Below are 57,372 nucleotides of genomic sequence, written 5' to 3' on the forward strand. Positions count from 1 at the left end.
TCGAGGCGTTGGCCGAGAAGCGGCTGACGAACGTCTGCAGTTCGGAGATCTGGGCTTTCTTCTTGGCGTTGTCCGACAGCAACTGCTCGCGGGACTGGGTTGCCGCAGTCATGTACTCGTCATAGTTGCCCGGGAACAGGCGCAGCTCACCGTAGTCCAGGTCAGCCATGTGGGTGCAGACGCTGTTGAGGAAGTGACGGTCGTGGGAAATGATAATCATGGTGCTGTTACGCGCCTTGAGAATGGTTTCCAGCCAGCGAATGGTGTTGATGTCCAGGTGGTTGGTCGGTTCGTCGAGCAACAGCACTTCAGGATCGGAGAACAATGCCTGGGCCAGCAATACCCGCAGTTTCCAGCCTGGCGCGACTTCGGACATCGGGCCGAAATGCTGTTCCAGGGGAATACCCAGGCCCAGCAGCAGTTCACCGGCACGGGATTCGGCGGTGTAGCCGTCCATTTCGGCGAATTCGGTTTCCAGCTCGGCCACGGCCATGCCGTCTTCTTCGCTCATTTCCGGCAGCGAGTAGATGCGGTCGCGCTCGGCCTTGACCTTCCACAGTTCTTCGTGACCCATGATCACGGTATCGATCACGGTGAATTCTTCGTAGGCGAACTGGTCCTGGCGCAATTTACCCAGGCGCACGTTCGGCTCCAGCATGACCTGGCCGCCGGACGGCTCGAGGTCGTCGCCGAGAATCTTCATGAAGGTCGACTTGCCGCAACCGTTGGCGCCGATCAGACCGTAACGGTTGCCACCGTTGAATTTGACCGAGACGTTTTCGAAGAGCGGCTTGGCGCCGAACTGCATCGTGATGTTAGCTGTAGAAATCAAAGGTTTTTCCTGCGAAGCATTCAGAGTAGCTAGGGTTGCGGCAGTACCGGTTCAGTACCCGTTTCCACTGTTCGGACCCCGGGACATTCATCCCGATCGGCAGTGGAAGATCCATCTGGCATTAAGTGGACAGCAGCATGTGGCGCGCCTGGCCCGAGTCAACGTGCGCTGAAAGGGGATTTTCCCGCTCTCAACCTGGGGGCGCGTAAAGTTTGGCGGCGATTGTACTGGTCTGGCTCTTTAAACGATAGGGCGATGAGGCCTCTGCAACGCTTTGGCGGTTTTTGCGGACACATTTTCACAGTTGCAGGTTAACTATTGGTTACAGACTGTGGCTAAAATGCCATCCGTCAGTTGAACGCCGACCATCGGCGTGGCTCGATGGCACCAAGGGGCCGCTGTTTCGTATTCAGCCGCTCCACAAGACCCGGGGACCGGCATGCCGGTAAAGGGCGCAGTTTGTTTACTTCCGACCTGTGACGATTTCCGTGAAGCTGATCATTGCCGTTATCTACGTTGTCTCTATTGCGTATGTCCACCTGCGTGGCCGAGTGCGCCACAAGCTGGGTCGCCAGTTGAGTGATCACTCGACGTTTCTGGCGCCGATCAACTGCTTTGTGTATCTGTTTTCGAAAATCCCCAACAAACCGTATCTCGATCCAGCTGACTTTCCCGACCTGAGCCCGCTGCAGGCGCATTGGGAACAAATTCGTGCCGAAGGCCAGAACTTGCTTCACGCAGGCGAGATCAAGCGTTCGAACCAATACGATGACGTCGGTTTCAACTCGTTTTTCAAGACCGGCTGGAAGCGCTTCTATCTCAAGTGGTATGGCGATAGCCATCCGTCGGCCATGAAACTCTGCCCGCGCACCACCGAACTGGTGCAGGGCATCGGCTCGATCAAGGCGGCGATGTTCGCCGAGTTGCCACCGGGCTCCAGGCTGGTGCGCCATCGCGACCCGTATGCCGGTTCGTACCGTTATCACCTCGGGCTGGACACACCCAACGCCGACGGTTGCTACATCAATGTCGATGGCCAGAACTACCATTGGCGCGATGGCGAAGCCGTGATGTTCGATGAGACCTACATTCATTACGCAGAGAACACCACGCCGCACAATCGCATCATTTTGTTCTGCGACATCGAGCGGCCGATGAAGTATCGCTGGGCAGCGGCATTCAATCGCTGGTTCAGCCGCAATGTCATGTCGGCGGCAGGTGCACCGAACGAGGACGGAGACCGGACCGGCGGGCTCAACCGGCTGTTCAGCAAGGTCTACAAGGTTCGCCTGCACGGCAAGGAACTGAAAAAGCGCAACCGCAAGCTTTACTACTTCCAAAAGTGGTCGATCTTTGCCGGGTTGCTGGTGGTGTTCATTCTGATCTGAGCCGGGTGTTCGGGCGGCCGGCCTCATCGCTAGCCACACTCACACAGGTTATGAGCTAACCACAAATGTCATGAATGCCCACCGTCCATTGTGGGAGCGAGCCTGCTCGCGAAGAGGCCGGATCAACGTCGTGTTGCATCGTGCCGGGGAGGTTTTTGTTAACAAATCCGAACCTCGGGCGTAGCGTGGTATCGAAGTCCTTATCCACGCGGACGCAGAGAGGCACCCCATGAACCGATATGTGTTTGGCGCCATTGCGCTGGCCTTGAGTACCGTATTGGGCCCACTGGCCCAGGCCGATGCCCTTGCTTCGTTGCAGTTGGCCCAGAACCTGCCGGGCAGCACCCGCAACAACCCTTACAACAGTCCGATTCAGCGGGCCAATCCCAACAGCATGCAAGGCACTCAACCCAGCGCCCCGGCCATACGCGGGCCGAATACCGTGCCGGTCCAGCGATCGCCGACGCTGGACAACGGTGGTATCGGTAATCGCTATCCCGACCGGACAGCTCCCGCCAGCCCACCGAAATTCATTCCCAATCCTCCCCCACGAGACACCGGTACCAGCAACCGTTGAGTGGCAGGTATGACGTCTGACCGCTATTTTTCACCAGGCCCCATTTCCATCAGAAAAGGAATCCTGCATGTTGCGTAAGAACTTATTGGCAATCCTCTGTGCCAGCGTATTGATCAGCGCTAGTGTCCCTGTGCTTGCCGCGCCCACCCAGACGATGAAAAGCGAAGACGGCACCCTTGAGGTCACCCCCATCGTGACGGGGCTGGAGCACCCCTGGGCCCTGGCATTCTTGCCGGATAGTAAAGGCATGCTGGTAACCGAACGGCCCGGCAACCTGCGACTGGTGACCGCCGAAGGCAAGTTGTCGGCACCGCTCAATGGTGTACCCACGGTCTGGGCCAAGGGGCAGGGAGGATTGCTCGACGTGGCGTTGTCGCCGGATTTCAAACAGGACCGGATGGTCTATCTGTCCTATGCCGAAGGTGGCGGTCAGGGCGACAAGGCTGGCACAGCGGTGGGCCGCGGGCGGCTCTCCGACGATATGACGGCGCTCAAGGATTTCCAGGTGATCCTGCGTCAGGAGCCCAAACTCTCGGTCGGCAACCATTTTGGCTCGCGGCTGGTGTTTGATCGCGATGGCTATCTGTTCGTGACCCTGGGGGAAAACAACGACCGCCCGACCGCCCAGGACCTCGACAAGCTGCAAGGCAAAGTGGTGCGCATCTACCCGGACGGCACGGTGCCCAAGGACAACCCCTTTGTCGGCCAGGCCAACGTGCGCCCGGAGATCTGGTCCTACGGGCAGCGTAACCCGCAAGGTGCGGCGCTCAACCCGTGGAACGGCACGCTGTGGGAAAACGAACACGGCCCTCTGGGCGGCGATGAAGTCAACATCATCGAGCGCGGCAAGAATTACGGCTGGCCGCTGGCCACCCATGGCATCAACTACAACGGTGAACCGATTCCCGAAGCCAAGGGTGAGACCGTCGAAGGCACCGTTGCCCCGAATCATGTCTGGGAAAAGTCCCCGGGCCTGAGCGGCATGGCGTTCTACGATGGCGATCGTTTCAAGGCCTGGCAGCGCAACGTGTTTATCGGCGCGCTGGTCAGCCAGGAACTGATCCGCCTGGAGTTCGATGGCGACAAGGTGATCCACGAGGAACGCTTGCTCGGGGATTTGAAAAAACGCATCCGCGATGTGCGGCAGGGGCCGGACGGCTACTTGTATGTATTGACCGATGAGGAGAACGGCGGGTTGTACAAGGTGGGTTTGAAGTTGCCGGCTAACTAAGGCATCTAAAAACTTGCCATTGACTTGCCATCAACGTCCGGCTAATTTCGAGCCATGACTTCCACCGTATTGCGCTGCCAGCCAAGCATTATTACCGCCATTCCTCATTTGGCGGGCTAGCTCACGACTGCAGCACCCAACCCGCCCTAGAGGCGGGTTTTTACTTTTCTGTCTCCCGGGCCCCGAACAATGTCAGGAGACGACCATGAGTTTTACCGCCGATCAACAAGCCCTGCTGGAACGCTACGTCAAAAAAATCCTTGCCGCGCCGGTGTATGAACTGGCCGTGCGCACGCCGTTGCAACCGGCGCCGGCCTTGTCCGAAGCCTTGGGCAACCAGGTCCTGCTCAAGCGCGAAGACCTGCAACCGACCTTTTCCTTCAAGATTCGTGGCGCCTACAACAAACTGGTGCAATTGAGCGAGGCGCAAAAGGCCCACGGCGTGGTCACGGCTTCTGCGGGCAATCATGCGCAGGGCGTGGCGCTGGCCGCGCGGGAACTGGGGATCAACGCCACCATCGTCATGCCCTGCACGACGCCGCAATTGAAGGTCGTCGGGGTGCGCAGTCGCGGCGCCGATGCGGTGTTGCACGGCGAAAGCTTTCCGTTTGCACTGGCCTATGCGCTGGATCTGGCCCGGGAAACCGGTCGCACCTTCGTTTCGCCCTTCGACGACCCGGAGGTGATCGCGGGGCAAGGCACGGTGGCCATGGAAATCCTGCGCCAGCATCAGGGTCCGCTGGACGCGATCTTCGTGCCGGTGGGCGGTGGCGGACTGATCGCGGGTATCGCCGCTTACGTCAAATACTTGCGGCCGGAAGTTCGCATCATTGGCGTCGAGTCGGAACATTCCGCGTGTCTGCAAGCGGCGATGCATGCCAGCGAACGGGTCGTGTTGCCGAGCGTTGGCACCTTTGCCGATGGGGTGGCGGTGGCACAGATCGGCGCTTACGGTTTTGAGGTCTGCCGGTTTTGCGTCGATGAGGTCATGACGGTCAGCAACGACGAGCTTTGCGCGGCGATCAAGAATATCTACGACGATACCCGCTCGATCACCGAACCTTCCGGGGCGCTGGCCGTGGCCGGGATCAAGAAATACGTCGCGCAGACCGGTGCCTTGGGGCAGACACTGGTGGCGATCGACTCGGGTGCCAATATCAACTTCGACAGCCTGGGGCATGTGGCCGAGCGCGCCGCATTGAGTGGCGCCTCGACATGATGCCTGGGCAGGTAGACAGCGGAGGCCGCGAGGGTCCGCCGGCTAGCCTGGTTACTCCTGAACGGCTTTCTCGATCTTGGTCGACGCCGACCAGATCCGATAGCGCACTTCGATGTCCTTGGGCACGTACAGCACAAGCGGCAGCTTGCTGTTGTAACGCACCAGGAAGCCGTCACCGACCACCGGTACAAAACCCTGCTTGCTCGTGCCGGCCGGGCAGGCCATCAGCGTGCTCATCGGGCCAATGACTTTTTCCAGGCGATAGAACGGATAGCCCCACCCCTCGAGGTTCTTCTCCTCGAGAATGCCGCCCAGACGCGGATTGTTGCAGTCGACGGTCATCGTCTTGCCAGCCAGGATCTCGACCTGGAAGTCGTTTTCCCGGGTCTGTGGCGCGAGGTGGATCACCTGGCGGGTGAACCCGCTTTCGGCCTTCGGATAGGGTGCGGTGTCTTCGAGTTTGGCGGCGTGGGCCACGCCTGCAAGCCCCAGTGCGACTAGCGCAGTGCAAGCGTTAACGGTCAACGAACTCATGATGCCTCCTTGCTTGAAGTGAAGGGCGGCATTTTCACTGTCGTGTGCAGTGAATGCAAACCCGGGACGCCCGGTGTGCAAATTGCAGGGTCGCCAAGTCCGATTATTGCAAACTGCATGACAGGCTTTACAGGTAACTCGCCTTAACCTTGAATTGCCGATGAACTGCACTGCGAAATCCGGGGTATGTTTTATGCTGTAGCTGTCCTTGAAGCTTGCCGGGATTTCAAATGAGCAAGCATTGATCGTCGGGCAGTCTCACAAAGGAGGGAGTCGCCATGTTTCTTTCTGCCTTGGAAATTCGCAACATCATCGAAAGCAGTTTTCTGCCCAAGCGCTGCCAGTGCACGCTGTCGCCGGATCTGTCGATGACCGTCAAGGTCTATGCAGACGGGAAAACCGATCAGCTCGATCTATTGGTCACCGGCATCGATGCCTCCGGGCTCAATGGTTGTCGGGAAATCAACGAGTTGATTGCCCAACTGCGTTCCCGACAGCATCACATCGAGGTGCGATCCGCACTCTATGCTGGGTAAAGCGCTCTAGCCTGCTGTTTCGAGTTCGACGGACACGCGCCGGGTCTGGAAGAATGCCAGGCCCAGCGCCAGTTCAAACCCGACTGCCAGCAAAATCCCCGGCCCGACATGGCCACTGAGCCATTCGGCAAAACCCAGCACGGCCAATCCCCAGGCGCCGACGACGAAGCCGAGGCTCAGCGCTTTGCGGGTTTCGCAAGGGGGCGCGTTGCGAACCAGAAAAGAGAACACGCTCAACGCCCCAAACAGCACGGCGGTGCGTCGCGCGACCAATCCCACCGCGAATGAAAACTCGATATCCCAGAACGACAATAACCATTGCGGTGTCAGGCCCCAGACCAGGCTCAGAACAAGGCATAAAGCGGCGGTAAACATCGATAACGTGCGAAACGACAACTGCATGGCCAATCCTTGCGGGCAGAGAGGGGGCGCTAGAGCATAGCGCCGCAACCCTCAAAGGAATACTGCCAAGTACCAAATCAGACTATTCAGTCAGCCCTGGTTCTCGCAAGCGTCGGAAAGTTTACGGTAGGTGATTTCTGCGGGTTTTCCCGTGTCATCGATGTACTTCATCTCGGCCTTCACCACTTTGCACTCCATGGTGTCCGGCTCGGTCAGTGAAATCACTTTGCTGACATGCAATGGCATGCCGTAGTGATAGGGCACGGCTTGGGAAGTTGTGGTGTCATTGGCCTGAGCCAGGCCGGCAAACGCGGTGCAGGCGAAGGCGGCGGTAACCAGCAGGGTGCGAGTGTTCATCAGCGATCTCCGGTGCGGACGGGATGTCAGTTCGATGTGTCGCTTGTCGAACTTGCCGCACTGGGCGTCAGAACAGTCTGAGAGCGTGCGGTCCAGTGAAGTGTTGGATCGCACGGTTAAGCGAGGGTTAACCCGGCTGAACACCGCTTGCCGCGGATGCGCGATCCTGTGTATCAGTTAAGACCATAGGGCGCCTGATGGAAAGTCATCGCGAGCCTGCTCGCGATGAGGCCTTTGAACTCAGCGCAAATCCAGTTGCTTGCGATAAGGCAAATCCGGCCCGGTCTTGCTGCACGTCAACGCCGCCGCCTGCACCGCGAACTTCAGCATGCGATCGATCTGCTCGCGGCCAAGTTGCTTCACGCCCTCTACCGAGTCCAGTTGCTGTTCAGTCAGCCAGGTAATCAGGGCCGCCTGAAAGGTATCGCCCGCACCCACGGTGTCGGCGATTTTTACCGCACAGGCAGGAGCCGACCACGAACCGTGAGTCCGGCTGAACACGCTCGCGCCTTCGCCACCCCGGGTCAGGAACACTAGCTGACAGCGGTGCTGCAACCAGCCTTCGATCACCTGCGCCGGGTCTTGGCCGGGGCAAAGCAGATGCAGATCCTCGTCGCTGACCTTGATCAGATCAGCCAGCTCCACCAGCGTCGCGATCCGGTTACGCCACAGGCGGATGTCCGGCTCCGGGTTCAAGCGAACGTTGGGGTCGAGGCTGATCAGGCGCTTGCCGCTTTCCCGACGCACCAATGCCAATAGTGTATCGGCAATCGGCTGCACTACCAGGGAAAACGAGCCGATATGCAGGCCGCGTACCTCAGGCCCGAGTGTCGGCAGGTGCTCCGGTTGCAATTGTCGATCCGCGCAGCCTTCGCCACGGAAGCTGTACTGCGGCGAGCCATTGGCCCCGACCGCGACCATCGCCAGTGTGGTCGGCGCGGCAAAATCCAGCAGGTAGTCCTGGCACACGCCCTCATCCTGCAACACTTGCAGCAGGCGCCGGCCCAGGTAGTCGGTGGACAACCCGGCCAACAGCGCCGCGTCCACGCCCAAGCGGCGCAAGCCCACCGCCACGTTGAACGGCGAGCCACCGGCAATGGCCTTGAAATTCACTTTGGACGCCACACCACTGGCGTCGTTTTCACTGAAAAAATCGAACAGCGCTTCGCCACACACCAGGTACATAGTTGTTCACTCTTTAATTAGGGTTGCGACTTGCTGTTGATAGCGTTCATACGCCTGCTGGCAGGCTTGCACATTGTCGGCGACCGGCAGGGTTTCACTGACCGGGTCGAGTTTCACGCAGCGCTCGCACAATTGCGCCAGGCTGTCTTCGCGCCCGTTCGCCCGGGATACGCACCAGGCCACCTGAATCGCCGCACCCAAGGCCGCAGCCTCGCTTTGTTCGGTGCAGATCACCGGCGTATTCATGGTGTCGGCGACGATTTGCCGCCAGACCGCACTTTTTGACCCGCCGCCGATCAGCCGAATGCTGCGGCTTTGTAAGCCATTGTGGCGTAGCAGGTCCAGTCCGTAACGCAAACCGAACGTCGTGCCTTCGACCACCGCGCGGCACAGGTTGGCCCGGGTCAGGTTAGTCATGGTCAGCCCCGACAGGCTGGCACTGGCATGGGGCAGGGCAGGCACCCGCTCTCCGTTGAAGAACGGCAGCATGCAAACGCCCTCGGCACCTATCGGCGACTGGGCAACCAGTTCGTTGAACTGATCGATGTCGAGGTCCAGCAGGTCACGAATCAGGCTGGTGACATTGGTCAGGTTCATGGTGCAGATCAAAGGCAGCCAGCCGCCACTGGAAGAACAGAACGTGGCAACTGCGGAATCCACGGCGACGTACGGCTGATCGGCATAGGCGTACACCGTGCCCGACGAGCCCAGGCTCATGGTGATTGCACCGGGCTGGATGTTGCCGGTGCCGATGGCGCCCATCATGTTGTCGCCGCCACCGCTGGAGACCAGGGCCTTCGGGTTGATGCCCAGGTATTCGGCAATGCCCGGCAGAATTGTACCGACTGCCTGGTGGGGATCGATCAGCTCCGGCAGCGCCGCTTGCAGGCGTCCGCTGGGGTCGATGTCACGCAGCAATTGCAAATCCCACTGGCGCGTACGCACATTGAAATACCCGGTGCCCGAGGCATCGCCGTATTCGCTGCAACTGCGGCCGGTTAGCCAATGGTTGAGGTAATCATGGGGTAGCAGAATGCCGGCGATCCGGGAGAACACCTCGGGATGCTGCTCTTTGGTCCATAACAGCTTGGATACGGTGTAGCCCGGCGCGATGACCACGCCGAGGCGTTCCAGAGAACCCTTTTCACCACCCAGGTGCGCGAGCAGTCGGTCATTCTCCGGGGTCGTTTCGGTGTCACACCAGAGTTTCGCCGGGCGCAACACCTTGCCCTGATCGTCGAGCAGCACCAGGCCATGTTGCTGGCCGGACACGCCAATGCCGAGAATAGACTGGCCATCGACTTTGGCCGCGAGCAAGGCGCGGCGGGTGGCGGTGGCGAAGGCTTCCAGCCACTGGCCGGTGTCCTGTTCGCGACGGCCGTTGGGGCCGCTGATCATCGTGTGGGTGGCTGCGCCCTGGCCCAGCACCTCGCCGCTGACGGCGTCGAGGATGACCGCTTTGGTGCCCTGGGTGCCGCAGTCGATGCCGAGGAATAGTTGTTGGGTTGTCATGCAGGATCCTTGGATATCAGTAAGCCCTTATCGCGAGCCTGCTCGCGAAGACGGCAGTCGCTACACCACCGACCTCAAGCCAGCACCCGCTCCAACGTCCGCGAAACCCCAACCTCCCGCAAGCTGTTGCAACACCACTCAAAAGCCGCGACAAACTCCGGCGAGCGCGCAATGGCCGTACCAAAAATCTCCTCGACCGCCAGCAAACGCTGGGTAATCAGCACATCATCGGCCACCAGCGCCTGGCAGAATGCCGCCCGTGGATCCGCAATCGCGTAGGTCTCGCCATGCTCATCCACGCCCTTGAGGTACAGCGCCCACGCCGCCACCACCAACGCCGCGCGCTTGGTCTCGCGGCCATCGGCGATCAAGCGGTTGATGGTCGGTACGGTGAATTTCGGAAACTTCGACGAGCCGTCCGAACACACCCGTTCAAGCTGGTCGGCAATCGCCTGATTGGAGAAGCGCGCCACCAGGGTGTTCTTGTACTCGGTCAGGTCGATTCCTGGCACCGCCGGCAGCTGTGGCGTCACGTCCAGATCCATGTAGGTGCGCATGTAGCGCACGAACAGCGGGTCGTTCATGGTCTCGTGGACGAAGCGGTAACCCTTGAGGAACCCCAGGTAGGTCAGCGCCAGATGACTGCCGTTGAGCAGCATGATCTTCATTTCTTCGTAGGGCGTGACGTCGTCGGTGAATTGCACGCCGACCCTTTCCCAGGCCGGGCGACCGTTGACGAACCGGTCTTCCAGCACCCATTGCGCGAAGGGTTCGCAGACCACCGGCCAGGCATCGTCCACGCCATGCTGGTCCGCCAGTTGCAAGCGATGGTGGGTGCTGGTCATCGGCGTGATGCGGTCGACCATGGCGTTGGGGAAACTGACGTTGGTGTCGATCCAGTCGCGCAATTGGCTGTCGTGCAAGGCGGCGAAAGCCAGCAGGGCCTTGCGGGTGACGGCGCCGTTGTGCGGCAGGTTATCGCAGGACATCAGGGTGAAGGCCGCTGTGCCGGCGGCGCGGCGCCTGGCCAGTGCGGCGCAGAGGAAACCGAACACGGTTTTCGGGGCGTCAGGGTTCGCCAGGTCATGCTGGATCTGCGGCAAGTGCGCCATGAACTCGCCGGTGCTGTCGTCGATGCAATACCCGCCTTCGGTGATGGTCAGAGAGACGATGCGGATCTCGGGGCTGGCCAATTTGTCGATCAATGCCTGGGCACCGTCCTCGGCCAGCAGCATGTCGCGGATGGCGCCGATCACCCGCACTTCGGTGTCGTCGCTATCGCCGAGTTCGAACAGGGTGAACAGGTAATCCTGATCCCTAAGGTCGTCACGGGCGCGGCGGTCTTCAGTGCGTAGGCCGACACCGCAGATGGCCCACTCCAGGCCTTCGCCGGTATTCATCAAGGCGTCGGTGTAGTAAGCCTGATGGGCTCGGTGGAAACCGCCGACGCCGATGTGCGCGATGCCTTGGCGGGTCTCGCCCAGGGCGTAGGCGGGCAGGACCACTTCAGGGGCGAGGCGGCTGAGGTTGTGTTTATTGAGTTTCATCGCAGGCTCTCTGAATTCAGGCAGCAACGCGCAGCGGGCGGGTCAACGCCACGCCGTCGGCATCGAATAAATGGCAGTGTTGCGCATCCAGATGCAGGCTCAGGGTTTCACCGTAACGGCTGGCCAGATCGCCGCGAACGCGCAGGGTCAGGGCTTCGCCGGATGCCGTCCGGACGTGGCAGAAGGTGTCGCTGCCCAAGCGTTCGCTGACATCGGCGGTGACCTGCAAGGTGCAATCGCCGGGTTTGGCCAGCTCCAGATGCTCCGGGCGAATGCCCAGCGTCACCGCACTCCCGACGCTCAGATGCCTGCCGCTCAAGGGCAGGCTGACGCGGGTTCCGGCGTCGAGTTGCACTTCGCAGCCCTGGTTGTCGACGCGGGTGACCTTACCCTTGAGGAAGCCCATTTTCGGCGTGCCCAGGAAACCGGCGACGAACAGGTTGGCCGGCTGGTGATAGAGGTCCAGCGGCGAACCGACTTGCTCGATCTTGCCGCCATTGAGTACGACCACTTTGTCGGCCATGGTCATCGCTTCGACCTGATCGTGAGTCACGTAGATCATCGTGGCTTGCAGTTCCTTGTGCAGGCGCAACAGTTCCAGTCGCATCTGTACCCGCAGGGCAGCATCGAGGTTGGACAACGGTTCGTCGAACAGGAAAATTTTCGGGTTGCGCACGATGGCCCGGCCAATCGCCACGCGCTGGCGCTGGCCGCCGGACAGTTGCTTGGGCTTGCGCTCCAGCATCGGCCCCAGTTCGAGGATGCGCGCTGCTTCGCTGACCTTCTTCTCCACTTCGGCTTTCGCCACGCCGGCCAGGTCGAGGGCGAACGACATGTTCTTGCGCACGCTCATGTGCGGGTACAGGGCGTAGGTCTGGAACACCATCGCCAGGTCGCGCTTGGCCGGGCTCACTTCGGTGATGTCGCGACCGTCGAGCTCGATGGTGCCGCCGCTGACTTCCTCCAGCCCCGCGATCAGTCGCAGCAGCGTGGATTTGCCGCACCCCGACGGGCCGACGAAGACCACGAACTCCTTGTCATTCACTTCCAGGTCAATGCCCTTGATGATGGAAAAGCCTTCGAAGCCTTTTTGCAGATTCTTGATTTTCAGGTTGGCCATGGTGGCGCTCCTTTTGTGCTTATTCTTTTGAGGGCTATTTCACGGCGCCGAACGACAGGCCGCGCACCAGTTGTTTCTGGCTGACCCAGCCGAAGATCAGGATCGGCGCACAGGCCAGGGTCGAGACAGCCGACAACTTGGCCCAGAACAGCCCTTCGGGGCTTGAGTACGAAGCGATCAATGCGGTCAATGGCGCGGCTTTCGATGAGGTCAGGTTCAGCGACCAGAACGCCTCGTTCCAGCACAGGATCAGCGACAGCAGCACCGTGGATGCCAGGCCGCCCTTGGCGATGGGCAGCAACACCCGCAGCATTTCCTGGGCCAGCGTCGCGCCGTCCAGCCGCGCGGCTTCGAGGATGTCCCTGGGGATGTCCTTGAAGTAGGTGTAAATCATCCAGACCACGATCGGCAGGTTGATCAGCGTGTAGATCACGATCAGCGCGATCCGCGTGTCGAGCAGGCCGAAACTCTTGGCCAGCAGATAGATCGGCATCAGCACACCCACTGGCGGCAGCATCTTGGTGGAGAGCATCCACAGCAGCGTGCCTCTGGTGCGCTGGGTTTCGTAGAACGCCATGGAGTAGGCCGCCGGCACCGCGATCAGCAGGCACAGGGCCGTGGCGCTGAAGGAAATCACCACCGAGTTCCAGGCAAAGCTGAAATAGTCGCTGCGCTCGTTGATGTGCAGGTAGTTCTCCAGCGTCGGCATGAAGATGAACTGCGGCGGTGTGGCGAAGGCATCGATTTCGGTCTTGAAACTGGTCAGTACCATCCAGAAGATCGGAAAGAAAATCACGATGGCGATGGCCCAGGCCAACGTACCGAGCAGCAGGCTTTGCAAACGACGGGATTGTTGAAGAGTCATGGCAGGCCTCAGGCTTTGTCGGTCAGGTTTTTGCCAATCATCCGCACCAGGATGATCGCGGCGATGTTGGCGATGACCACGGCGATCAGGCCGCCCGCCGAGGCCATGCCGACGTCGAACTGCACCAGCGCCTGGTTGTAGATCAGGTAGGCGAGGTTGGTCGAGGCGTAGCCGGGGCCGCCGTTGGTGGTGGTGAAGATTTCGGCGAACACCGAGAGCAGGAAGATGGTTTCAATCATCACCACCACCGCAATCGGACGCGCCAGGTGTGGCAGGGTCAGGTGCCAGAAAATCGCGATGGGCCCGGCACCATCGAGGCGCGCGGCTTCTTTCTGTTCCTGGTCGAGGGACTGCATGGCGGTCATCAGGATCAGGATCGCGAAGGGCAGCCATTGCCACGAGACAATGATGATGATCGACAGCAGCGGGTAGTGCGCCAGCCAGTCCACCGGTTGCGCACCGAACAGCTTCCAGACGTAGGCGAGAATCCCCGACACCGGATGGAAAATCAGGTTCTTCCAGATCAGCGCGCCCACCGTGGGCATGATGAAAAACGGCGAGATCAGCATCACCCGCACGATGCCGCGACCGAAAAACTCACTGGCCTCAAGCAGCGCACTGATCAGCACGCCGAACACCACACTGATCAGCAGCACGCTGCCCACCAGCAACAAGGTGTTGGTGGCGCCGGGCAGGAAGCCCGAGTCGGTGAGGAAGTAGGTGAAGTTTTCCAGCCCGACGAACTCGTTCTCGCCGGGGTTGAGCAAGTTGTAGCGAATCGTCGAGAAGTAGACGGTCATACCCAGCGGTACGATCATCCACAACAGCAGCAAGGCCACCGAAGGGCTGACCAGGAACCAGCCGGGATTGGCCACGCGGCTTTTGCGCTGGGGTTGGGCAATGTCCATGTGAGCTTTGGCAGTTGATGTATTCATGGTGATCACTTGCTCGTTATTCGGCGAGTTACTTGTGGCGAGGGAGCTTGCTCCCGTTCGGCTGCGAAGCAGTCGTAAACCTGGCGAAAGTGTCCTGTCAGAAAAGACACTGTTGCTGGGTTTGGGGCCGCTTCGCAGCCCAGCGGGAGCAAGCTCCCTCGCCACAAAAATGAGTACTGAAGGGTTACTTGGGATAACCCGCGCGCTTCATCTCGCGCTCGGTGGTTTGCTGGGCTGCCGCCAAGGCCTGGTCGACCGTGGTCTGGCCGATCAGCGCCGCCGAGAAGGATTTGCCGACCTGGGTACCAATGCCCTGGAACTCGGGAATGGTCACCAACTGGATGCCGATGTACGGCACAGGCCTGGCGCCCGGCTTGCTCGGGTCCGCGGCCTTGAGCGACTCCAGCGTGACCCTGGCGAACGGCGCGGCGTTCATGTACGCCTCGCTGTAGGTCGAGGCCCGGGTACCCGGTGGCACGTTGGCGATGCCGTCTTTTTCCGCGACCAGTGCGCTGTATTCTTTGGACGTGGCCCAGGCGCTGAAGGTTTTCGCCGCGTCCTTGGCCTTGGAACTGGTCGGAATGGCCAGCGCCCAGGAGTACAACCAGGCCGAGCCCTTGTCAGTGACCTGATGCGGCGCATAGGTGAAGCCGACGTGATCGGTGACCTTGCTCTGGGACTTGTCGGTGACGAACGAGCCGGCGACGCTGGCATCGACCCAGATCGCGCATTTACCGCTGTTGAACAGCGCCAGGTTTTCATTGAATCCGTTGCTCGACGCCCCCGGCGGGCCGGATTGCTTCATGGTGTCGACATAGAAGTTCAGCGCGTTTTTCCATTCGGGGCCGTTGAATTCCGGCTGCCACTTTTCATCGAACCAGCGCGCGCCATAGGCGTTGGCCACGGTGCTGATCAGCGCCATGTTCTCGCCCCAGCCAGCCTTGCCCCGCAGGCAGATACCGTACTGTTCCTGCTCGGGTTTGTTCAGTTTGGCGGCGAATTCACCGATCTGCTCCCAGGTCGGACGCTCGGGCATAGTCAGGCCAGCGTCCTTGAACAGGTCGGTGCGGTAATAGGTAATCGAGCTCTCGGCGTAGAACGGCAGGGCGTACAGCGAGCCTTTGACCGACAGGCCTTCGCGCACCGACGGGAACACGTCGTCGAGGGCATAGCTGGCCGGCAAATCCCTCATCGGCTCCAGCCAGCCCTTGGCGCCCCAGAGTGCGGCTTCGTACATGCCGATGGTCAGCACGTCGAACTGCCCGCCCTGGGTGGCGATGTCGGTGGTCAGGCGCTGGCGCAGGACGTTTTCTTCGAGGACCACCCAATTGAGCTTGATGTCCGGATGCTCGGCCTCGAAGGTTTTCGAGAGCTTTTGCATGCGGATCATGTCGCTGTTGTTGACGGTGGCGATGGTCAGGGTCTGCGCACCAAGGGTGACGCTGCTGAGGGTCATGCAGGTGAGGGCAAGCAGGGCTTTTACCGAAGGTTGCATCGTGCACTCCTTTTCTGCACCCGGCGGGAGACAGAAGGACAGTTATTGTTTTTGTGTCTTCCTGCGGAGGGAAGAATCTGTGCTGATTACATCCTTCAATGGCAGGCGAGACAAATCATCCATCGCACCTTGATCGATACTTTTTTGCACTGAAGTTTTGGGTGTTGGGCGCAGGGAAGGGCTTTTCAGCGAAGGAGGGGTATTGAATCCGTACAGGTTTCAAGGCTTAGCGCTGTACCTGTGGGATGTGAGGGGTCAACCCAGGTTTTGCTCGGTCAACCGCTGCACCACCAACCGCCGGTAATGCGAAGGCGTCATGCCCTTGAGTTGCTGGAAGCGTCGGTTGAAGTTGGAAATATTGTTGAAGCCCGATTCGAAGCAGACATCGGTCACCGGCTTGTCGCCATCGGCCAGCAACTCGCAGGACTTGCTGATGCGCAGGCGATTGACGAATTCAATGAAATTGCGCCCGGTGGCCTGCTTGAATACCCGGCTGAAATAAGTCGGTTTCATGCCCAGATGATCTGCGACTTCCTCCAGCGTCAAATCCCGGGCGTAGTGGGCAAAAATGTAATCCACTGCGCGGTTGGTGCGATCGATGTTGTGCTCGTCGGCCAGTTGCGGGGTTGTGGCGCCAGAGAGCAATTGGTAGTCGTCGGTGGCCGCGAGCAATTCCAGCAGAATGAAAAAGTGCCCGAGACGGGTCACACCGGTGGTATCGGCAATGCGCTGCATCAGATCCATCGCCTTGCCGATGGTGTGCTTGCAACGAAACTCGATGCCGTACTGCGCGCGCTCCAGCAGCGGTGCCAGGGCCTTGAGTTCGGCGAACACCTGATAGCCGCTGTCGAACAACTCGTCGGTGAAGTTGACCAGCATGTCGCGCTTGGGCACCACTTCATTCTCGGCGACCTGGCTGATCCAGTTGTGGGGCAGGTTGGGACCGGTCAGGAATAGAGTTTGCGGATAGAAGTTGCCGATGTAGTCGCCGATGAACACCTTGCCGGAACTGGCGACGATCAGGTGCAGCTCGTATTCCTTGTGGAAATGCCAGCGCACCAGCGGGCAGGGGAAACCATGCTGGCGGTAGATGATGGACAAGCCGTTGTGGTCGTCCATCAACTCATAGGAAGGATCGGTGACTCTGGCGGTGCGGGTCATGTCAGGGCGCTTGTGTTGTTATCCCGTCCGGATCATGCCTCTTGCCGGATCGATAGCGCTACTACCGCCGATGCGTCTGTTCGTGCAAGGCGCGCTCAAGGAGGGCGAGCTACTCCTGATTCAGTCGGTTTTTCGCCTCGATCCATTGCGCCATGTATTGAGTGCTCTTGTGCTGGTGATGACGCAGCATGCTGCCGGTAAAGTTATCTCGTCTGATGTTGACCATATCCCGTTGGCAATCGACCAGCCGCTGGATCAAGGCCGGGCCATGAACGGATTTGCGGTAGCGGCCGGCAAGCAGGGTTTGTCCGTGCGCCTGGGCATCCTGCCAGCGAGTCTTGTCGTTGTGCAGTTGCACGGCATGATCGGCGAACTCACGTGCCGAACGGGTCACTGCACCGGGCCATGCCTCTTCGCCATGCATCGCCTCGGCGCCGACTGGCGTCGTCACATTCGGTGTGCCACAGAGCATCGCATCGACAATCTTGCCTTTGATTCCCGCGCCAAAACGCAGAGGCGCCATGCAAACCCGCGCCGACGACATGACTTGCAAGGCGTCTTCTGCCCAGTTCATGACATGAAAACCCTGGGCCGGGTTATGCAGGGCAGTCGCCTTGGGTGGTGTGTAGGCACCATAGATATGCAATTGAGCGCCGGGTATCTGCTCGCGAATCAGCGGCCAGATAGCGGTTTTCAACCAGAGCACCGCATCCCAGTTGGGTGCATGGCGAAAGTTACCGATATGTAGAAAGTGTGCCCGGTCTTCAAAGGGTACCGGCGCACGAGTCGGAACATCGACCATCAACGGGCACCAGTGCAACAGGGAGCGGGGAAACCGGAACTGCTCGGCCAGCAATTCGATTTCCACTTCGGAAACCATCAGCGTCAAATCACAACGATAAAATGAGGCGATTTCGCGCTTCGCCATATCGGTATTGGCCATGTGTTCAAATTCGTCGCGCGACGCTGGGGCGAACAGGTCGCTGAAGTCATTGTTGTCGTCACTGGCCTTCAAGCGCTCCTTGAGGCGTTGATGCCGACCCTGCCGGAGGCTTTGCAGGTCGCAGCTTTCGAGCACGCGCAAGGCATCGGGGCAATGCTTCTCGACCCTCCAGCCGAACTGTTCCTCCATCATGAATTGATCGAACAGCACGATGTCCGGCGCCAGTTCGCTGATGAATGCGTCGAAACTGCTGTTGTTCAGCTCGATGGGGACTTCGCGAATACCCAACGCTGTCAGGTCTGCGCGTTGCTCGCCGAAGCCTGCTGGGCTGCTGAACGTGATGTCCCAGCCATGTTCCAGGAAAACCTCGAGAATCTGCATGACATGCCCGCTGGCCGCGGAAGAGCGGGGCTCGGGCCAGACGTAACCAATGACCAGGACTTTGGTTGCGCGGGGCTCAATCATGTACAGGATTTCCTTGAAGCGAAGACAGGGCAGGGACGAAAAAGCCGCGCATTAAACCACAGCACAGCGCAGGGTCACCCGAGAATGCCTTTGACCATGTCGCGCAACTGATCAATGGAGAAGGGTTTGCCGATCACGTGCATGTCGACAGGCACTTCGATGTTTTCGGCATAACCGCTGGCGAACAGGATGGGCAGGTCGGGGCGTAACGTGCGGGCGAGGGTGGCCAGTTCGCGGCCGTCCATGACCGGCAGGCCAACATCAGTCATCATCAGGTCAATTTGCTGGCTCACGTCCTTGAGCGTCTCCAGCGCCTGTTCGCTGCCATCGGCTTCCAGCACCTTGAATTCCAGCTCTTCCAGTACGTCGACGATCAGCATGCGCACGATGGCATCGTCTTCGACGACGAGGATGGTGGAGGCGTTGGCGGATGACATAGTCGAATCCCCGAAAAAGATTGGCATTGCCGGGCGCTGGAAATCACCTGGCTCTTGCATGAGCAAGTGGCGGATCCCGACAAGTTCCCAATGCGTTGGAAAAAGGATTGGCGGCGCAGGTCAGGCAAGGATAACCCGTGCACTGGAACGGGAGCAGCGGAATGTAGGACCTTGCGCGCAAACATGTCAGAAAATTGGATCAATGTGCCAGTTTTGGGGCAAACTCCTTGCATTCTGACAGTTCGACAAGGCCTGCCCCATGACCTCCGCGTCCTCGGTTGATGAGCAACGATTTCGTAAACTCCTGAGTCGCAACATCAGCCTGCCGTTGGGTCTGGGTCTCATCAGCGCCGTGTTCTTCGTGTCGCTGATCACCTATTTGTTGTCGACGATCCAGTGGGTGGAACACACCGACCGGGTGATCAATAACGCCAATGAAGCGGTGAAGTTGACCGTGGACCTGGAAACCGGGATGCGCGGTTTCCTGCTCAGTGGCGAAGAACACTTCCTCGATCCCTACGAAACCGCCAAGCCGCGCATCGCCGTGGAACTCAGCTCCTTGCTCGAACTGACCGCCGACAACCCGGTGCAGACTGATCGCTTGATACGGTTGCAGGCCTTGCAGCAGGAGTGGACCAACTATGCGCAATCGATGATCGATCTGCAGCGCAGCAACGGCGATTATCGCGCCGTGGTCAAGGCCGGACGCGGCAAACGTCTGACCGATGAAATTCGCAAGCAGTTCGAGGCGGTGATCGACACCGAGCAACAGTTGCGCGCATCGCGCAATGATGAAGTGCGGCGCACCACGATCACGAGCATCAGCCTCTACCTGTTGTTCATAGCCGGGGTCAGCGGGTTGCTGTCGTATGTCGGGCGCCGCGATTTGTTGACCCTGTCGCAGAACTACAGCGTCAACCTTGCCGCCCAACAGGCCAGCGCCCATCACCTGGAGCAGCAGGCCTGGCTGCGCAACGGCCAGACCGAGCTGGCCGAGCAAGTGCTGGGGCAATTGAGCCTGAGCATGCTGGGTCGCAACATCCTGCAATTCTGCGCGCAGTACCTGGGCACCGCCGTGGCGGCCATTTATGTGCGCGAAGACCACGGCGGCCTCAGGCGCATCGCCACCTACGGTTTTTCCCGTGAGCAGGAGGATCGTGAACAGCAGATCTACAGCGACGAAGGCATTGTCGGCCAAGTGGCGCAGCAGGCACGGCTGATTCGCCTGGACGAGGTCCCGGGGGATTACTTCAAGGTCAGCTCGGGCCTCGGTGACGGTTTGCCCCGCAGTGTGCTGGTGGTGCCAACCAGCGACGACGAGCGGATCAATGGCGTGATCGAGTTGGGCTTTCTGCGTCCACTGACGGACCGTGACGTTGAATTGCTTGAGCTGATAGCCGGCAACATCGGCACCTCGATCGAGGCGGCACGCTATCGCCAGCGTTTGCAGGAGGTACTGGCCGAAACCCAGCAACTCAACGAAGAATTGCAGGTTCAGCAGGAAGAACTCAAGACCGCCAACGAAGAGCTTGAAGAGCAGTCGCGGATTCTCAAGGAGTCCCAGGCTCACCTGGAAACCCAGCAGGTGGAGCTGGAGCAGACCAACGAACAACTCGCCGAGCAGGCAGAAGTACTGGCCGAGCAACGCGACGCCATGGATCTGAAGAATACCGAACTCAATCAGGCCCAGATCCAGCTCGAAGATCGCGCAGTAGAATTGCAGCGCTCGAGCAAGTACAAGTCCGAATTCCTCGCCAACATGTCCCATGAGTTGCGTACGCCGCTCAACAGCTCGTTGATCCTGGCCAAGTTGCTGGCGGAAAACCCGGAAGAAAACCTCACTGCCGAGCAGGTCAAATTCGCCGAGTCGATCTACTCCGCCGGCAATGACTTGCTCCACCTGATCAACGACATTCTGGATATTTCCAAGGTCGAGGCCGGCAAGCTGGAGATCCATCCAGAGAACACCAGCGTCGCCCGGCTGGTGGATGGCCTGCGCGGCCTGTTCCAGCCATTGGCCACGGACAAGCAGCTGGATTTCCAGGTGGATGTGCAGGGCGGTGCGCCGCTGATGCTGTTCACCGACCGCCAGCGCCTGGAGCAAGTGCTCAAGAACCTGTTGTCCAACGCCGTGAAGTTCACTGAAAGCGGCAGCGTCGGCCTGTCCGTCGCCACGGCGCCGAATGACGGCATCGTGTTCAGCATCCGCGATTCCGGAATCGGCATCGATGTGGATCAGCACGAAAGCATTTTCGAAGCGTTCCGTCAGGCCGATGGCACCACCAATCGGCGTTACGGCGGCACCGGGCTGGGCTTGTCGATTTCCCGTGACCTGGCGGCCTTGCTCGGCGGCTCCATCAGTGTGACCAGCACGCCGGGGCAGGGCAGTGTGTTTACCCTGGTCTTGCCGCAGCAGTACGTGGAACCTGGCGAAGTGCCTGTCGAACCGATGCGAGCCGCTCCTGCGGCAGCGCCGAGTGTATTGCCGCCTACGTTGTCGCCTTTGGTGGCCGAAGTCGACATTCCGCGTTTCGACGACGATCGCAACAAGGGGCCGTTCACCACCCGCTGCATTCTGGTGGTGGAGGACGAGGCGAACTTTGCGCACATCCTCTACGACCTGGCCCATGAACTGGGTTATCAATGCCTGGTGGCCCACGGTGCCGACGAAGGCTACGAACTGGCCAAGGCGTTCATCCCCGATGCGATCCTGCTGGACATGCGCCTGCCGGATCATTCCGGCCTGACCGTACTCCAACGCCTGAAGGAACACGCCGAAACCCGGCACATCCCGGTGCATGTGATTTCGGTCGAAGACCGGGTCGAGGCGGCCATGCATATGGGCGCCATTGGCTATGCGGTCAAACCGACCACCCGCGAGGAACTCAAGGACGTGTTCGCACGCCTCGAGGCCAAGCTGACCCAGAAGGTCAAGCGCGTGCTGCTGGTCGAGGACGACGACTTGCAGCGCGACAGCATTGCCCGCCTGATCGGCGACGATGACATCGAGATCACCGCCGTTGGCCTGGCTCAGGAGGCGCTGGACCTGCTGCGCACGTCGGTCTTCGATTGCATGATCATCGACCTCAAGTTGCCGGACATGCTCGGCAATGACTTGCTCAAGCGCATGTCCACCGAAGACATCTGCTCCTTTCCGCCGGTCATCGTCTATACCGGGCGCAACCTGACCCGGGATGAAGAGGCCGAACTGCGCAAGTATTCGCGTTCGATCATCATCAAGGGCGCACGCTCGCCAGAGCGGTTGCTGGATGAGGTGACGCTTTTTCTGCACAAAGTCGAATCACGGTTGTCCCATGAACGGCAGAAGATGCTCAAGGTCGCCCGCAGCCGCGACAAGGTCTTCGAAGGCCGCAAGGTGCTGCTGGTGGATGACGATGTGCGCAACATTTTCGCCCTCACCAGCGCGCTGGAGCATAAGGGCGCAGTCGTGGTCATTGGCCGCAACGGCCGCGAAGCGATTGAACGACTCAATGAGGTGCAAGACATCGATCTGGTGTTGATGGACGTGATGATGCCGGAAATGGATGGCTTTGAAGCCACCGTTGAAATCCGCAAGGACCCGCGCTGGCGCAAGCTGCCGATCATCGCGGTGACGGCCAAGGCCATGAAGGACGATCAGGAGCACTGCCTGCAGGCCGGCGCCAACGATTACCTGGCCAAGCCCATCGATCTCGATCGCCTGTTTTCGCTGATTCGCGTGTGGTTACCGAAGATGGAACGGATCTAGTGGAGGGCAGTTTTTCAGTGGAGCGAAACAGCGAAATCGAACTGCGCTTGTTGATCGAGGCGATCTACCTCAAGTACAGCTACGATTTTCGAGATTACTCCGGCGCTTCGATCAAGCGCCGGGTCAACCATGCGTTGAGCCAGTTCGAGTGCAACACCATCTCGGCATTGCAGGATAAGGTCCTGCACGACCCCGCCGCGTTCATGCAACTGCTGCAGTTGCTGACCATTCCGGTTAGCGAGATGTTTCGCGACCCCTCGCACTTCCTGGCCATCCGCAAGGAAGTGGTGCCGCTGCTGCGAACCTACCCCTCGATCAAAGTCTGGATCGCCGGATGCAGCACCGGTGAGGAGGTGTATTCGATGGCCATTCTGTTGCGCGAAGAGGGCCTGCTGGACCGCACGATCATCTATGCGACCGATATCAATCCGCGCTCGCTGGAAAAGGCCAAGCAAGGGATATTCTCGATGGAGAACGTCCGCGCCTACACTGCTAATTACCAGCAGGCCGGTGGCCAGAGTTCGTTTGCCGACTACTATACGGCGGCCTATGGGTACGCGATTTTCGACAAGACCCTGCGCGAGAACGTGACCTTCGCCGATCACAGCCTGGCGACGGACAGCGTATTTTCCGAAACCCAATTAATTTCATGTCGTAACGTACTGATTTACTTTAATAAAAAACTTCAGGATCGGGCATTCGGACTGTTTCATGAGTCCCTCTGCCATCGCGGTTTTTTGGTACTGGGCAGTAAGGAAACCCCGGATTTCTCAGCCTTCGGCGATCAGTTCGAACCGTTGGTCAAACAAGAACGGATCTATCGAAAATCATGAACAGTGCAACGAAGTTGCCGGCGATCGAAGCGATCGTGATCGGTGCCTCCGCCGGTGGCGTCGAGGCGCTGTTGAACATCCTCGGCCCGCTGCGCGAAGGCTTCGCACTGCCAATCATTGTCGTGCTGCACATGCCGGACGAGCGCCGCAGCCAGCTGGCGGACGTGTTCTCTCGCCGGGTTGCCCTGCCGGTGCTGGAAGCGTGCGACAAGACCCCGGTCAAAGCCGGCACACTGTATTTCGCCGCGCCCGGTTATCACCTGTCGGTGGAGCGGGACCGCAGCTTTTCCCTGAGCCTGGAGCCTCGCGTGCATCATTCGCGACCCGCCATCGATTACCTGTTCGAATCGGCCGCCGATGCGTACGGCGCCAATCTGGCGGCGGTACTGCTCACCGGCGCCAACCGCGATGGCGCGCGCGGCCTGGCCCTGGTCAAGCAGCGCGGTGGCCTGACCATCGTGCAAGACCCGCAAGAGGCTCAGGTCGCCACCATGCCCCAGGCCGCCCTGGAGATGCACCAGCCGGATCACATACTTCCTGTACGCGGCATCGGCCGTTTGCTTGTCGAACTGGAACGAATCGCATGCTGAGTAATATCAAGGCCAAACTGCTGATCGTGGACGATCTGCCGGAGAATCTGCTGGCGCTCGAAGCACTGATCAAGCGTGAGGACCGCATCGTCTACAAGGCCCTTTGCGCCGACGAAGCCTTGTCCCTGTTGTTGCAACACGAATTCGCCTTGGCCATCCTCGATGTGCAGATGCCCGGCATGAATGGCTTCGAGTTGGCCGAGTTGATGCGTGGCACGGAAAAGACCAGGAACATCCCGATCGTTTTCGTCAGCGCCGCCGGGCGTGAACTGAACTACGCGTTCAAGGGCTATGAAAGCGGAGCCGTGGACTTCCTGCACAAGCCGCTGGACATCCAGGCGGTCAAGAGCAAGGTCAGTGTGTTCGTCGACCTGTATCGCCAGAGCAAGGCGATGAAGGAGCAAGTGCTGGCCCTTGAGCAAAGTCGCCGCGAACAGGAGACCCTGCTCAAGCAACTGCAAAGTACTCAACTGGAACTGGAGCAGGCGGTGCGCATGCGCGATGACTTCATGTCCATCGTCGCCCACGAAGTGCGCACGCCGCTCAACGGACTGATCCTTGAAACCCAGCTACGCAAGATGCACCTGGCCCGGGACAACGCCACCGCGTTCACCCTGGACAAGATGCACGCGATGGTCGACCGCGACGAGCGGCAGATCAAAAGCCTCATCCGCTTGATCGAAGACATGCTCGATGTCTCGCGCATTCGCACCGGCAAGTTGTCGATCCGTCCGACGCGCGTTGACCTTTCGACGCTGGTTCACGACGTTTTGCACAACTTTTCCCAGCAGATCGACGTCGCCGAGGCCTCGGTCTCGCTCGATGCCGCGCAACCGGTGATCGGAAACTGGGACGAGTTTCGTATTGAACAGGTCATTTCCAACCTGTTGACCAACGCCTTGCGCTACGGAGCCAAGAGCCCGATCTCGGTGAAGGTCTACAGTGAAGGTGGCCAGGCGCTGGTGGACGTGCAGGATCAAGGGATCGGCATCAGCGAGGCAAACCAGAAGCGGATCTTCCAGCAGTTCGAGCGGGTATCGGCCAAACACGCCGTCGCCGGTCTGGGCCTGGGGTTGTTTATTTCAGAACAGATTGTGGCCGCCCATGGCGGTACTATTAGCGTCCAGAGCAGGATTGGCGAAGGCGCCTTGTTTCGCGTTTGTCTGCCGCTGTAGGAAAACAGCCAGGTAAACGCAACCTCTGATCGACCCCACGGTCGTATCAGCAGCAATTGACCGAACAAAGGCTTCCCATGAGCGAAGATGCACAAGATGTAGTACTCGTCGTCGAGGACGACCCCTCGATTCTGATGGTGCTGTCCGCTTATCTGTCGGGCGAAGGTTACCGCGTGTTGCAAGCCGAAAACGGCGAACAGGCTTTCGAGATCCTGGCGAGCAAACCGCACCTGGACATGATGATCACCGACTTCCGCCTGCCCGGAGGAATCTCCGGCGTGCAGATCGCCGAGCCCGCCGTGAAGCTGCGACCGGAACTCAAGGTGATTTTCATCAGCGGCTATGCCCAGGAAATCCGAGAAACCGACAGCCCGATCACACGCAAGGCGCCGATCCTGGACAAACCCTTCGATCTGGATAAATTGCAGGAATTGATGCAGGACATGCTTTCGTAAGCGTTCAGACCCTGATCATCTCCCTGACCTTGGCCGTCAACAGGTCGAAGGTAAACGGCTTGGTGATCATCTGCATGCCCGGATCGAGGAACCCGCCGCGCACCGCGGCGTGTTCGGCGTAGCCGGTGATGAACAGCACCCTGAGGTCGGGCCGCAGTTGTCGGCCGATTTCCGCCAGTTGCCGGCCATTCATGCCGGGCAGGCCGACATCGCTGATCAGCAGGTCGATGCGCTGAGGCGAATCGAGTATCGGCACGGCGCTATCACCATCACAGGCCTCGACGAAGGCATAACCCAGATCGCTCAACACTGTACTGACAAGGACCCGCACCGCCGGATCGTCTTCGACAATCAACACCGTCTCGCCATTGTTGGCGAAAGGTGAATGTTCGACGTCCAGTGGATGGTCCCGGGGCAGGTCACCGCCAAAGCGCGGCAGAAACAGACTCACCGTGGTGCCTTCGCCCACGACGCTGTGGATGGCGACGTGACCTCCAGACTGTTTGCTGAAACCATAGATCATCGATAACCCCAGCCCGGTGCCCTGGCCGATGGGCTTGGTGGTGAAGAAGGGGTCGAAGGCGCGGTTGATGGTGCTTTGCGGCATGCCACAGCCAGTGTCGGTGACGCTGAGTACCACGTAGTCACCCGCATCGAGATTGCTCAGGCCTTGAGTGAAGTCCTCGTCAAGGTGCTGGTTGGAGGTCGAGACCAGCAGCTTGCCGCCATCGGGCATGGCATCGCGGGCATTGATCACAAGGTTGAGCAGGGCGCTTTCCAGTTGATTGGGGTCGGCTTCGGCCACCCACAGCTGTTCGTCCAGTTGCATGTCCAGGCAAATGGTTTCGTTGATGCTGCGTTGCAGCAGTTCATCCATGGAGATCACCAGGCTGTTCATCTCCACGGGTTTGGAGTCCAGCGACTGGCGCCGGGAAAACGCCAGTAGGCGGTGCGTCAGGCCTGCCGCGCGGTTGGCCGACGTCACCCCCAGGTCGATCAGGCTGTCCAGGTCTTCGGTTCGCCCCCGGGCCAGACGTCGACGCAACAACTCCAGGCTGCCGATGATGCCGGTCAGCATGTTGTTGAAGTCATGGGCGATGCCGCCGGTGAGCTGGCCGACGGCTTCCATTTTCTGCGACTGGCGCAGCACTTCTTCGTTGTGGCGCAGTTGCGCGGTGCGCTCCTCCACCTGCTGTTCAAGGGTTTCGAGGGTGTTTTGCAGGCGCAATTTGCTTTGGCTCAAGTCAATCAGGCGATCCCTGGCTTCGTACTGTCGTCGACGCCCGCGCAAGGCGGTGTTGACCAGACTGATCAGTGTGACAGGGTGAAAAGGTCGTTCAAGGAAGGTGACGTTGCCCAATTGCGCGCCGAAGCATGATGCCGGGTTCTGTTGCGGGCCACCATGGTGTGTCATCAACACGATCGGCAGGTCCGACCACGCGGGCTGTTGTTCAATCAGCCGGATCAGCGGTTCGAGATCACGGCCCAACAGTGCCTCGCAAGAGATCAGCAACAGCCCGGCACCGTGCTCCACTTCGGCGCACAATCCCGGCAGATCGTGACGGATCACCCCGTGGAACCCTGCTTTTTTGAGCATCATCAAGGCAATCTGGCCGTCGCGCCCCCGCGGTGCAAGGATGATGGCGCGTTCGGGTGGCGCTTGTACGGCCTTCACGGGATATTGTCCAGTTGCCATCCATGGGACAAGGCGTCCTGGCGGAACTCGCCTCCCGGTAAACACACACGACCACGGGACAATCCGCCGTTGAGGATATCGTCCAGACCTTCGATACCGGTGGCGGCCTTGGCTCGGTTCAAATCGTTGGATAGAGACAAACAAGCGTCCTCATATGGCCAAGGTCAACGAGGCTGCCATTGCGACGTATGGCAATAGGCTGCCTTTTCACTTGACCCCTGGCCAGGACGACGGTTCAACGAAATTTCAGTCGGGGTCAAAGCCCTTGTTGCAACGCCGGATCATCGGGGTTCATCTGTTCGAGTTGGGCCAACAGGACCTGCACGTTTTGCAGCTGCCCGCTTTCCTTCCAGTAATTGATCAGCAGCACCCGAGCCTTGCGATCGTTGGGATGTCGCTGAACGACTTCCTGCAACTGTTTCTGCGCCGCTTCGAGCTCCTGCTCACCGTGCAACGTGGTGGCCAGGTCGTAGCGGTAATCGCGGTTATTGGGCTCAAGTTCGACGGCCTTGGACAGGCCGAGCAGGGCGAATTCGCTTTGCTCGTGATGCAGCAGCCAGAGCCCCAGGGCATGTTGCAGGTAGGCGGAGTTGGGCTGTGCCTGCAGTTGCCTGGCCAACAGTTGCCGGGCGGCGTCGTTTTGGCCCTGTTTATCCAGCACTTCGATTTGCAGCACCAGCGCCGGCAGGTTGTCCGGCGCCAGGCGCAGGGTGTTGTCCAGCGCCTGTTGCGCTTCCTTGAGTTCGGCGTTGTGCAAATGCAGTCGGGCCAGCTGGTATTGGTTTTCAGCGCTTTGTGGCTCGCTCCTGAGCACTTGCTCCCAGGCATCGATGGCTTGTTCCAGCGGCCCGAAATACAAACCCAGGTCATCCGGGGACAACCCCAGCAGCGCGTTGATGGCTTCCAGCCGCACGCTTTGTTCGCTGTCTTCGAGCAATGGGCCCAGCAGCAGACTGCGCTGGCCGTTCGGGACCAGGCCGCTGATGCTCCTGATCGCCGCGATACGTACGTCGGGCGACTCGTTCTGCAAGTCGGCATCCGCCAGCTTCAGGGCCACCGAGCTTGGGTAGTTGGGCAGTTCGGCATGCAACCAGATACGACGCTTGGGGGACAGGTCCGGACGGGCCAATTGCTGATAGAGCACCCGCGCGGCACCCGGTTGACCGGCACGGGCAGCCGCCAGCGCTTCGCTGTAGCCATGCTGGATGGCTTCGGGAACCACCGGGGTGGTATCGCGCAGGGAAAACCACGCAAAACCGATGACGAGCAGGGCGAAGAGGCTGATAAACAGAATGCGGCGGGACTTGGGCATGCAGGAATCCGGAAGCTGGCAAGCTTTTGCAAAGGCGCCAGCTTCGGTCAGGCCAGGCCTTGAGTCAAACCTTGACGACGTTCACGCTTGATTCAAACGGTTGAACAGCCCTTCAGCCGACTATCGATGGACCTGCAAGCTGCGTCGACAGCAAAACCTGTCGAGGCCCCGCAGCAGTGACTACGCTTGCTGGAGGTGTCTCGACGAGTGTTCCCATGCAAGGGTTGTTGCAGTACTTCAAGGCCATGCTCAACCCCGGTCCCGGGGTGTTGCTGTTTGCCCTGCGAACCATCGCGGCCGGGTTGTTGACCCTGTACCTGGCGTTTCTGTTCGACCTGGACCAGCCCAAGTGGTCGATCATGGCCGTGGTCATCATCAGCCAGCCACTGGGCGGCATGGTGCTGGCCCGCAGTTTTGGCCAAGTCATCGGTACCACCACGGGGGCCGTCGTAGCGGTGGCAATCATGGCGATATTTCCCCAGGCACCGTTGCCGTTCATCACCACCCTGGCCCTGTGGCTGGCGCTGTGCACTGCCGGTGGCACGCTGTTGCGCTACACCAGTTCCGGGGCATTCGTACTCAGTGGCTACACCGCCGTGGTCATCGCGTTGCTGGCGATTCCCGATCAGGACGGCACCTTTTTACTGGCGGTGACCCGCCTCACCGAAACCTTGCTGGCGGTTGCCTGCGTGTGCGTGGTCAGTCTGCTCACCGCCAGGCCAGAGGCCGTGGCCCGGGATTACTTCGCCAGGATCGATCAAATCACCCGGTTGCTGGCGACCCATGCCAGCGCCGTCATCCGCACCGAAGAGAGCGAAGCCGATTTCCAGCAGCGGCAAATGCAGCTGCTGGGCCAGATCAGCGGCCTGGAGGGCGTGCGTCGACACATGTACTTCGATGCACCACGGTTACGCAGCGCCAACGGTCTGGTGCAACTGCTGGGCAACCAACTGGTGCTATTGACCGCGCGTCTGACTGCCTTGCGCCACCAGCGGCTGCTGTTGACCGAGCGCTGGGAGGGCGAGTTGCCTGAAGAGATTCAACGGCTGCGCGCCGAAGAACTGGCCTTTCTCGATGAGCTGGCGCAAGAGGGGCGTTCGCTGTCCAGTGAAAAGCGCCACCATTTCATTTCGCTGCAACAACGCTTTGATGAGCTCGCCTACAGGGCCGAACAATTGACCGAGCCGTTGCCGGCCACCTTGCGTTCGCTGGCCTGGTCGCTGCGCTGGGAACAGGCGCGCCTGCTACAGCAGCTTGAGCAGATTCTGGAATTGAGCGATGCCATCCAGAGCGGGCGTCCGGCCAGCAGCGTGTATCGCGGGCGGGAAAACCCGCTGCACCTGGACTTTACCCTGGCGACCATGAACGCCATCCGGGCCTTTTCCGCACTGTTGATCGCCGGTCTGATCTGGATCGAAACCGGCTGGGACGGTGCCCGAGGCGGGATGGTGCTGTTGGGCATCCTGTGCTCGCTGATGTCGACGTTTCCCCGGCCGCTGCTGGCGGTGCAAAGCTATGCCCGGGGATTCGGGCTGGCACTGGTGGCCTCGGCGCTCCTTCAGTTCCTGTTTGTGCCGATGATCAGCAATTTCGAGATGCTTGCCTTGCTGCTGGTGCCCTTGCTCTACGCCGTAGCGGTGGGATTGGCCAGCCCACCCACCACAGGTACCGGCATTGGCCTGGGGCTCACGACGTTTTTGTTGCTTGGCCCGTTGAACGTAGGGATCGGGCAAAACACCGCCATCCAGTGGTTCGAGTTTGCCGGGGCCTATACCTGCGCGACCGTACTGGCCTTGAGTGTCTATGCGCTGATTTTTCCGTACATGCCGGATTTGCGCATGCGCCGGCTCCACAAAGAGAACGGCGAGCAGGTGTACGCCTTGCTGAAAACCTCGGCGACCGATGAGCAGCAGTTTGCCTTCGAGAGCCGCATGGTTGACCGCCTGACCATGATGCTGGGGCTACTGCCCGCGACCCGGGAGCCACAATCGCGCGAGCTGTTTCAAGTCAGCCTGGCCTGCATGGCACTGGGTATTGCCTTGAATCAGCTCAGACAGCAGGGGCAGAACAACGCACTGCTGAGCCCGGATCTGCAAAGTCGCCTGTTTTCGACAGTCCGGGAAACAGGCCGGCTGGTCGCCGGCCGGCCCGGGGTCGAAGTGGCGCTGGTGCTTGATAGCCTTCACACCCTGGGCGACGACCTGGATGCCCTGCATACCGATGTCCATGAGCACTTGTGGTCGGTGTTTCGCATGCGTGTGGCGCTGTTGATCGTGGTGTCGTTCGTGGAGCGCTATCGCGGCTACTTTCAACCCTCAGGCCTTGAAGGAGACCCTGTCCTTGCCCATTGATCTGGAAGTGGGTGGTGCCTATCTGCCCCCGATTGCCCAGGCGCTGCTGCTGGGCTTGCCGATTTTCCTGCTGCTGGACTGGACGTTGCGGCGCCTCGGCGTGCTGCAGTTCGTCTGGCACGAGGCGTTGTTCGAAGGCGCGCTGTACGCCTGCGTCTGCGCCACGCTGATTCTGGTCATGGGAGCCTGATGCCTTGAAGAACATCCTTTCCCGACTCTCGACGGTAGCGGTGGTACTGCTGGCCTTCATCCTGGGCTGGTTCGCCTGGGAGCATTACACCCGCGCGCCCTGGACCCGGGATGCCCGGGTGCGTGCCGATGTGGTGACCTTGTCCGCCGACGTTTCGGGGCGAATCGTCAGCCTGGCCGTGCAGGACAACCAGCATGTGAACAAAGGCCAGGCGCTGCTGGAGATCGATCCGGCGCGTTACACCCTCGCGGTGGAGCATTCCAAACGCGCGGTGGAGGTGGCGAAAGCTTCGCTGGGGCAGGCCCAGGCGGCCATTACCGCCAGCGAAGCCTTGCTCAAACAACGCCAGAGCGAGGAGCAGCGTCGGCGCACGCTCAAGGATCGTTCGGCGATTTCCGGCGAAGAGTGGGAGAAGGCCAACACCGATGTGTCTGTGGCCCAGGCAGACCTGCTGCGTAACCAGGCCAATCTGGTGTTGGCCCAGGCCAACGTGCAACTGGCTATAGCGGCCTTGACCCAGTCCGAGCTTGACTTGCAGCGTACCCATGTCGTCTCCCCGGTGACCGGCTATGTCACCAACCTGTTGACCCGGGAGGGCGACTACGCCTCGGCCGGCGGTCCCTTGCTGGCGCTGGTGGACAGTGAATCGTTCTATGTCAGCGGTTACTTCGAAGAAACCAAGTTGCCGCGGATCGGGGAGGGTGATCGGGTCAAGATCGAGTTGATGAGTGGCGAAACGTTCGGCGGCAAAGTGCAGAGCATTGCCTTCGCCATCGCCGACCGGGAAAACCTGCCCGGTGGCCGCCTGCTGGCCAACATCAACCCCAGTTACACCTGGATCAAACTGGCGCAACGGGTGCCGGTGCGGATCGAGATCGATGCCGACTATGCCGGTAAAAACAACCTGAGAGCGGGGACTACCGCCACTGTGACCGTCCAGGAAAACCACAGCTCCAAAGACCAACACTGACCCCCTGTAGGAGCGAGCCTGCTCGCGATGACGGACTCACATTCGAAGATGATGTCGACTGACACACCGCTATCGCGAGCAGGCTCGCTCCTACATGGGTTGGTGGCGGATTCAAAAAAAAGCCCCGCGACCGAATGAGACGCAGGGCAAGGAAATTGGTTGGTTGCGGCCAACCAAAGGAGCGCTTTAAAACCGCATTACCTGCTGGCCACCGTCTCCAGCTGCCAGCCGCCACCGAGGGCCTTGTAGATCGCGACGATGCCGCGATACAGGTCGACTTCAGCCTGGGCCTGGGTGTCTTCGGCCGCCAGGCGTTCACGCTGGGCGTCGAGCAGCACGAGGAAATCGGCGGTGCCTTCGCGGTAGCGGATCTCCGCCAGGTCGGCAGCCGAGCGGCTGGACTCGCTCTGGCGAATCAGCGAGATCAGGCGCTGTTGGCGTTTGCCGTAGTCACTGAAAGCGTTTTCCGATTCTTCCAGGGCCAGCAACACTTGTTGCTCGTAGGTCGCCAGGGCGCCTTCGGCATCGGCGTCGGCGCCGCGCAAACGGGCCTTGACGCTGCCCAGGTCAAACGCAGCCCAGGTGATGCTCGGACCCAGCGCCCAGGCGTTGGCCGCCGAGGAGCCGATCTGCGAACCGCGCCCGGCCGTAAAGCCAAGGAAGCCGCTGAGGCTGACCCGAGGGAACAGATCCGCCTTGGCCACGCCGATACGCGCCGTGGCCGAAGCCAGTTTGCGTTCGGCACTGAGAATGTCCGGACGGCGTTGCAGCAGTTGACCCGGATCACCGATCGGCAAAGCCTTGGCGATCGCCGGCAGGTCTTTCGGGCTCAGGTCCACGCTCAGCATGTCCGGACGTTCACCCAGCAGGGTGGCGATACGGTTTTTCTGTCGGACTTGCTCGGCCTGCAATTGCGGCACGCTGGCTTCGACCGACGCCAGTCGCGCATCGGCGCGCTCCACATCGAGCTGGTCGCCGACGCCGGCATCACGCAGGCTGACAGTGATCTTGCGCGACTCCTGCTGGTTCTCCAGGTTGGCCAGGGCAATTTTCTCCCGCAACTGCGCGCCGCGCAGTTGACCGTAGGAATCCACCAGCTCGGCAATCATGGTGACTTGCAGTTGGTACAGGTCGGCCTCGAACGCCTGTTGCTCGGCGTTGGCCGACTCCAGGTTGCGCTGGATGCGACCGAACAAGTCGATTTCCCAGGCCATGTCCAGGCCCAGATCATAGCGTTCGCTGTTGACCCGGTCGGTGGTCTGGCCCGGAATCTGGCCTTTGCCCAGGTCACTGCTGACGCGACTGGTGATGGTCGGCATGGCGTCGTTGCTGACGTCGTCGCGGATCGCCCGCGCCGCTTTCCAGCGGGCGAAGGCGACGCGCAAATCACGGTTGCCTTGCAAGGATTTCGTCACCAGCTGGTTGAGAGTCGGGTCTTCGAACTGCTGCCACCAGATGCCTTCGAAACGCGAACGGTCAAAATTCTTCTGGCCGGCGGCGCCATCGGTGGCGGCCGTGATGTGGGCCGCCTCGGTGGTTGGCGTCTTGTAGTCCGGGCCCACGGCACAGGCACTCAGGGCCAGTACCAGCAGGCTCGGCAGGAAGGCTTTCAAACTCATCAATGCGACTCCAGCTTCAGGGCGGCCTTGGCGGCTTTGCGTGCCTGGCCGCGCTCGACAAAGTTACGGATCAGTACGTAGAACACCGGCGTCAGCAACAGACCGAAGAAGGTCACCCCGAGCATCCCAGAGAACACCGCTACACCCATGGCATGACGCATTTCAGCACCGGCACCGCTGGAGAACACCAGGGGCACAACACCCATGATGAATGCGAAGGAAGTCATCAGGATCGGCCGCAGACGCAGGCGGCAAGCTTCCAGGACCGCGGCCAGCGGGTTGAGGCCTTCCAGTTGCTTGTCCTTGGCGAACTCGACGATCAGGATCGCGTTCTTACAGGCAAGCCCCACCAATACGATCAAACCGATCTGGGTGAAGATGTTGTTGTCGCCACCGGAAGCGATCACCCCGGTGATGGCCGACAGCAGGGTCATCGGTACGATCAGGATCACCGCCAGTGGCAGGCTCCAGCTTTCGTATTGAGCCGCCAGTACCAGGAACGCCAGCAGTACGCAGAGCGGGAACACGAACAGCGCAGTGTTACCGGACAGGATCTGCTGGTAGGTCAGGTCGGTCCATTCGTAGGTCATGCCGTTGGGCAGTTCTTCCTTGAGCAGTTTCTCGATGGCTTTTTCGGCCTGGCCGGAGCTGTAGCCGGGGGCTGCCGCACCGTTGATTTCAGCGGTGATGAAGCCGTTGTAGTGCATCACGCGATCCGGGCCCGAGGTGTCGCTGACCTTGATGAAGGTCGCCAGCGGGATCATCTCGCCCTTGTTGTTACGCACCTTCAGCTGGCCGATCTGGTCGGATTCGAGGCGGAACTGTTGCTCGGCCTGAACGTTGACCTGATAGGTGCGACCGAAGCGGTTGAAGTCGTTGGCATACAGCGAACCCAGGTAGATCTGCAGGGTGTCGAAGATGTCGCTGACGGCCACGCCGTGGGTCTTGGCTTTTTCCCGGTCGATGGCGGCATCGACCTGGGGCACGTTCACCGTGTAGCTGGTGAACAAGCCAGCCAGCTCCGGAACGCTGTGGCTCTTGTTGATGATGTTCATGGTTTCCTTGTACAGCTCTTCGTAGCCCAGGTTGCCCCGGTCTTCGATCTGCAGGCGGAAACCACCGATGGTGCCCAGGCCTTGTACCGGCGGCGGCGGGAAGATCGCCATGTAGGCTTCCTGGATGTTCGCGTATTGGCCGTTCAAGGCACCGGCAATCGCACCGGCGGACATGCTCGGGTCTTTACGTTCGTCGAACGGTTTCAGAGTCACGAACACGATGCCGGCGTTCGGGCTGTTGGTGAAGCCGTTGATCGACAGGCCAGGGAAAGCCACGGCACTTTCCACGCCGGGTTGTTTCAGCGCCAGCTCGGACATGCGCTTGATCACGTCTTCGGTACGGTCCAGGCTCGAGGCATCCGGCAGTTGCGCGAAGGCCACCAGGTATTGCTTGTCCTGGCCGGGTACGAAACCGGTCGGGGTGCTGGAGAAGCCGAAGAAGGTCAGGACCATCAGGCCGGCGTACAGCAGCAGGGCGATGCCGCTTGAGCGGATCACACGGGCAACGGTGCCGACGTAACCATGACTGGCCTTTTCAAAGAAGCGGTTGAACGGACGGAACAACCAGCCACCGAAAATCTTGTCCAGCACCTTGGAGAAACGGTCTTTCGGCGCGTCGTGACCCTTGAGCAATACTGCGGCCAGGGCCGGCGACAGGGTCAGGGAGTTGAAGGCCGAGATCACCGTGGAAATCGCGATGGTCAGGGCGAACTGCTTGTAGAACTGGCCGGTCAGGCCGGAAATGAACGCCGCCGGAACAAACACCGCACACAGCACCAGCGCCGTGGCAATGATCGGACCTGTCACTTCACGCATGGCGCGCTTGGTGGCTTCGACCGGGGTCAATCCAAGTTCGATGTTCCGTTCGACGTTCTCCACCACCACGATGGCATCGTCCACCACGATACCGATCGCCAGCACCAGGCCGAACAGCGACAAGGCGTTGAGCGAGAAACCGAACAGATGCATCACGGCAAAGGTACCGATCAGCGATACCGGCACAGCGACCAATGGAATGATCGAGGCGCGCCAGGTTTGCAGGAACAGGATCACCACCAGCACCACGAGGATCAGCGCTTCGAAGAGGGTGTGAACCACCGCCTCGATCGAACCGCGCACGAAGATCGTCGGGTCATAGACGATGCTGAAATCCATGCCTTCGGGGAAGCTCTTCTTCAGCTCGGCCATTTTGGCCCGCACTTCGTTGGAGATCTCGATGGCGTTGGAGCCAGGGCGCTGGAAGATCGGGATCGCCACCGCCGGCTGGTTGTTCAGCAACGAACGCAGGGCGTATTGGCTGGAGCCCAGTTCGACGCGGGCGATGTCCTTGAGGCGAGTGATTTCACCGTTGTCGCCAGAGCGAATGATGATGTTCTCGAACTCTTCCTCGGACACCAGACGGCCCTGAGTGTTGACCGACAACTGGAATGCCGTGGCATTCGGTGCAGGAGGCGCACCCAGGGCACCGGCCGCTACCTGGCGGTTCTGTTCACGAATCGCCGTGACCACATCGGTGGCGGTCAGGTTGCGCGAAGCGGTCTTGTTCGGGTCAAGCCACACACGCAGGGAGTAATCGCCCATGCCGAACAACTGCACATCACCGACACCGCCCAGGCGCGCCAGCTCATCCTTGATGTTGAGCAGGGCGTAGTTGGACAGGTACAGCATGTCGTAGCGTTTGTCCGGCGAGGTCAAGTGCACCACCATCGTCAGGTCGGGTGACGCCTTGTCCACGGTGATACCGATGCGCGTCACTTCCTCGGGAAGCTTCGGCTCGGTGCGGGTCACGCGGTTCTGCACCTGCACCTGCGCGTTGTCCAGGTCAGTACCCAGAGCGAAGGTGATGGTCAGGGTGATCTTGCCGTCAGCGGTGGATTGCGAGGACATGTACAGCATGTTCTCAACGCCGGTGATGGCCTGCTCCAGGGGCGCGGCCACGGTTTCACCGATGACCTTGGGATTGGCACCCGGGAAGTTGGCGCGGACCACCACGGTCGGCGGCACCACTTCCGGGTATTCGCTGATCGGCAGCTGGAACAGCGAGATCGCACCGGCGATCAGGATCAGCAGCGACAGCACCGCTGCGAAGATCGGCCGCGAAATGAAGAATTGGGAAAAATTCATCGTAAAAATCCCTTAACCGCGTGGGGTCGTGGCAGCCAGTTTCACAGCCGTACCCGGCGCAACCTTGGCAGGCGCGACTTGGGGCAGGTTGCTGGCTTCCAGCGCTTGGCGTTGTTGTGCGAGTGCCGCGAGGGTTTGTTCGCTGGCCATCGGAATCACTTCAGGGGTGACCGGTGAACCAGGGCGTACCCGTTGCAGGCCCTTGACGATGATGGTGTCGTCCTTGCTCAGGCCGTTGCGCACGATGCGCAGACCTTCGATCTTCGGACCCAGCTCCACCGCGCGGTAGGCGGTCTTGTTGTCGGCATCCATCACCAGCACGAACTTCTTGCCGAGGTCAGTGCCGACCGCTTCGTCATTGATCAGCATGGCGCTGTAGGTGCCGCTGCCCACCAGTTTCAGGCGTGCATACAGGCCCGGGGTGTAGCTGCCATCGCTGTTGTCGAACACGGCGCGGCCACGGATGGTGCCGGTCTTCGGGTTGACCTGGTTGTCGACGAAGTTCATCACGCCCTGGTGCGGGTTGCCGTCTTCATTGGACAGTCCCATGTAGACCGGGGTCGTGGCGCCTCGCTTGCCCTGGCGAGCGAGCTCGGTGTACTTGAGGAATACACGCTCGTCCGCGTCGAAGTAGGCGTACACCTTGTCGGTGGAGACCACGCTGGTCAGTGGGGTGGTGTCGGCAGTTACGAGGTTGCCGGCGGTGATTTCGGCACGGCTGACGCGGCCGCTGATTGGAGCAGTCACGCGGGTGAAGCTCAGGTTCAGTTTGGCCAGGTCCAGTTGCGCTTGCAGGGCACCGACGGCGGCACGGGCTTCTTGGGCGGCGCTGGTGCGCGAATCGGCCAGCTCGGCGGAAATGGCATTACTGGTGCGCAGACGCTCACCGCGCTGGGCTTCGTTTTCGCTGCGGGTGGCATTGGCGCGCGATTGTGCAACCAGGGCTTCGAGGCGGCGGACCTCAGCCTGGAACGGACGCGGGTCGATCTGGAACAGCAGGTCGCCTTTCTTGACCAGGGCGCCTTCAGTGAACGCCACTTCATCGATCTGGCCGGAGACCCGTGGACGAATTTCGACGGTTTCCGGCGCTTCGAGGCGGCCGGTGAATTCGTCCCACTCGTTGACCGGTTGTTCAAGCACCTTGGCCACGCTGACCTTGGCCGCAGGCATGCTGGCGGCGGTTTCCGGGGCCTTGCCGCAGGCGCTGATCACCACTACGGCCAACAAAGCCAACGGGAAGCGCAAATGTTTGAGTGACTGTTCCATGGATGCATCCGCCAATGTATTGAGATTGGCGAATGATGCGCGGCGGGTTTGTATCTCACGAATCGAATGGGGCGAAGGTAACTATCATTCGGAATGATATGAGAGGCCAAATCAGCTCTCTAGCCTGCGCCTTGCGCAGAGGTCTATCAATCAGGTCGATGGCAATTCTGTGTTGCCGCAAAAGCATCAATCAGTCTTGAAACAGAGGTGTGGCCTTCGCGAGCAGGCTCGCTCCCACACTGGATCTCATCAGCCATTGGATTAACGGGGTCCAACGGCCTGCGCTATGCCAATTTCGTCACCGCCAATGCCCAAACCCATCAAGCCATAACGCCTCGGATAGACCACTCTGACCGGTCTGTCCAAGGAGATGACCATGATCCGACTGACCCTGATCGAAGCCCGTGAGTTGGCCGAATCGATCTTGTTGCACAACGGTTTTAATCTGGCCCATGCACAAGCGGTGGCGGCGACGGTGATTGCTGGCGAACGTGATGGCTGTGCCTCCCACGGTTTGTACCGGATTTTGGGGTGTGTGAATTCCCTGCGGGCCGGCAAGGTGTCAGCCGATGCCGAGCCACAGGTGATCGACCAGGCGCCGTCGATTGTGCGGGTGGATGCTGGCGGTGGGTTTTCGCAGTTGGCGTTTCAGGCGGGGTTGCCGTTGCTGGCGCAGAAAACCCGGGCCAACGGCATTGCGGCGTTGGCAATCAACCGCTGTGTACATTTCTCTGCGCTGTGGGTGGAGATCGAGCAACTGACTGCTGCCGGTCTGGTGGCACTGGCGTGTAATCCGAGCCACGCCTGGGTGGCGCCGGCTGGAGGACGACTGCCGGTGTTCGGCACCAATCCCATTGCCTTCGGTTGGCCGCGTGCGGGGCAAGATCCGTTTGTGTTCGACTTCGCCACCAGCGCGATTGCCCGTGGTGATATCGAACTGCACCGGCGTGCCGGCAAGGCGATTCCCGAAGGTTGGGGCGTCGACGCCCAAGGCCAGCCGAGCACCGACGCCAACGTGGTGCTCGACAGCGGCGCGATGCTGACGTTCGGCGGGCACAAGGGTTCGGCGCTGGCGGCGATGGTGGAGTTGATTGCCGGGCCGCTGATTGGTGACCTGACCAGTGCCGAGTCGTTGGCTTACGACGGGGGCAGCAAGTCGTCGCCGTACCATGGCGAGTTGATCATCGCCCTGGACCCTCGGCGCTTTCTGGGGGACGCCACTGAAGAACATTTGGCCCGGGCCGAAACATTGTTCCAGGGCATTGAAGGGCAGGGCGCACGCTTACCGTCGCAACGACGTTACGCGGCGCGGGTACGCAGCCTGGTGGAAGGCGTGCAAATTCCCGAGGCGCTGTACAACGACCTCAAGGCCTTGCTCGCCTGATTGAATCAACGTGCTCAATCCTGTGGGAGCGGCGGTGCGGCGATCCGACTTGCTCGAGAAGGCGGCGTGTCAGTCAACGAAGAGGCTGAAGCTGATGGCCCTTTCGCGTACAGGCTCGCTCCCACAGTTCTTTGTGCGGTTTTCTAGATTGAGTCGCGTTGGCTGCTGCCATCCACCAGCCGTGCAATCCCCAGCGGGTTGGCATTTTTCAAGGCGTCGGGTAGCAAGGCGTCCGGGCAGTTCTGGTAGCACACCGGACGCAGGAATCGCTCGATGGCCAGGCTGCCAACCGACGTGCCACGGGCGTCGGAGGTTGCAGGGTAAGGCCCGCCATGGACCATGGCATCGCAGACTTCGACCCCGGTGGGGTAACCGTTGAACAGTACCCGGCCGACTTTTTGTTCCAGCAGTACCAGCAGGTCTGCATGGGTCTGAAGATCCGATGCTTCGCCAATCAATGTCGCAGTCAGTTGCCCGTGCAAGCTGTTCAACGCCTGCCGCAGCTCAACCTTGTCCGCCACATCAACGATAATGGTGGTCGGCCCGAACACTTCTTCCTGTAGCAGCGGATCCCCATTGAGCAGCAGGCTGACGTCGGCCTTGAACAGTTGCGGCCGCGCCTGATTGCCCAACTGGTCGTGGCCCGCCAGGTGCGTCACGCCCGGATGCTCGAGCAAGGCCCGCAGCCCTTTTTCATAGCTGTCGAGGGTGCCAGCATTGAGCATGGTTTGCGCCGGTTGTGCGGCCATCAGGTTGCTTACTCGGGCAGAGAACGCCGTCCATTCAGGGGCGCGAATACCAATGACCAACCCCGGATTGGTGCAGAACTGCCCGCAACCCTGGACCACCGATGCCACCAGTTCACCGGCGATTTTCTCGCCCCGCGCGCGCAAGGCTTCGGGCAATACCAACACTGGATTGATGCTGCTCATCTCGGCGAACACCGGGATGGGTTGTTGCCGTGCGGCGGCCATGTCGCAAAGGGCACGGCCACCTTTGAGCGAGCCGGTGAAACCGACGGCCTGAATCGCCGGGTGCTTGACCAGCGCTTCACCGACACCAGCGCCGTAGATCATGTTGAACACACCCTTGGGCATGTCGGTCTGCTCGGCGGCGCGCAGGATCGCATTGGCCACGCATTCGGCGGTTGCCATGTGCCCGCTGTGGGCCTTGAACACCACCGGGCAACCGGCGGCCAGGGCCGCTGCGGTATCGCCGCCAGCAGTCGAAAAGGCCAACGGAAAATTGCTCGCGCCGAACACGGCCACCGGGCCGACGCCGATCCGGTACTGGCGCAGGTCAACCCGTGGCAGCGGCTGACGCTCCGGCAGGGCACGGTCGATGCGCGCGCTGTAGAAGTCGCCCCGACGCAGGACCTGAGCGAACAGACGCATCTGGCCGCTGGTGCGGCCGCGCTCGCCCTGAATCCGGGCGCTGGGCAGGGCGGTCTCACGGGTCACCAGGGCAACGAACTCGTCATCCAGGGCATCCAGTTGCGCGGCGATGGCTTCAAGGAATTGCGCCCGGCGCGTCGCCGGCAAATTACGAAAGGTCGGATAGGCGGCCGCAGCGGCCTGGACGGCCGCATCGACTTCGTGCGCGGTGGCTTGCACGAAAGAGTAGGGCAGTGCTTCGCCGGTGCTGGCGTCATGGCTGTTCAGGATGATGCCGCCGACGGCGCTGCGCGCTCCGCCGATGTAGTTGTGGCCAAGGATTTCGAGCATTGAAAATCTCCGGTCTGGAAAGGGTAAGGGCAAAAGACCGCAGCCTGCGATCTTTCAGGGCCATCAAGCCAAAGAGTCACCCCGGCGCGGGGTGGCTGGCACGGCTGCGTCCACGGCAGCAACCCGCGCCGCCGACTCGGCATCCACCTGGCGCAATGACTTGCCACGGGTCTCGCGGGTCACCCCGACAGCCACCACGGAAATCAGCGCAGCGCCCACCAGATACCAGGCGATCGGAGTCGAGCTGTGGTACTTGTTGAGCAAGGTGATGGCGATCAGTGGTGCCAGGGAACCGGCGAAGATCGGCGCCACCTGGTAGCACAGGGACAGAGCGGTGTAGCGTACGTGGGTCGGGAACATTTCAGCCATCAGCGCCGAGTAAGGCGCATAAGTCATCGACTCGATGGCTAGGCCCAGGGTGATGGCGGCCATGATCAGCCAGTTGTTGCCGGTGTCCATCATCGGGAAACCGATGAAACCCCAGAACGCTGTGAGCACCGCGCCGGTCAGGTACACCGGCTTGCGCCCGACGATGTCCGACAGATAGCCCATCAGCGGGATCAGGAAAAAGTGCACCAGGTGCGCGCCGAACATCAGCAGCAGAATTTGCGAAGTGTCCTTGTGCACCACCAGTTTCAGATAGGTAATCGAGAACGTCACCACGGTGTAGTAGAGGATGTTCTCGGCAAAGCGTGCGCCGATTCCCACCAGCACCGAACGCCAGTGATGACGCAGTACTTGCACCACACCGAGCTGTTGCTGTTTGGTCTGTGCCTGACGGGCCTGGGCTTCCTTGAAGATCGGCGCGTCATCGACGCTGGTGCGAATCCAGTATCCGATCAACACGACTACCGCCGAGAACCAGAACGCCACGCGCCAGCCCCAGGCAAGGAACTGTTGCTCTGACAGGTTCGACGACAACAGCAGCAGGGCGACCGTGGCCACCAGGTTGCCGGCCGGCACCCCGGCTTGCGGCCAACTGGCCCAGAAGCCCCGACGATTGTCCGGGCAGTGTTCGGACACCAGCAGAATCGCGCCGCCCCATTCGCCACCGAAAGCGAAGCCCTGGATCAACCGCAACAGCACCAGTAGCACCGGCGCTGCGTAACCGATCTGGTCGAAGCCAGGCAGGCAACCCATCAGGAAGGTGGTGATGCCGACCACTACCAGGCTCAGTTGCAGCAGGCGTTTGCGGCCGAATTTGTCACCGTAGTGACCGAATACCAAACCGCCCAACGGCCGGGCGAGAAAGCCGACCGCGTACAAGGCGAAGGCGGCGATGATGCCGTCGACGGGGCTGTCGGTCTGGCGGAAGAACAGCTGACCGAAGACCAGCGCCGAGGCGGTGCCGTAGAGAAAGAATTCATACCATTCAGCGACGGTGCCAGCCATGGCGGCGGCCACTACGCGTTTGAGTCCCGAGGGTGTGGTTGCGCTTTGCGTGTGCTGAGGATTCGACATGCTGACGTACCTTGTTAAGGCGCGAAAAAACGGGCAGCCGGGCCGGGCCGGTAAAGGCCCGCCCGGCAATCACTCAGAGACCGACGTCCGGCAGTTCCGGGCGGCTCGCCAACGCCTTGGCCATGATCTGCTCGACGAATACGCGGTCGGCTTCCGGCAGGGCCAGGCGTGGCGGACGGGTCAAAGCGCTGCCGCGACCGGCGATGGCTTCACACAGCTTGATGCACTGCACCAGGTCGGCACGGGCATCGAGGTGCAGGATCGGCATCAGCCATTCGTAGATCGGCATGGCTTCGGCGAAACGACCGGCCTTGGCCAGGCGGAAGATGGTTTCGCCCTCTTTCGGGAACACGTTGGACATGCCCGAGACCCAACCTTCGGCACCCACGGCGATGCTTTCCAGCACCACGTCGTCGAGGCCGGCGAACAGCACGAAACGGTCACCGACTTCGTTGCGCACGTCGATGAAGCGGCGGGTGTCGCCGGAAGAGTCCTTGAAGCACACCACGTTGTCGCAGTCGGCCAGGGAAATCAGGATGTCCGGGGTGACGTCGTTCTTATAGATAGGCGGGTTGTTGTAGACCATCAGCGGCACGTCGGCGTTTTTCGCCACGTAGCGGTAATGCTCGGCGGTCTCGAACGGCTTGGAACCGTAGACCAGCGCCGGCATCAGCATCACGCCATCGACGCCGACCCGGCGTACGGCATTGGCGACCTTGGCCGCTTGTATGCTGGTGAACTCGGCCACGCCGCAAATCACCGGCACGCGACCACGGGCGGCATCGACGGCCACTTCAGTCACGGCGATTTTTTCTTCGGCGCTCAGCGAGGTGTTTTCACCTACCGAGCCGCAGACCACCAGGCCGGACACGCCGTCGCGGATCACGTTGGAAATCACCTGATGGGTTTTTTCCAGGTTGATGGAGAAGTCATCGTTGAATTGAGTGGTCACTGCGGGGAAGACGCCACTCCAGTTAATGCGCTTGCTCATTGTTGCCTCCGGTTCGTTAATTGTATTTCGTATACGATATTTAAAATGACCATGCTCTGCTAGTGTTTTTTTTGGTTTTCAGGGGTTTTTACTGGCCGTTGGTCTGGGGGTTCAGGGATTGCGTGATCAGGCGCCGGGCCAAGTGTCGGACAGGCGATAGCCTTGTGGCCACGGATCGCTTGGGTCGAGCAGCAATTGATGGGTGCCGGTGATCCACGCCCGGCCGGAAATGCACGGGTAAATCGCGGCGCGGCCGGCGACTTCGGTCAGCGAATCAATGCGGCAGTGGAACTCGGAGCCGATAATCGAACGGCCGACAAAGCGCTCGCCAACCTGCATCAAGCCTTTGGCCTGCAACACCGCCATGCGCGCCGAGCAACCAGTGCCGGTGGGGGAGCGGTCTATCTTGCCCGGTTGAATCACCACCGCATTGGCGCCGGTGGCGATGCCGTTCTCATGGACGATGGGCGCGGCGATCTGGCAGAAGGAAATGTGCGACCACTCGGGATTCAGCGGATGCACGAAGCCCAGTTGTTCGTTGGCCGCTCGAGTGATTTTCAGCCCGACCGCCACCAGATCGGCCGCTTCATCCGGGCGGATGGAGAAACCCAGGCCTTTGGCATCGGCAATCACAAAACTGTCGCCACCATAAGCGGTGTCAACCTTCAGCGAGCCGATGCCTTCGACTTCAATCCACGCATCCAGTCGATCAGCGAAGGACGGCACGTTTTTCACTTCCACCCGTTGCACCTTGCCATCCCGGCAGTCGGCCACCGCTTCGATCAGGCCGCCGGGCGCTTCCAGCACCAGGCGGGTTTGCGGCTCGGTCATGGGCAGGATGCCGCTGTCGAGCAATACAGTGGCGACGCACAACGAGTTGGAGCCGGACATCGGCGGGGTGTCCGCCGGTTCCATGATGATCCAGGCCATCTGCGCCCGTGGGTCCTTGGCCGGGACCAGCAGGTTGACGTGGCGGAACACGCCGCCGCGGGGTTCGTTGAGGACGAAGTTGCGCAGGGTTTCGTCCCGGGCGATCCAGCGCGACTGTTCCCACACGGTGGCGCCGGGCGGCGGGGCGACACCGCCCACGATCACGTCGCCGACTTCGCCTTCGGCGTGGCAGCTGACTACATGAATGACTTTTGATGAACGCATGACTTGATCCTTGTTTTGTCCGTGCGGGCCTCATCGCGAGCAGGCTCGCTCCTACACTGTTCGATATGCACCGCTAACCCTGTAGGAGTGAGCCTGCTCGCGATTGGGCCGTTAGTTATTTCACCGATTTGAGAAACGCCGCTGTTTCCGCATGCACCGGATTGCCAATCACCTGATCCGGCGAACCAATCTCATGCACCAGGCCATTGCGGAAGAACGCCACACGGTCGGACACGTCCCGGGCAAAGCGGATTTCGTGGGTCACCAACACCATGGTCATGCCGTCTTCGGCAAGCATGCGCATGGTGTCCAGCACTTCGCCGACCAGTTGCGGGTCGAGTGCCGAAGTGGCTTCGTCGAACAGCATGTAATCCGGCGACATGGCCAGGGCCCGGGCGATGGCCATGCGTTGCTGCTGTCCACCGGACAGCTTGCCAGGGAAGGTCTTGAACTTGTCGCCCAGACCGACGTGAGTCAGTTGCTTCACCGCTAACTCTTCAGCTTCGGCCTTGCTTTTGCCCAGCACTTTGCGCGGTGCGAGCATGACGTTTTCCAGCACCGTCAGATGCGGAAAGGCATTCCATTGCTGGAACACGATGCCGATTTTCTGCCGCAGGCGATTAAGGTCGGTGGCGCTGTGATGGACCTCGACGCCGTCAACGCGGATGTTGCCTTTCTGGATCGGTTCCAGGCCGTTGATGCACATCAGCAGGGTCGATTTGCCGGAGCCGGAGCCGCCGATGATCGACACCACTTCGCCCTTGTTCACCGTCAGGTTGACGCCCTTGACCACTTCGAGGTTGCCGAAGGATTTATGTACGTTGTCAATCTCAATCATTTTCTTGCCACCTTCTTTCCAGACGAGCGCCCAGGCGTGCGACCACCAGGCTCATGACGTAGTAGATAAGGCCCGCGATGCACAGCACCAGCAACGGTTCCTGGATGCGGGTGACGATGGTTTGCGAGGCGCGCAGCAGTTCGACGATGCCGATCCACATCACCAGCGCGGTGTCTTTCATCACGCCGAGCACCAGGTTCAGCCAGCCAGGGAACGCCACCCGAGTGGCCATTGGCAGGACGATCCAGCGCAAGTCCTGCAAGAAGCTCAGGCCCAACGAACGACTGGCCCGGCGCACGGTGAACGGTACCGCCAACACGCCGGCGCGCACGATTTCGGTGAAGTACGCCGCGGCATACACCCCCAGCACAATGCAGCCGACGCTGAAGGCACTGATGTTCAAACCGACGATGCTTTTGAGCGAGTTGAACAGCACGAACTGGATCAGCAACGGCACGCTGCGAAACACGTCCAGCACCCACGCCAGCGGCAGGCTGGCCCGAGGCAACAAGGCGCGCAGCAGGCCGAAGAACAACCCAGCCACGGAGCCGAGAATGATCGACCAGAAGGTCAGTTGCATCGTGACCCACGCACCGTTGAGCAGGAACATCAGGTCATTGGAGGAAAAATCGGTGGAAAACATGGACAGCTCCTCAATAACGGAACAACCGCCAGGCCATCAGCCGGGCTGCCGCAACGATTGCCTTGGCAATCAGGTAATACAGCCCCGCTGCGATGGCGAAGTATTCGAAGGTGCGGAAGGTTTTGACGTTGTATTCCTGGGTCACCCCCGTCAGGTCATTGTTCAGCCCGACGATCACCCCCAGCGAGGTCATCAGCACCGCCCAGACCATCTGATTGGTCAGTGGGTAGAACACGATCCGCAGCAGTTGCGGGACGATGATCATGCGATAGGCCTGGAAGGCACTCATGCCGAGGGAACGCGCCGCACGCACTTGTGTGTGGGGAACCGCTTTGAGGCCGCCGCGAAAGTTCTCCGCCAGATACCCTGCATTGTTGAAGGTGATTCCGGCCAGCAGGGCGAACCATGAACTGACGTGAAGGTTCAGCGAGCCGAGGCCGAAGTAGAGGATGTAGATCTGGAACAGCGACGGGGTGTTGCGCGCAATCGATACCCAGCCGTTGCCGAAACCGCGCAATAATGGGTGTTTGGCTTCGCGCATCACCGTCAGGGCCAGGGCGATCAGCACGCCGAAGATCATCGACAGCGCGGCGGTTTCGAAGGTGACGATGGCACCGGCAAGCATGTCCGGCAGGGCGCGCAGGGCGGAGCGCCATTGGAAACTGTAGTCAAACATGCGCAGGGCTCTCCAGTAGGGCAGCAGGTTGTAACCAGGCCGGCAAACGTCCGCTGGCCGTTGCGGTGCAGGCGGCGTCGACGCATTCGGCAAGGCTGGCGAAGTGCACCTTGCGGCCGACCAGGCCCGGTGCGTAGTGGGCGTATTTGCCCGAGTTGGTCATCAGGTTTTTAGCCGCCAGGGGGATTACGGGTTCGCCGAGCATGCACCAGCAGGTGTCGGTGACCAAGGTCGCGCCAAAAGCTTCGTTCACGGCGATGTGCCCGGCCTCGCGGGCCTGCTCCAGCACCGCACGGCCGCAGGTGATGGCAAGCACCACATCCGGGTGTTTGTGCCGTCCCCGGCACAGTCGCGCCAGGTGAGCGAACTCGCTGAGGGAAAAGTGCGGGTTACCCAGCGACACCACATCCACCCGGTTATCGCGAGCACTGTTGAGTTCGCGCCAGCTGAGCAGCAGGTCTTTCAAGCGGATTTTTTCCACGGGAATGGAAGTGTCCGCATCCAGCACCTGCGCCGGGTCAATGGCCTCCGGGGTGACCCCGGCGATATGGAACAGCGGTGCCGCCGAGGTGGTGGCGAAAGCCGCGCCAAAGGCTTTGAGGTCGTCCAGGCTCGGCTTGCGTTTTTCCAGTCCCAGCACCAGCGGCACGCGGCTGCCGGCCAGCGCACCGATGTGATAACCCAGCAACGGGTAGAAGGCATCGTCCAGTTCACCGAGGGCGGGCAATTCGATCTGCAACCGGGCCTTGCGTTGTGCGTCAAGGTGGCAGCCGATCAGCGGCGCGCGGCCGGTGAGGGCGATGCAGATGTCCAGGTAATCCGGGTATTTCAGGGTGCGTGCACCGAGCACGCTGTTGGCGTAGACCACCGCATTGGATTCGGCCCAGACAATTTGCTCGCCAGCCTTCGGTGCAGTGTCGAGCAGGTACGGCGCGCAGGTGAAACTGAGTTGCGCGCCCATCGCCATATAGGCATCGCCCAGGGCACTGGCCGGTTCACCCAGTGCCGGGTCGATACCCAGTTCGCGCCAACGGCGCTGGTCGACGGAAATTGAATTGAGGGTGGTGGGCACTCGTACTTTTGCTCCCCATTGCACCAGTTGTTCGGCAAAACGCAGGCTCGCCGGTCCCGTATAAATGCAGCCGTCGATGTGCGCTTGAGTGACATCCACCAGGCTGCTGGCACCTTGCAGTTCGGCCATGCGCAGGACGATCTGCATGGCCATCTGCGCGGCTTTGCGATGCCGGCCGTCGAGCAGCGCCCGATCGTGCTCAGTGAGCGCGATCGAGGCGGTGGTGTCGGTGTTGGGTAATGGGCTGTCGAGTCCCTGCCAGGCATCGCTCGGCAGGTGATCGAACAGGCTCAGCGTTGTATTTTCGACTCGGGCGAAAGCCTGGCCGCGTAAAGCGGCGAAGGCCTCCCTGCCGATGCACAGCACCGGCAGGGAACGGGCAAAAATAGTCTGCGCCACCAGCACACCCAGGGTCAGGATCTCGTCGGGTTCGGCCAGCACCAGTGCTGCCGGTGCATGGCCGTTGCTGATCAGTTCCATCAACACACTGCTGCCGGTGCACGAGCCGCGACCACTGGGAATCGCCAGCACGCGGCCGGCCAGGTGTTGGCCGCTGAGCGGGTGATGGCGGTCGATGACTTCACCCGTGCAGGGATCGACTCCGCCCCAGAAACTCAAGCCGACATCGGCGAACAGCAGGGCGCCTTGCGCGGCACCCGCCACCAGGCTGCGCCCGGTCAGAGACATTGGCCTAGGCATGCCGGACATCTCAGTAGTAGACCTGAGGTACGGTCAGGTTGGTCGGCGGGATCTCGGTGCCAACCCATTTAACGAACAGCTCCTTGTAGCGACCGGTGCGCACCTGTTGGTTGACGAACAGGTTGAGGTAGTTGAGCAGGCCGAACTCGCTGCGCTTGGCACCCAGGGACACGTAGTCGATGACGTACGGGGCGTTACCGGCGACTTTCAGGTTTTTGTATTTGCCCGACTTGAGGGTGGCGGCGGCCACGGTGTTGGTGACCACGGTCGCATCAATGTGGCCTTGGGCGACGGCTAGCAGGGTATCGCTCTGCGACTGGTAGGCTCGGAAACTGCCCGAGCCCCAGTTCTTCACGTCTTTCTCCAGGGCGATGGCCTCATAGGTGCCGCTGGTGTTGCCCACTGCTTTGCCCTTGAGGTCGTCGAAGCCGTTGATGCCGGTGTCGTCGCGGGTCAGCACCACCATCTGGAAGGCAAAGTAGGGCACGGTGAGGCCAACGGTCTTGGCGCGTTCGAGGGTGTCGGAGGTGGACGCGACGATCACGTCAGCCCGCCCGGAGACCAGTGCCGGAATGCGATCCGGGAACGGCGTTTCCACCACTTCGGCCTCGACCCCGAGGATCTTCGCCAGGTCGCGGCAATAGTCCACATCGAAGCCGGCAGGCGAGTTGCTGGCATCGCGAAAGCCCATGGGCGGGAAGTCCAGGGTCACGGCGCAACGCAGCTTGCCCGAGCCGATGATGTCGTCGAGCTTGTCGGCCTGGGCAGTGGCGATAAAGGAGGTACTGAGAACAGCGCTGAGGGCTACGGCAAATGCGGGGTTTTTCATAGAGGCCTCGTTGATGTGAAGTGCTGTTGAAAATCGTATTGGGGATTTCGTATACGATATTAACAATAGCAATCAGCGTGCCTAATTCCAGTCCGAGGGGTGAATTAGTTGTCAGGCCTTGGCGTAGAGGTTTTGTAGCGGTGCAACCCGAGGCACGGTGACGCCAAGGTATCGGGGGCAGGTGTTACATATGGGAGCAGCGGTAGCGCGGGCGCCCCTTTAAGGAACACTGGTCAATGCTGTGTGCGGCGTTGAACCACCGATGTCAGAACGATTGCTGAAGATCAAAGGATCGCAGGCTTCGCTAGCTCCTACACCGACCGCGTACAGATGCTATTAACGGACATACGCCAATTTCTGCGGAAGAAACACGACGATGATCGCGATCAGGCCGGCCGGTAGGCCGCCTCGCTTTTGCTGTTGTGGTACACGCCCCCTCGAGAGGCCGAGAGGAGGTTCTGCGTAGTGGGCAACCCGGCATGGATGCCGGGTTAGCCGCCCCCGGCCATGGATGGCCGATGGCGGCGGGCCCACGGAGCAGGACCGGAGCGAGGGCATGCCGAGCCTAGGCGAGGCACCGAATGTCAGGGGCAAGAGCCCTTGGTTACTTGGGGCTTTTCCAAGTGACCCGCCGTAAGGGCGGAACCCTAAGCGGCCGTTACCGCAGCAACGGATATGCCCCCAAACCTAACGCTGGTTATCGCGATACTGACTCGGCGACAAACTGGTCAGCGCCCGAAACTGCCGGCTGAAGGCACTGTGGTCGGTGTAACCACAGCGCAAGGCAATCTCGGTAATCGGCAACCCGGTGTGCAGTAACAACCGCGAACCTTCTTCCAGGCGTGCCTTGTGAATCATTTGCCGTGGGGTGAGCTGGAATACCCGTTTGCAGTGCCGCTCCAATTGCGCCACGGAATAGCCTGCGATGGCGGTCAGTTCGGCGAGGCTGATGGAGCGGGCGAAGTTGCGGCGGATATGGGCATCCACGGCGGCGAGTTTCTGGAACGCCGGATGGTTCGACTGCGGCGATTGCAGGTCGCGGGAGATACCGGCCAGGCCCACGATTCGACCCTGTTCATCCTTCAAGGCGAGTTTGTGGGTCAGGCACCAGATCGGCTGATTGCCATAATACAAATGCAGCTCCAGCTGATCGGCCAGTTCGCGACCGCTGGACAGCACTCGCCGATCCTGCTCGGTGTACAGCGGACCGAAGCGTTCCGGGAAGACCATTTCGGCGGTGCGCCCCAGCAGCTCGTCCCTGTGTTTGAAACCACAACGCCGGGCCAGGGTCTGGTTGACGAAGGCGTAGCGGGCCTCGCAGTCCTTGATGAAAAACACCACGTCCGACAGGGTATCGAGCAACGGCGCGATGGGCTGAAGGCTGTTCAGCAGCGTTGGCAGATCGCAAGGTTTAAAGGTGGTGAGCGAGGGATACATGGCGCTGGGGGTCTGAGGGTGACCCCCGGGATCATAGAGACTCGGCAGCGTGGCCGAAACCCCTGGCGTGGTCATCACGCTGGCGGGGTATCGTCCAGGGACATCAAGGTTTCGATCCGCGCCGGGCTGAAGGGTGGGCGCGGTGCTGAGGGCTGCCAACCAAACAAATGCTGCACTGCACCGCCACACACCCGGCCCTGGCAGGCGCCCATGCCGCAGCGACTGGCGAGTTTGGCTTCGCGCCAGTCAGAGTGACCGGTCAATGCCGCGTAGGGCACGTCTTCGCAGCGGCAAACCAGGGTGTCGGGTTGGGCCAGGGACTTGAGTCGCGGGTCGAGGGCGAACGCGCTGTTCAGCGCCTTGGCGAAACCCTGCCAGCGCGCCCGGCGCGGCCACAATTGCCTGGCGGCTTCCAGATTGCCGACCGCTGCGTGGCCGGCAATCGCACCTTCCACCAAGGCCAGCTCACTGCCGCCGAACCCTGTGCATTCGCCCGCCGCATAATGATCGGCGCGGTTGCTGGCCTGCCAGGCATCCACCGCGATGGCTTGATCTTCGATGGCGCAACCCAGTGCCTGACCCAACTGGATATTCGGAATCAACCCGAATCCACAGGCCAGCCGATCACATTCCAACTCAACGATGTTGCCTTGTTGTTGCAGGCGCACGCCTTCCACTCGGTCGGTGCCAAGCGCCGCCAATATGTGGGTGGCGGTGCGGTAGTGGTGGTCGAACAGACTGAACGATTGCAGCCATTTGCCGGGCCAGCGCGGCAGTTGCGCGGCGAAACCGGCGACGGCATTGCGGCTGGCTTGTTCGGCGATGCGTTGCACTTGCGCGCCATGCTGTTTGGCGGTGGCGGCACTGGCGAGTAAAAGCGGGCCGCTGCCGGCGATCACCACGCGCTCGTTCTGCACCGGCACCCCGGCCTTGATCAGCGCCTGCAAACCACCCGCACCGGTGACACCCGGCAGGGTCCAGCCGGGGAAGGGCAGCAGCAGTTCACGGGCGCCGGTGCACAGAATCAGTTTGTCGTAGCTGATCAACCAGCCATGGTCGTCATCTTCCACCAGCAGTTGTTTCGCGCCGGGGGCGGCGATCACCCGAGTACCGGCGTGATGGCGGATGTTGTTGCACGACGCCAGACGCTCGCGCAGGCGCCGGGCCTGACCGGGCACGTTGGCTTGAGGTCCGTCGCGCCAGATTTGCCCGCCCGCCAGCGGGTTGTCGTCGAGCATGACAATGCGGGCGCCGCTGGGGGCGGCGGCAAGGGCGGCGCTCAACCCGGCAGGGCCAGCGCCAATGATCAACAGATCAGCGTATACATTCATGGGCGAGTCTCCACCTGCATGCCGTCACGGCACAGGGTCTGGCAAGCCAGGCGACGCCGGCCATCGATGGTCACCCGGCATTCCTGACAAATGCCCATGCCGCACAGCGGCGCACGGCGCTGACCGCTGACTGAGGTGCGCGTGCAGCCGTCACTGGCCAACGCCAGGGCAGCGGCGACGCTGGTGCCTTCGGCGACTTCCAGGGCGTGGCCGTCCAGCAACAATTCAGGCATAGACCGGTTCTCCGAGAAAACGCTGGGGCAGATAAGGTTGTGCGGCCAGTGACGGGGTTTCGTTGAACAGTTGCGCCACCAGTAAATCGGCGGTGCCGGGGGCGGTGGTTACGCCCAGTCCTTCGTGACCGACAGCCAGCCACAAGCCTTGACGTTGTGGATGTTGGCCCACCAGCGGCAAGCCGTCGGGGCTGGCGGCGCGCAAACCGGTCCAGGCACGGATGCCATTGAGCCGGGCCAGCCCCGGCATGTACTCGGCGGCACGCTTGAGCATTTTCGCGAGCATCCAGCCTTCGACCTGCGGGTCGGTGGTGCCGAATTGTCGCGAGGCGCCGATGAACAGTTGCCCGGTGGGGCGCGGCTGGATATTGCAGGCGGTCGACGGCCCCGTGGCGTTGTGGGCACTGGTGACGTAACCCAGTTCCACCAGCGTATGGGTGACGCTGCCGGGGTAGCGGTCAGTGATCAGCAAGTGGCCTTTTTTCGGCTCGATGGGCAATTCCGGGCACAGCTCGTTGGCTTGAATACCGTTGGCCAACACCACGGCATCGGCACTCAACCAGTGACCATTATCGAGGCAGACGCGGTTGCCATCGACCGCACTGACCCGTGCCCGGCGCTGGCGGATGTTGGGTGTTTCGAGCATCCATCTGGCCGTCGCCGGGGCGTATAGAATGCCGTCGCCATTGATCAGCAAGCCGCCTTCCAGTCCTTCGCTCAGTTCCGGTTCGCGCTGGCGCAGGGCACTGGCGCCGATCAGTTCGCAAGCCACGCCCTGGGCTTGCAGGTTCAGGAATTTGCTGTGGGCCACCGCCATTTCTTCGGCATTCGCCGCCAGCCACAGCGTGCCGTTGCAGCGGTAGGCACAGCTGTCGGGCAGGTCCGCGCCCAGTTCGCGCCAGCGCTGCAACGAATATTGACTCAGGGCCAGTTCGGCGGGGTTGTCGTCGAGTACCAGCAAGTGGCCCATGCCGGCAGCCGTGGCGCCGTGCAGGCCGGCGTCCAGCACCAGCACCTGCAAGCCGCGACGGGCCAGCGCCTGGGCACAGGCGGCGCCGATAATGCCGGCGCCGATCACGATCACATCGGCCACCTGGCCCTCGTTCATGGACGAATGCCCCAGGCGAACGGGTCGTCCTGTTCGATAATCAGGCTCGCCTCGGCACTGATGAACGCGCGACCACGAATGGTCGGCACGATGCGCTCACCCTGCAGTTCGTAGGAACCCTCGAACTCGCTGCCGATGACGCTGGCCTGGTGCCAGATTTGCCCCGGTTGCAACTTGTCGTCGGCCGCCAGGCATGCCAGTTTGGCACTGGTGCCGGTGCCACAGGGCGAACGATCATAGGCTTTGCCGGGGCAGAGCACGAAGTTGCGGCTGTCGGCGTGATCGTCATCGGCGAACAACTCGACGTGATCGATCAAGCCGCCGTCTTCACCGCGAATGCCTTGGGCTTCCAGTGCTTGCTGCACGGCGAAGGTGTAAGCGGTCAGCGCTTCGAGGTTGTCGCCGGCCACCCGCAGGCCATGCTCGGCGATCAGGAAAAACCAGTTGCCGCCCCAAGCGATATCACCGACCACTTGGCCGATGCCCGGCACCTGCACCGCCAGCGCCTTGCGATAACGGTAGGCCGGCACGTTGCGCACGCTCACCGAATGGTCTTCGTGCAGGGTTGCCTGCACCGTGCCCACCGGCGTTTCGATGCTGTGCACGCCTGGGCCAATCTTGCCCAGATGCGCCAACGACGCCACCAGGCCGATGGTGCCGTGGCCGCACATGCCCAGATAACCGGTGTTGTTGAAGAAAATCACCCCGGCACAGGCGCCAGGGTCCACCGGCGTGCAGAGCAGGGCGCCCACCAGTACGTCACTGCCCCGTGGTTCCAGCATACAGGCGGCGCGCCATTGATCATGCTGTTCGCCTAATAGCTTGCGCCGTTCGGCCATGCTGCCAGTGCCCAAATCAGGAAAGCCGGCGGTCACCAGGCGGGTCGGTTCGCCGCCGGTGTGGGAGTCGATCACAGAGATGCGCTTCATGGGAGGGCCACGTCCATTCGGTTGAGTGAACGCTAGAGTGGCCCGTGCGGCGGGGTGTCGGCTTGATGGATTTAGTCTGTGTCGATGACGAAATCGGCACAGCATCCGCAGTTGTCAGTGGGTGTGGGGCAGGTGCTCGAACAGGGTCGTGCAGACGCCGGCAATGTGCTCGTCCAGAAGCTTCACCGCCAGGTCCACATCCCCGGCGCGGCAGGCCGCCAGGATCTCGCGGTGTTCGTGATCGGCCCGTTCCTTACCGGCCGACAAGCTCATCTGCATGCGTAGATAACGCTCCAGCTTGTCGTTGACCGAACGGATCAGACTCACCAGAAACGGTCGCTGCGCCGGCTCGTACAGGCAGGAATGCAGCTCCCAGTTGAGCTCGGCCCAGCGCCCCACGTCGTCCTCGCCGATGAACTCCTGACAGATGCGCTCGGCACGGGCGAAGGTCTCTTCGGTCATGTTCGGAATGGCCAGGCGCAGAATCTTGTCCTCCAGCAACATCCGCACTTCGAACATCTGCGCCAGTTCCGCATCGGAAACCCGCGTGACCATCGCCCCGCGATTGCGCTGGAACATCACCAACCCTTCGGCCTCCAGCCGCTTGAGGGCTTCGCGCACCGGGATCTTGCTGACATTGAACTGGCGGGCGATGTCGTCCTGGCGAATCGGCTCATCCTCGGCAAAATGCCCGGCGACAATCGCATCCCGCAGATGGCGGGTGATGATTTCCGAAGTCGAAGGCGTGTTACCAAGGTCGGGGGCGTTGAGTTTGGGTAGGTTCACGGCGGCGGTCATTTGGAGTGAGATAGCGCTAGGGTATACGAAATTCTTTTGCTGATCTTCCCCGGTTAGACGTCGATGCACCCGATGTCGGTCATGCAACCCGCTACAACAAAACGGGCGCCTGTAAAGGCGCTCGTTTTCATTCAGGCCTGCGCCGCCCTCTCAGAGGCTATCCGGATCCCCGAAGAACATTTTGACTGGGCTCTAGGACCGTAGTTTCAGGTCGAGAAAGTTTTAGCTTGCCCCCATTTTTGCCCCCAATCCTCACTTGGTGGGCGAGTGATCGAGAAGGGTGAATCCTGCCATAGTTCCAGCGTGGCGCCGGGTGGCTTTTGGTGTGATTTTCACGTTGGGGTTAAAGGCTGCCACACGTCATTGAGGCACGCCTGGCTCCCGCCGCCCTAATAATTGCCTGCTACAGACGATCCCTGCGTGCGCGCCAGCAGGAGTACAGCTTGACGAGCCTCGAAGCCCTGTAAAAGCCGATTGGATCGAAGACTGGATGGATAACATCAATCATCCCTCGGATCGCCTTCTGTCCTCGCGCCCATTCTTCACCCGTTCTATCAGCATGCTCAGCCGCAGGAGCGTAACTTTCTGCTCAGCTATTTGGTTTTACCATGCTCTACCGACTGGATTCGGGTGGAAGCCAGGTCTTCACTAACAATACGATTCTGAACGGCCGCCAATAGTTAGCTCCGCCCGGGGCGGCCTTCCCTTGGCTTGATGATAGGTAAGTCCAGTGAATTGTGGCTAAATCCAGAAAAAAAGCAATAAGGCACAAAATTTGGGAGTTACGCAACTTGTTAGGACTTGGCGTTAATTCTATAATTTTGGGAACTAACTGGCACAGAATGGGCTGGGTACACACTATGTTGGATTTAAGCTTCAGCAAGCCGAGTGAGGTCGTCAAGCGCCTCTGCGATCGCTTGCGCACAGAGCGCTTGGCGCTGGACATGACACAAGCCGACTTGGCCGGGCGTGCCGGCATCGGCACCAACACCGTGTCCAACCTTGAAGCCGGGCGCAATGTCGGGTTCGAGAACGTGGTCCGGGTGGCGATGGCCCTTGGCCGAACCAAGGAACTCGAAGGCCTGTTCCTGCCAAAGCTGGAAAGCATCGAGGATATTCGGCGCTACGAAAACAGCGCCAATCGTCTCCGTACAAAGAGGAAGTCCGGCAATGCTTGAGCAGGTGAACGTCTTCTACGAGGGCTGGGGTGAGCGATGGCAATGGGGCACGCTGGTCTCCACGACCGCCCTGACCGGTCGCCCGCTGATCGTGTTCGAGTACAGCAATGAAGCCAGGCAAAGGGGCTTGGAACTGTCCTCCTACACGCTGCCGTTGGAGGGGGCTCAGTTGCGCCGAGATTTTCCAGACCACCAACTGTACTTGCCAGGGCCTGTTTACGACTCGTTGCCGGATGGGTGGGGCATGTTGCTGATGGACCGTATGTTCAGGCGCCGCGGGCTCACCACGGCGCGCATCGGCTCACTGGAACGGCTGGCCTACATCGGTAGCAATGCGATGGGTGCCATGACGTTTGAGCCCGTGGCACCCGAAGGTCAGGAATCTGAAGTCCACATCCCGCTGGAACAGCTTGCCGCCGAAGTGCAGGAAGTGCTCCATGGAGGCGGTGGCGAGTTCCTGCAGACGTTGCTGCTGGTGGGCGGCTCGCCTCAAGGTGCAAGGCCTAAGGCCCTCGTCTATCGCGATCCCGAAACTGGCGGGTTTACCACTGCCGTCACGCCGGGCTTTGAAGCATGGTTGATTAAGTTCCCGGCCAAAGAAGAACATGCCGAGGTGTGCGCTATCGAAATGGTCTACGCCGAGTGCCTGCGCATGTGCGGTATCGAGACCCCTGACACGCAGTACTTCAGTCTGCCTAATGGGTTGGCAGCGTTTGCCAGTAAGCGATTTGACCGCCGGGATGGTCTGCGTGTACCCATGC

At 60.8% G+C, this 57,372-nt stretch carries 50 protein-coding genes and 2 pseudogenes (2 of these 52 only partly in view); 17 read left to right on the forward strand and 35 right to left on the reverse strand.

The window, feature by feature from the left end:
- Positions 1-832 carry the 5' portion of an ABC-F family ATPase gene (locus KGB07_RS00285; RefSeq protein ID WP_046042062.1) on the reverse strand. It extends 755 nt beyond the left edge of the window, so only the first 832 of its 1,587 coding nucleotides appear in the window; its start codon is at positions 830-832; the stop codon falls past the left edge of the window.
- Between the two features lie 488 nt (positions 833-1,320).
- Between KGB07_RS00285 and lpxO the strand changes: the two genes are divergently transcribed.
- The 4 genes from lpxO to ilvA all read left to right on the forward strand — a co-directional run bounded on the left by lpxO (position 1,321) and on the right by ilvA (position 5,247).
- Entirely contained in the window at positions 1,321-2,220 is a 900-nt protein-coding gene (gene lpxO / locus KGB07_RS00290) for a lipid A hydroxylase LpxO (protein ID WP_046042061.1), read from the forward strand.
- A gap of 229 nt (positions 2,221-2,449) precedes the next feature.
- Positions 2,450-2,797 (forward strand): hypothetical protein, encoded by a 348-nt coding sequence (locus KGB07_RS00295; RefSeq protein WP_223464086.1) that lies wholly within the window; start codon positions 2,450-2,452, stop codon positions 2,795-2,797.
- Between the two features lie 67 nt (positions 2,798-2,864).
- Positions 2,865-4,028, forward strand: a complete 1,164-nt coding sequence (locus KGB07_RS00300) for a PQQ-dependent sugar dehydrogenase (protein WP_223464087.1) — start codon at positions 2,865-2,867, stop codon at positions 4,026-4,028.
- A 205-nt stretch (positions 4,029-4,233) separates the two neighbouring features.
- Positions 4,234-5,247 (forward strand): threonine ammonia-lyase, biosynthetic, encoded by a 1,014-nt coding sequence (ilvA, locus tag KGB07_RS00305; RefSeq protein WP_223464088.1) that lies wholly within the window; start codon positions 4,234-4,236, stop codon positions 5,245-5,247.
- Positions 5,248-5,298: 51 nt separating this feature from the next.
- Here ilvA and eco read toward each other — a convergent pair whose 3' ends face one another.
- On the reverse strand, positions 5,299-5,781 hold the full coding sequence (gene eco, locus KGB07_RS00310; protein WP_223464089.1) for a serine protease inhibitor ecotin: 483 nt from the start codon (positions 5,779-5,781) through the stop codon (positions 5,299-5,301).
- Positions 5,782-6,059: 278 nt separating this feature from the next.
- Here eco and KGB07_RS00315 point away from each other — a divergent pair, with 278 nt between their 5' ends.
- Complete coding sequence (locus KGB07_RS00315) at positions 6,060-6,317, forward strand: DUF1652 domain-containing protein (protein ID WP_223464090.1); 258 nt, start codon at positions 6,060-6,062, stop codon at positions 6,315-6,317.
- Between the two features lie 6 nt (positions 6,318-6,323).
- Here the strand turns inward: KGB07_RS00315 and KGB07_RS00320 are convergent, their stop codons facing one another.
- The 12 genes from KGB07_RS00320 to KGB07_RS00375 all read right to left on the reverse strand — a co-directional run bounded on the left by KGB07_RS00320 (position 6,324) and on the right by KGB07_RS00375 (position 18,741).
- The gene (locus tag KGB07_RS00320) at positions 6,324-6,719 is read right to left on the reverse strand and encodes a hypothetical protein (protein WP_046042056.1); all 396 of its coding nucleotides are present in this window, start codon (positions 6,717-6,719) and stop codon (positions 6,324-6,326) included.
- A gap of 90 nt (positions 6,720-6,809) precedes the next feature.
- Positions 6,810-7,076 carry a DUF2790 domain-containing protein gene (locus KGB07_RS00325; protein WP_046042055.1) on the reverse strand — a complete coding sequence of 89 codons (267 nt, stop codon included), beginning with the start codon at positions 7,074-7,076 and terminating at the stop codon, positions 6,810-6,812.
- Positions 7,077-7,316: 240 nt separating this feature from the next.
- Positions 7,317-8,261 carry a carbohydrate kinase family protein gene (locus tag KGB07_RS00330; RefSeq protein WP_046042054.1) on the reverse strand — a complete coding sequence of 315 codons (945 nt, stop codon included), beginning with the start codon at positions 8,259-8,261 and terminating at the stop codon, positions 7,317-7,319.
- 6 nt (positions 8,262-8,267) lie between these two features.
- On the reverse strand, positions 8,268-9,773 hold the full coding sequence (gene xylB, locus KGB07_RS00335; protein ID WP_046042053.1) for a xylulokinase: 1,506 nt from the start codon (positions 9,771-9,773) through the stop codon (positions 8,268-8,270).
- 74 nt (positions 9,774-9,847) lie between these two features.
- Positions 9,848-11,320, reverse strand: coding sequence for a mannitol dehydrogenase family protein (locus KGB07_RS00340; RefSeq protein ID WP_223464091.1), 1,473 nt, complete (start codon positions 11,318-11,320; stop codon positions 9,848-9,850).
- Between the two features lie 16 nt (positions 11,321-11,336).
- Positions 11,337-12,440, reverse strand: a complete 1,104-nt coding sequence (locus tag KGB07_RS00345; protein ID WP_223464093.1) for an ABC transporter ATP-binding protein — start codon at positions 12,438-12,440, stop codon at positions 11,337-11,339.
- A 34-nt stretch (positions 12,441-12,474) separates the two neighbouring features.
- Positions 12,475-13,305, reverse strand: a complete 831-nt coding sequence (locus KGB07_RS00350; RefSeq protein WP_046042049.1) for a carbohydrate ABC transporter permease — start codon at positions 13,303-13,305, stop codon at positions 12,475-12,477.
- Between the two features lie 8 nt (positions 13,306-13,313).
- Positions 13,314-14,240, reverse strand: coding sequence for a carbohydrate ABC transporter permease (locus tag KGB07_RS00355; RefSeq protein WP_046042047.1), 927 nt, complete (start codon positions 14,238-14,240; stop codon positions 13,314-13,316).
- A 184-nt stretch (positions 14,241-14,424) separates the two neighbouring features.
- Positions 14,425-15,735: an ABC transporter substrate-binding protein gene (locus KGB07_RS00360; protein WP_046042046.1), complete on the reverse strand. Its 1,311-nt coding sequence runs from the start codon at positions 15,733-15,735 to the stop codon at positions 14,425-14,427.
- A 255-nt stretch (positions 15,736-15,990) separates the two neighbouring features.
- A complete protein-coding gene (locus tag KGB07_RS00365; protein WP_046042045.1) occupies positions 15,991-16,896 on the reverse strand; it encodes an AraC family transcriptional regulator in 906 nt (301 codons plus the stop codon).
- A 109-nt stretch (positions 16,897-17,005) separates the two neighbouring features.
- Positions 17,006-18,304, reverse strand: a complete 1,299-nt coding sequence (locus KGB07_RS00370; RefSeq protein WP_223464095.1) for a glycosyltransferase — start codon at positions 18,302-18,304, stop codon at positions 17,006-17,008.
- A gap of 74 nt (positions 18,305-18,378) precedes the next feature.
- Entirely contained in the window at positions 18,379-18,741 is a 363-nt protein-coding gene (locus KGB07_RS00375) for a response regulator (RefSeq protein ID WP_046042127.1), read from the reverse strand.
- Positions 18,742-19,000: 259 nt separating this feature from the next.
- Here KGB07_RS00375 and KGB07_RS00380 point away from each other — a divergent pair, with 259 nt between their 5' ends.
- The 5 genes from KGB07_RS00380 (at position 19,001) to KGB07_RS00400 (ending at position 25,542) form a co-directional block, all read left to right on the forward strand.
- Positions 19,001-22,489 (forward strand): response regulator, encoded by a 3,489-nt coding sequence (locus KGB07_RS00380; RefSeq protein ID WP_223464097.1) that lies wholly within the window; start codon positions 19,001-19,003, stop codon positions 22,487-22,489.
- Positions 22,490-22,506: 17 nt separating this feature from the next.
- On the forward strand, positions 22,507-23,322 hold the full coding sequence (locus KGB07_RS00385; protein WP_404942364.1) for a CheR family methyltransferase: 816 nt from the start codon (positions 22,507-22,509) through the stop codon (positions 23,320-23,322).
- The gene (locus tag KGB07_RS00390; protein WP_046042041.1) at positions 23,319-23,912 is read left to right on the forward strand and encodes a chemotaxis protein CheB; all 594 of its coding nucleotides are present in this window, start codon (positions 23,319-23,321) and stop codon (positions 23,910-23,912) included. The genes KGB07_RS00385 and KGB07_RS00390 overlap by 4 nt, the downstream gene beginning before the upstream one ends.
- Complete coding sequence (locus KGB07_RS00395; protein ID WP_223464098.1) at positions 23,906-25,087, forward strand: hybrid sensor histidine kinase/response regulator; 1,182 nt, start codon at positions 23,906-23,908, stop codon at positions 25,085-25,087. The genes KGB07_RS00390 and KGB07_RS00395 overlap by 7 nt, the downstream gene beginning before the upstream one ends.
- A 77-nt stretch (positions 25,088-25,164) precedes the next feature.
- Positions 25,165-25,542 carry a response regulator gene (locus tag KGB07_RS00400; protein ID WP_007970583.1) on the forward strand — a complete coding sequence of 126 codons (378 nt, stop codon included), beginning with the start codon at positions 25,165-25,167 and terminating at the stop codon, positions 25,540-25,542.
- Between the two features lie 4 nt (positions 25,543-25,546).
- Here the strand turns inward: KGB07_RS00400 and KGB07_RS00405 are convergent, their stop codons facing one another.
- The 3 genes and pseudogenes from KGB07_RS00405 to KGB07_RS00415 form a co-directional block, all read right to left on the reverse strand.
- Positions 25,547-27,217 carry a response regulator gene (locus tag KGB07_RS00405; protein ID WP_223464099.1) on the reverse strand — a complete coding sequence of 557 codons (1,671 nt, stop codon included), beginning with the start codon at positions 27,215-27,217 and terminating at the stop codon, positions 25,547-25,549.
- 5 nt (positions 27,218-27,222) lie between these two features.
- Positions 27,223-27,378 (reverse strand): annotated as a pseudogene (locus KGB07_RS00410) (circadian clock protein KaiC); the annotation flags it as partial.
- A gap of 116 nt (positions 27,379-27,494) precedes the next feature.
- On the reverse strand, positions 27,495-28,550 hold the full coding sequence (locus KGB07_RS00415) for a tetratricopeptide repeat protein (protein ID WP_046042036.1): 1,056 nt from the start codon (positions 28,548-28,550) through the stop codon (positions 27,495-27,497).
- 215 nt (positions 28,551-28,765) lie between these two features.
- Between KGB07_RS00415 and KGB07_RS00420 the strand changes: the two genes are divergently transcribed.
- Genes KGB07_RS00420 through KGB07_RS00430 form a run of 3 tightly spaced genes read left to right on the forward strand, consistent with a single transcriptional unit; the run spans position 28,766 to position 32,061 of the window.
- Positions 28,766-30,901, forward strand: a complete 2,136-nt coding sequence (locus KGB07_RS00420; RefSeq protein WP_223464100.1) for an FUSC family protein — start codon at positions 28,766-28,768, stop codon at positions 30,899-30,901.
- On the forward strand, positions 30,891-31,091 hold the full coding sequence (locus tag KGB07_RS00425) for a DUF1656 domain-containing protein (RefSeq protein WP_032829912.1): 201 nt from the start codon (positions 30,891-30,893) through the stop codon (positions 31,089-31,091). Before KGB07_RS00420 ends, KGB07_RS00425 begins: the two co-directional genes overlap by 11 nt.
- A 4-nt stretch (positions 31,092-31,095) precedes the next feature.
- Positions 31,096-32,061 (forward strand): HlyD family secretion protein, encoded by a 966-nt coding sequence (locus KGB07_RS00430; RefSeq protein ID WP_046042033.1) that lies wholly within the window; start codon positions 31,096-31,098, stop codon positions 32,059-32,061.
- Positions 32,062-32,258: 197 nt separating this feature from the next.
- On the opposite strand, the gene KGB07_RS00435 is transcribed toward KGB07_RS00430, so the two are convergent.
- The 3 genes from KGB07_RS00435 to mexE are packed head-to-tail and all read right to left on the reverse strand — an operon-like array spanning position 32,259 to position 38,125.
- Positions 32,259-33,680 (reverse strand): efflux transporter outer membrane subunit, encoded by a 1,422-nt coding sequence (locus KGB07_RS00435; RefSeq protein ID WP_223464101.1) that lies wholly within the window; start codon positions 33,678-33,680, stop codon positions 32,259-32,261.
- Complete coding sequence (locus tag KGB07_RS00440) at positions 33,680-36,859, reverse strand: efflux RND transporter permease subunit (protein ID WP_046042031.1); 3,180 nt, start codon at positions 36,857-36,859, stop codon at positions 33,680-33,682. Before KGB07_RS00440 ends, KGB07_RS00435 begins: the two co-directional genes overlap by 1 nt.
- Positions 36,860-36,871: 12 nt before the next feature.
- Positions 36,872-38,125, reverse strand: coding sequence for a multidrug efflux RND transporter periplasmic adaptor subunit MexE (gene mexE / locus KGB07_RS00445; protein ID WP_046042030.1), 1,254 nt, complete (start codon positions 38,123-38,125; stop codon positions 36,872-36,874).
- A 376-nt stretch (positions 38,126-38,501) separates the two neighbouring features.
- Between mexE and KGB07_RS00450 the strand changes: the two genes are divergently transcribed.
- On the forward strand, positions 38,502-39,509 hold the full coding sequence (locus tag KGB07_RS00450) for an Ldh family oxidoreductase (RefSeq protein ID WP_223464102.1): 1,008 nt from the start codon (positions 38,502-38,504) through the stop codon (positions 39,507-39,509).
- Between the two features lie 143 nt (positions 39,510-39,652).
- Here the strand turns inward: KGB07_RS00450 and KGB07_RS00455 are convergent, their stop codons facing one another.
- From KGB07_RS00455 to KGB07_RS00525, 15 genes are all read right to left on the reverse strand, one after another.
- A complete protein-coding gene (locus KGB07_RS00455; RefSeq protein WP_223464103.1) occupies positions 39,653-41,233 on the reverse strand; it encodes an aldehyde dehydrogenase (NADP(+)) in 1,581 nt (526 codons plus the stop codon).
- A gap of 63 nt (positions 41,234-41,296) precedes the next feature.
- Positions 41,297-42,694, reverse strand: a complete 1,398-nt coding sequence (gene abaF, locus KGB07_RS00460) for a fosfomycin efflux MFS transporter AbaF (protein WP_223464104.1) — start codon at positions 42,692-42,694, stop codon at positions 41,297-41,299.
- A 73-nt stretch (positions 42,695-42,767) separates the two neighbouring features.
- Positions 42,768-43,685: a dihydrodipicolinate synthase family protein gene (locus KGB07_RS00465; protein ID WP_046042025.1), complete on the reverse strand. Its 918-nt coding sequence runs from the start codon at positions 43,683-43,685 to the stop codon at positions 42,768-42,770.
- Positions 43,686-43,811: 126 nt separating this feature from the next.
- A complete protein-coding gene (locus tag KGB07_RS00470) occupies positions 43,812-44,840 on the reverse strand; it encodes a trans-3-hydroxy-L-proline dehydratase (protein ID WP_008018645.1) in 1,029 nt (342 codons plus the stop codon).
- A 115-nt stretch (positions 44,841-44,955) separates the two neighbouring features.
- Positions 44,956-45,678 (reverse strand): amino acid ABC transporter ATP-binding protein, encoded by a 723-nt coding sequence (locus KGB07_RS00475; protein ID WP_046042023.1) that lies wholly within the window; start codon positions 45,676-45,678, stop codon positions 44,956-44,958.
- A complete protein-coding gene (locus tag KGB07_RS00480) occupies positions 45,671-46,321 on the reverse strand; it encodes an amino acid ABC transporter permease (RefSeq protein WP_046042022.1) in 651 nt (216 codons plus the stop codon). Before KGB07_RS00480 ends, KGB07_RS00475 begins: the two co-directional genes overlap by 8 nt.
- Positions 46,322-46,331: 10 nt before the next feature.
- A complete protein-coding gene (locus KGB07_RS00485; protein ID WP_046042021.1) occupies positions 46,332-46,997 on the reverse strand; it encodes an amino acid ABC transporter permease in 666 nt (221 codons plus the stop codon).
- Positions 46,990-48,768 carry an aconitase X gene (locus KGB07_RS00490; RefSeq protein ID WP_223464105.1) on the reverse strand — a complete coding sequence of 593 codons (1,779 nt, stop codon included), beginning with the start codon at positions 48,766-48,768 and terminating at the stop codon, positions 46,990-46,992. The genes KGB07_RS00485 and KGB07_RS00490 overlap by 8 nt, the downstream gene beginning before the upstream one ends.
- A 10-nt stretch (positions 48,769-48,778) precedes the next feature.
- Positions 48,779-49,597 carry a transporter substrate-binding domain-containing protein gene (locus KGB07_RS00495; protein WP_046042020.1) on the reverse strand — a complete coding sequence of 273 codons (819 nt, stop codon included), beginning with the start codon at positions 49,595-49,597 and terminating at the stop codon, positions 48,779-48,781.
- A 687-nt stretch (positions 49,598-50,284) separates the two neighbouring features.
- Positions 50,285-51,034 carry an AraC family transcriptional regulator gene (locus KGB07_RS00500; RefSeq protein ID WP_223464107.1) on the reverse strand — a complete coding sequence of 250 codons (750 nt, stop codon included), beginning with the start codon at positions 51,032-51,034 and terminating at the stop codon, positions 50,285-50,287.
- A gap of 74 nt (positions 51,035-51,108) precedes the next feature.
- Complete coding sequence (locus KGB07_RS00505) at positions 51,109-52,365, reverse strand: FAD/NAD(P)-binding oxidoreductase (RefSeq protein WP_046043278.1); 1,257 nt, start codon at positions 52,363-52,365, stop codon at positions 51,109-51,111.
- Positions 52,362-52,598: a 2Fe-2S iron-sulfur cluster-binding protein gene (locus KGB07_RS00510; RefSeq protein WP_046043279.1), complete on the reverse strand. Its 237-nt coding sequence runs from the start codon at positions 52,596-52,598 to the stop codon at positions 52,362-52,364. The genes KGB07_RS00505 and KGB07_RS00510 overlap by 4 nt, the downstream gene beginning before the upstream one ends.
- Entirely contained in the window at positions 52,591-53,706 is a 1,116-nt protein-coding gene (locus KGB07_RS00515; protein WP_046043280.1) for an NAD(P)/FAD-dependent oxidoreductase, read from the reverse strand. Before KGB07_RS00515 ends, KGB07_RS00510 begins: the two co-directional genes overlap by 8 nt.
- A complete protein-coding gene (locus tag KGB07_RS00520) occupies positions 53,703-54,635 on the reverse strand; it encodes a 4-hydroxyproline epimerase (RefSeq protein ID WP_223464109.1) in 933 nt (310 codons plus the stop codon). Before KGB07_RS00520 ends, KGB07_RS00515 begins: the two co-directional genes overlap by 4 nt.
- Positions 54,636-54,749: 114 nt before the next feature.
- Complete coding sequence (locus KGB07_RS00525) at positions 54,750-55,421, reverse strand: GntR family transcriptional regulator (protein WP_033051988.1); 672 nt, start codon at positions 55,419-55,421, stop codon at positions 54,750-54,752.
- A gap of 534 nt (positions 55,422-55,955) precedes the next feature.
- On the opposite strand from KGB07_RS00525, the pseudogene KGB07_RS00530 reads away from it, so the two are divergent.
- From KGB07_RS00530 to KGB07_RS00540, 3 genes and pseudogenes are all read left to right on the forward strand, one after another.
- Positions 55,956-56,099 (forward strand): annotated as a pseudogene (locus KGB07_RS00530) (hypothetical protein); the annotation flags it as partial.
- A 194-nt stretch (positions 56,100-56,293) separates the two neighbouring features.
- Positions 56,294-56,611, forward strand: coding sequence for a helix-turn-helix domain-containing protein (locus KGB07_RS00535; protein WP_046043284.1), 318 nt, complete (start codon positions 56,294-56,296; stop codon positions 56,609-56,611).
- Positions 56,604-57,372: the 5' portion of a type II toxin-antitoxin system HipA family toxin gene (locus tag KGB07_RS00540; protein WP_223464111.1), read on the forward strand. 518 nt of this gene lie beyond the right edge of the window; 769 of the gene's 1,287 nt are visible here — the first part of the coding sequence; the start codon lies at positions 56,604-56,606; the stop codon falls past the right edge of the window. The genes KGB07_RS00535 and KGB07_RS00540 overlap by 8 nt, the downstream gene beginning before the upstream one ends.

This window comes from Pseudomonas sp. GL-RE-26, assembly GCF_019956275.1.
In the GTDB taxonomy this organism is placed as follows: domain Bacteria; phylum Pseudomonadota; class Gammaproteobacteria; order Pseudomonadales; family Pseudomonadaceae; genus Aquipseudomonas; species Aquipseudomonas grandcourensis.

Coding starts and splice junctions, on each gene's coding strand:
- KGB07_RS00320 (WP_046042056.1), bottom strand. CDS start 6,719: ATGCAGTTGTCGTTTCGCACGTTATCGATGTTTACCGCCGCTTTATGC.
- KGB07_RS00500 (WP_223464107.1), bottom strand. CDS start 51,034: ATGTATCCCTCGCTCACCACCTTTAAACCTTGCGATCTGCCAACGCTG.
- KGB07_RS00455 (WP_223464103.1), bottom strand. CDS start 41,233: ATGCTCGAAATCCTTGGCCACAACTACATCGGCGGAGCGCGCAGCGCC.
- KGB07_RS00480 (WP_046042022.1), bottom strand. CDS start 46,321: ATGTTTTCCACCGATTTTTCCTCCAATGACCTGATGTTCCTGCTCAAC.
- abaF (WP_223464104.1), bottom strand. CDS start 42,694: ATGTCGAATCCTCAGCACACGCAAAGCGCAACCACACCCTCGGGACTC.
- KGB07_RS00400 (WP_007970583.1), top strand. CDS start 25,165: ATGAGCGAAGATGCACAAGATGTAGTACTCGTCGTCGAGGACGACCCC.
- KGB07_RS00365 (WP_046042045.1), bottom strand. CDS start 16,896: ATGACCCGCACCGCCAGAGTCACCGATCCTTCCTATGAGTTGATGGAC.
- KGB07_RS00360 (WP_046042046.1), bottom strand. CDS start 15,735: ATGCAACCTTCGGTAAAAGCCCTGCTTGCCCTCACCTGCATGACCCTC.
- mexE (WP_046042030.1), bottom strand. CDS start 38,125: ATGGAACAGTCACTCAAACATTTGCGCTTCCCGTTGGCTTTGTTGGCC.
- KGB07_RS00490 (WP_223464105.1), bottom strand. CDS start 48,768: ATGCCTAGGCCAATGTCTCTGACCGGGCGCAGCCTGGTGGCGGGTGCC.
- ilvA (WP_223464088.1), top strand. CDS start 4,234: ATGAGTTTTACCGCCGATCAACAAGCCCTGCTGGAACGCTACGTCAAA.
- KGB07_RS00340 (WP_223464091.1), bottom strand. CDS start 11,320: ATGAAACTCAATAAACACAACCTCAGCCGCCTCGCCCCTGAAGTGGTC.
- KGB07_RS00465 (WP_046042025.1), bottom strand. CDS start 43,685: ATGAGCAAGCGCATTAACTGGAGTGGCGTCTTCCCCGCAGTGACCACT.
- KGB07_RS00345 (WP_223464093.1), bottom strand. CDS start 12,440: ATGGCCAACCTGAAAATCAAGAATCTGCAAAAAGGCTTCGAAGGCTTT.
- KGB07_RS00315 (WP_223464090.1), top strand. CDS start 6,060: ATGTTTCTTTCTGCCTTGGAAATTCGCAACATCATCGAAAGCAGTTTT.
- KGB07_RS00350 (WP_046042049.1), bottom strand. CDS start 13,305: ATGACTCTTCAACAATCCCGTCGTTTGCAAAGCCTGCTGCTCGGTACG.
- KGB07_RS00415 (WP_046042036.1), bottom strand. CDS start 28,550: ATGCCCAAGTCCCGCCGCATTCTGTTTATCAGCCTCTTCGCCCTGCTC.
- KGB07_RS00375 (WP_046042127.1), bottom strand. CDS start 18,741: ATGTCATCCGCCAACGCCTCCACCATCCTCGTCGTCGAAGACGATGCC.
- KGB07_RS00330 (WP_046042054.1), bottom strand. CDS start 8,261: ATGTACCTGGTGTGTGGCGAAGCGCTGTTCGATTTTTTCAGTGAAAAC.
- KGB07_RS00295 (WP_223464086.1), top strand. CDS start 2,450: ATGAACCGATATGTGTTTGGCGCCATTGCGCTGGCCTTGAGTACCGTA.
- KGB07_RS00515 (WP_046043280.1), bottom strand. CDS start 53,706: ATGAACGAGGGCCAGGTGGCCGATGTGATCGTGATCGGCGCCGGCATT.
- KGB07_RS00510 (WP_046043279.1), bottom strand. CDS start 52,598: ATGCCTGAATTGTTGCTGGACGGCCACGCCCTGGAAGTCGCCGAAGGC.
- KGB07_RS00435 (WP_223464101.1), bottom strand. CDS start 33,680: ATGAGTTTGAAAGCCTTCCTGCCGAGCCTGCTGGTACTGGCCCTGAGT.
- KGB07_RS00380 (WP_223464097.1), top strand. CDS start 19,001: ATGACCTCCGCGTCCTCGGTTGATGAGCAACGATTTCGTAAACTCCTG.
- KGB07_RS00440 (WP_046042031.1), bottom strand. CDS start 36,859: ATGAATTTTTCCCAATTCTTCATTTCGCGGCCGATCTTCGCAGCGGTG.
- KGB07_RS00485 (WP_046042021.1), bottom strand. CDS start 46,997: ATGTTTGACTACAGTTTCCAATGGCGCTCCGCCCTGCGCGCCCTGCCG.
- KGB07_RS00370 (WP_223464095.1), bottom strand. CDS start 18,304: ATGATTGAGCCCCGCGCAACCAAAGTCCTGGTCATTGGTTACGTCTGG.
- KGB07_RS00495 (WP_046042020.1), bottom strand. CDS start 49,597: ATGAAAAACCCCGCATTTGCCGTAGCCCTCAGCGCTGTTCTCAGTACC.
- eco (WP_223464089.1), bottom strand. CDS start 5,781: ATGAGTTCGTTGACCGTTAACGCTTGCACTGCGCTAGTCGCACTGGGG.
- KGB07_RS00475 (WP_046042023.1), bottom strand. CDS start 45,678: ATGATTGAGATTGACAACGTACATAAATCCTTCGGCAACCTCGAAGTG.
- KGB07_RS00300 (WP_223464087.1), top strand. CDS start 2,865: ATGTTGCGTAAGAACTTATTGGCAATCCTCTGTGCCAGCGTATTGATC.
- KGB07_RS00355 (WP_046042047.1), bottom strand. CDS start 14,240: ATGAATACATCAACTGCCAAAGCTCACATGGACATTGCCCAACCCCAG.
- KGB07_RS00395 (WP_223464098.1), top strand. CDS start 23,906: ATGCTGAGTAATATCAAGGCCAAACTGCTGATCGTGGACGATCTGCCG.
- KGB07_RS00325 (WP_046042055.1), bottom strand. CDS start 7,076: ATGAACACTCGCACCCTGCTGGTTACCGCCGCCTTCGCCTGCACCGCG.
- KGB07_RS00420 (WP_223464100.1), top strand. CDS start 28,766: ATGCAAGGGTTGTTGCAGTACTTCAAGGCCATGCTCAACCCCGGTCCC.
- KGB07_RS00390 (WP_046042041.1), top strand. CDS start 23,319: ATGAACAGTGCAACGAAGTTGCCGGCGATCGAAGCGATCGTGATCGGT.
- KGB07_RS00505 (WP_046043278.1), bottom strand. CDS start 52,365: ATGAATGTATACGCTGATCTGTTGATCATTGGCGCTGGCCCTGCCGGG.
- KGB07_RS00450 (WP_223464102.1), top strand. CDS start 38,502: ATGATCCGACTGACCCTGATCGAAGCCCGTGAGTTGGCCGAATCGATC.
- KGB07_RS00470 (WP_008018645.1), bottom strand. CDS start 44,840: ATGCGTTCATCAAAAGTCATTCATGTAGTCAGCTGCCACGCCGAAGGC.
- KGB07_RS00520 (WP_223464109.1), bottom strand. CDS start 54,635: ATGAAGCGCATCTCTGTGATCGACTCCCACACCGGCGGCGAACCGACC.
- KGB07_RS00535 (WP_046043284.1), top strand. CDS start 56,294: ATGTTGGATTTAAGCTTCAGCAAGCCGAGTGAGGTCGTCAAGCGCCTC.
- xylB (WP_046042053.1), bottom strand. CDS start 9,773: ATGACAACCCAACAACTATTCCTCGGCATCGACTGCGGCACCCAGGGC.